Below are 54,833 nucleotides of genomic sequence, written 5' to 3'. Positions count from 1 at the left end.
GCAGGAGACGGCGGCCGGGCTGACGGCCGCGGACTTCGCCGGCCTGGTCCTGCCGGGCGGCGTGGCCAACCCGGACCAGTTGCGCACCGACGCCGACGCGGTGGCGTTCGTACGGGACTTCTTCACCCGCGGGCTGCCGGTCGCCGCGATCTGCCACGCACCGTGGACCCTGATCGAGGCCGACGTGCTGCGCGGCCGGACCCTGACGTCGTGGCCGAGCCTGGCCACGGACATCCGCAACGCGGGCGGCACCTGGGTCGACGCCCAGGTGAAGGTCTGCACGGCCGGGCCGAACGCGCTGGTCACCAGCCGCAAGCCGGACGATCTGAAGGCGTTCGACGAAGCACTGATCGAGCAGATGCGCGGCGACTGACGTCCGGCCGCGCCGAGCCGCCCACACGGGCCCGGTGCAGTGATCCGGGGGGAGCCCGGGCCCGCGGGCAGGTGCCGGCCCGGCGGGGTAGTGCCGGGCCGGGGCGTCGCCGGAATCCGTCGCGGCCGTCCCGGCCTCGATGACGGCTGAGACCCGGGGCCCGGAGGGCCGGCCCCCGACAACGGTCCGACGGTAGGCCGACCCCGGCTGCCGAAACGATCCGCTGAACGAGGCCGCTGTCCGGATAGCGCGGCCTGCCGGTGGGCCCGCCCCTCAGTCGCCCCGGCTGTCGCCGGCTTCACGCAGCGTCACCGACGGCACCCGGCCGTACTTGGTCCGGTACTGATCGGCGAACCGGCCCAGATGTCCGAAGCCCCAGCGGTGGGCGATGTCCGCGACGGTCGTCGTGTACGGGTCGGCCGCGGCGAGATCGGCGTGCGCCCGCTCCAGGCGGACGGCCCGCAGATACGCCATCGGCGGCAGGCCCACGTACCGGCCGAACGCCTCCTGGAGCCAGCGCACCCCGACCCGGGCCTCGGCCGCGAGTTCCGCGGTGGTGAAGGGGTGCTCGGGGCGGGCGCGCATGGCGTCGACGGCTCGCTTCACGGGAGCGGGCCGCAGCTCCCCGCCGGGTGGTCGAGCCGGTCGCGGTAGCGGTGCCCCGCCGCCAGGAGGAGGCCGTTGAGCACGGCGTCCCGCAGCGGCGCGGCGACCAGCGGGTGCCGGAGCAGCGGGGCGCCGTCGTGCAGGTCGTCCACCAGCGAGCCGACGAGCCGGGCCCACTCACGGCCGCGCCCGCGCGTGAGGTCGAGACCCGGGTCGAGGACGACGGGGGTGCGCGGGGCGATGCCCGTCAGCTCTTCGACGCGGCGCTCCAGGAACCCCTGGTCGATCTTCAGGGCGATGATCCGGCCGTCGCCCTCCCAGCGGTCGACGACGGTGGAGCCGACCGGCTGGAACAGGGCCGCGCTGCCGGGCGCGGTGATCTCCTCGGGCCGGGTCGCCTGGTGCCAGCGCAGGGCGTCCCCGAGCGGGATGTTCACGTGGTAGGCGCCCAACTCGCCGCAGCGCACCATGACATCGGCGCCGCACGTCAGATCACCGACGGTGATCCCGCCGATCTCCAGGACGTCGAAGCTCGCGCCGAACCGCTCCGGCCGCTCCAGGACGTCGAGGCGGTTGGTGTAGAAGGCGTCCTTGATCGCCTGCATGGCCTCGTCGACGTCACCCGTCCGTATGGACGTCCTCTCTCACCGCGGCTCCCCGTGCTGAGTCGGTACACGCCGACAGAGCAGCCTACGGGGAGACGTCGCGCACCGCGACGGGCCCAGGGCCGGTCCGGCGGATCGGGTCGCGGCTCGGGTGGCCCGTGTCAGGCCCTAACGGGCACGCTCCACCCGGCGTTCGTCCCAGACCGGCTCCGGCGTCTCGCGCAGGCGGCCGTCGGCGCCGAAGACCAGGTAGCGGTCGAAGGCGCGGGCGAACCAGCGGTCGTGGGTGACCGCGAGCACCGTGCCGTCGAAGGACTCCAGGCCCTCCTGGAGCGCTTCGGCCGACTCCAGGTCGAGGTTGTCCGTGGGCTCGTCCAGCAGCAGGGCGGTGGCGCCCTCGAGTTCGAGCAGGAGGATCTGGAAACGGGCCTGCTGGCCGCCCGAGAGGCGCTCGAACTTCTGCTCGGCCTGGGCCGTGAGTTCGTAGCGGCGCAGCAGCGACATCGCGGCTCCGCGGTCCTTGGCGTGGTCGCGCCAGAGGATGTCGAGGAGCTCGCGGCCCTGAAGCTCGGGGTGGGCATGGGTCTGGGCGAAGTGTCCGGCGACGACGCGGGCGCCGAGCTTCCACTCCCCCGTGTGCGCGACCGTGTCCTCGCCCGCGAGGAGCCGCAGGAAGTGCGACTTGCCCGAGCCGTTCGAGCCGAGGACCGCGACCCGCTCGCCGTAGAAGACCTCCAGGTCGAACGGCTGCATGAGGCCGGTCAGCTCGAGGCCCTTGCAGGTGACCGCGCGGATGCCGGTGCGGCCGCCCTTCAGGCGCATCGTGATGTCCTGCTCGCGCGGCGGCTCCGGCGGCGGGCCCGCCTCCTCGAACTTGCGCAGGCGGGTCTGCGCGGCCGCGTACCGGGACGCCATCTCGTGGCTGACCGAGGCGGCCTGGCGCAGGTTCACGACGAGCTTCTTGAGCTGGGCGTGCTTCTCGTCCCAGCGGCGGCGCAGCTCCTCGAAGCGGGCGAACCGCTCCCGCCGCGCCTCGTGGTAGGTGGCGAAGCCCGCGCCGTGCACCCACGCGTCGGCGCCGCCGGGCCCCGGCTCGACACTGACGATCTTCTCGGCGGAGCGGGCGAGCAGCTCGCGGTCGTGGGAGACGAAGAGGACCGTCTTGCGCGTCTCGCGCAGCTTCTCCTCCAGCCAGCGCTTGCCCGGCACGTCCAGATAGTTGTCGGGCTCGTCGAGGAGCAGGACCTCGTCGGTGCCGCGCAGCAGCGCTTCGAGGACGAGTCGCTTCTGCTCACCGCCGGACAGCGTGCGGACCTCGCGGAACTGCGCCTGGTCGTAGGGGACGCCGAGCGCGGCCATGGTGCACATGTCCCAGAGGGTCTCCGCCTCGTAGCCCTGCGCCTCGGCCCAGTCGGACAGCGCCTGCGCGTATGCCATCTGCGCGGCCTCGTCGTCGACCGTCATGATCGCGTGCTCGGCCTGGTCGACGGCCTTCGCGGCCTCCTGAATGCGCGGCGACGACACCGAGACCAGCAGGTCCCGTACGGTCGTCTCGTCGCGCACCGAACCGACGAACTGGGACATCACGCCCAGGCCGCCGCTGACCGTGACGGACCCGCCGTGCGGCTGGAGCTCGCCGGAGATCAGCTTGAGGAGGGTCGTCTTGCCCGCCCCGTTCGGTCCGACCAGGGCGACGATCGCGCCGTCACCGACGCGGAACGAGACATCACCGAGCAGCGCCCGCCCGTCCGGCAAGAAGTACTCGAGGTGTGCGGCTTCCAGATGTCCCATGATCCCGCATTGTGGACGCCCGTGCGGGTGACGGGCAAACGGATTGGCGACAGGGGCCGGGTGCGGCCGCGTTCACGGGGTACGGGTTCTTGCATGTGTGCCGACCTCGACCCCACCACGCCGCCGCTGGACGTGACTCCGCCGGAGCACTCCCTGCGCGCCCGCCTGGCAGCCCTGGACCTGCGCGTCTTCGAGATCGCCGCAGGTTCGAACTGGCCGGGCGCCGAACGCGTCCTGCCGAAACTGAGCCGCGCCGCCAACCACGGAGTGCTGTGGTTCGCGGTGGGCGGCGCGCTCGCCGCCTCCGGCTCCCCGAAGGCGCGCCGCGCCGCGGTGCGCGGCCTCGCCTCGCTCGCGCTCGCCTCGGCGACCATCAACACGCTCGGCAAACGGTCGGTGCGCCGCCGGCGGCCCGTCCTCGACCCGGTGCCGCTGGTGCGCCGGCTCAAGCGGCAGCCGTTCACGACGTCGTTCCCCTCGGGGCACTCGGCCTCGGCCGCCGCGTTCGCGACCGGCGTCGCCCTGGAGTCGCGGGGCCTGGGCGCGGCCGTGGCGCCGCTGGCGTTCTCGGTGGCCGCCTCCCGGGTCTACACCGGCGCCCACTTCCCCGGTGACGTGCTCGTGGGGGCCGCGCTCGGGGTGGGCGCGGCCTTCGCCGTACGCGGCCTGGTGCCGACGCGTGACCAGATGCCGTCACCGGGGCGTCCGCTGGTGGACGACGTCCCGGCGCTGCCGGGCGGCGAGGGTCTGGTGATGGTGGTGAACGCCAAGGCCGGGACGCCCGACAAGGTGCGGGCGCTGAAGGACGCGCTGCCCCACGCCGAGTTCGTGGACTTCACGGGCGGCGACCTCAAGGCCGAGCTGGAGAAGGTGGCGCCGCGCGCCCGCGCCCTCGGCATCTCCGGCGGCGACGGCTCGGTGAACACCGCGGCGCAGGTGGCGCTCGCCCACGACCTTCCGCTGGCGGTGCTGCCCGGCGGCACCCTCAACCACTTCGCGTACGACGCCGGGATCGAGGACGCGGGCGATCTGGTGCGGGCCCTGGAGGGCGGTGACGCGGTCGCCGTGGACGTGGGCCGCTTCACCTCGGACCGGACGTCCGGAATCTTCCTCAACACCTTCAGCCTGGGCGCGTACCCGGAGCTGGTGCACGAGCGCGAACGCTGGTCGTCGCGGATCGGCGGGCGCCTCGCGGACGTCGTCGCGGCGCTCCAGGTCCTGCGCCGCGAGCATCCGCTGGAGGTCGAACTGCACGGCAAGAAGAGGCCGTTGTGGCTGCTGTTCGCGGGGAACTGCACGTACCGGCGGATGGGTCTGACGGCCGGCCGGCGCGCGGACCTGGCCGACGGGCTGCTCGACGTGCGCACGGTCGACGGCGGCCGGCTGCCCGGGGTACGGCTGCTCGCGGCGGCGCTCTCGGGTCCACTGTCCCACTCCCCCTTCCACAACGCGACCCGGATGACGCGGCTGCGCGTGGACGGCGTCACGCCGGGCACGCCGCTCGCGTACGACGGTGAAGTCGGCGAGTGCGGTCCGGAGTTGACGGTCGACAAGCAGCACGAGGCACTGCGCGTGTACCGGCCGCTGAGCATACTGTGACGCCCCGTCAGAAGCGGCGCCGTACACCGCGCCACCGGCCGGCCATGTCCATATAGCAAGACGGGTATCTCACGATGCGAGTACGCGGCGTACGGTGATCGCATCACCCGGGGCACCGGCCCCGGGTGACCGTCACACCGTGAGGGGATCCCGTCATGCCGCAGGAGACCGCCGTGTACACCCACGGCCACCACGAGTCCGTGCTGCGTTCGCACACCTGGCGCACCGCCGCCAACTCGGCGGCCTACCTGCTCGGTTCACTGAAGCCGCACATGAAGATCCTGGACATCGGCTGCGGCCCCGGCACCATCACCGCCGACCTGGCCGCGCTGGTCCCCGACGGGCACGTCGTCGGCGCCGACCACGCCGCGGGCATCCTGGACCAGGCACGCGCCACGGCGGCCGAACGGGGCCTGACGAACGTGGAGTTCACGACGGCGGACGTGCACGCGCTGGACTGGCCGGACGACACGTTCTGCGTCGTCCACGCCCACCAGGTGCTCCAGCACGTCGGCGATCCGGTACTGGCGCTGCGCGAGATGCGCCGCGTGACGAAGCCGGGCGGGATCATCGCCGTACGGGACTCCGACTACGCGGCGATGACCTGGTACCCGCAGTCGCCCGGGATGACGCGGTGGCTGGACCTGTACCGGCGGGTGGCGCGGGCCAACGGTGGGGAACCGGACGCCGGACGCCGTCTCAAGTCGTGGGCGCTGGAGGCCGGTTTCGCGCCGCAGGACCTCACGGCCACCGCGGGGACGTGGTGCTACTCGACGCCGGACGAGATCGCCTGGTGGAGCGGTCTGTGGGCGGACCGCACGCTGGCCTCCGCGTACGCCGAGCGCGCGACGGAGGGCGGTCACGCCACCGTCGAACAGCTGACGGCGGTGTCCGACGCGTGGCGGGAGTGGGGCACGAAGGACGACGCGTGGTTCACCGTGCTGCACGGCGAGATCCTGGGCCGCAAGCGGGATCGCGCGTAAGTCCCCCGTCCCCGCGGGAGTTCAGCTCCTGGGCAGCAGCGGCCCCAGTGGCCCGAGGTCGATGTTCAGATCCTCGGGCCGCAGGTCGTAGCGGTCCCGTAGCTCGGCCATGCGGTCCTCCAGGAGCATCAGCGTGAGGCCGATCCGCTCCTCCTGGTCCTCGCTCAGATCCCCGGTGTCGAAGCGGCGCACCGCCTGCCGCTCCATGAGCTGGCGCAGGAGTTCCACCACGGTGAGCACGAGCTTCATCAGGTCGCGCTCGACGGTGTCGGGTTCGAGCTCGATACGCTGCTCGCGCTGTTGCTCACGGTGCTTCTGCGGACTGCTCGTCATGTCAACTCCGGCCACGGGGAAGGTACTTGTTCATTGACCGAGCTGATGAGGGCCTTGAGGTCGATGCGGACCAGGTCGACGTCGGCGATCCTCAGGGTGATGTCACCCGAGAGCACGACGCCGCCCGCGAGCAGCCGGTCGAGCAGGTCGACCAGGGCGATCTCGCGCCGTTCGATGACGGTCATTCCCGCTCGCCCCCCTCGTCGCCGACCGGGCCGCTGAACGAGTAGCCGGCCCAGGGGCCGGTGAGTTCGACGCGCAGGCCCGGCTCGCGGTCCTTGGTCGCGTCGACCCGCTCCACGAACTCCTCCGACGTGGCACGCTCCACCAGATAGGCGGCGTTGAGGACGTTGCGGCCGCTGGTACGGGACAGCTCCGGGTTCTGCGGTGGGTGGATGCGGCCGGCGGCGGCGTACCGCGCGAGGTCGTCGTGCAGTTCCTGCGCGAACCGTTCGGCGCGCTGCCAGGTGTCGTCGCGGGCCGTCCGCTCGGCCCTGAGGCGGCGCAGATAGTCGCGGCCCGAGGACGCGGCGGGCGTGGCCGGCGCGGTCTGGGCCTGCGCCGACGGCTCCTCCACGTACACCTTCACGCCCCATTCGACGCGCCCCTCGAGCCGGTCGAGGCCCGCACGGAAGCGGTCCTCCTCCTGTTCCAGCATGGTGCGGACGCCGCTGTCGTCACGGAAGACCGTGGCCAGGCGCAGCGGCAGCGGGCTGGTGACGGTGGTGAGGGCCGCGACCACGTTCTGGTGGGCGCGGGCCGTCTCCGTCAGCCAGTCGAGGTCCTCCATGTGGGCGCGGAGCGGGACCTCGGCGAAGTCCCGCTCCGGCACGCTGCCCACGATCGCGACGAGGCCGTGGTGCTCCAGCTGCGCGGGCGGCGCGCCCGCGACCCCGGTCAGTTCGGCCTGCAAGGGGGCGGCGAGCGGCCGGCACACGGCGTACACGTAGCGCAGGTCGTCCGTCGTCATGCGGTGTCCCTCTCCTCCCGGCCGATGCCGGACTTCTCCAGCTCGGCGAGGCGTTCCTTCAACTCGGCGTTCTCCCGCGCGAGTTCCTTGCGGCGCGCCCCCGACGACAGGGCCGGGTCGTCCTCCCACCAGTCGATGCCCATCTCCTTCGCCTTGTCGACGGACGCGACGATCAGGCGGAGTTTGATCGTGAGCAGTTCGATGTCGAGCAGGTTGATGCGGATGTCACCCGCGATGACGATGCCCTTGTCGAGGACGCGCTCGAGGATGTCGGCCAGATTGGCTCCGCCGCCCTCGCTGCGGTAGGTCTCGGGGAGTCGGCTCGCGGTGGTCATCCGCGGGCTCCCGCGCCGGCGCGGCGCCGCCGGGGCTCGGGCTCCGGCTCGTCCTCCGGCTCGGCGTCCTCGTAGGCCTCGTCGTACGGCTCCTCGTCGGCCTCGTCGCGCTCATCGAGGTTCTCGGGTTCGTCGCCCTCGTCGGCCTCGTCGTCGTACCGGCCGGGCTCCTCCGCGTCGGCGTCCTCGTGCTCGTCCCAGTCCTCTTCCTCGCCGCCTTCGTACGCGTCGTCCTGCGGCTTGTCCTGGGCCTCCTGCTCCTCCTGCTCCTCCTGTTCGCGGGCCTCGCGCTCCTGCTCCTCCTCTTCCACGGCGTCCTCGTGGCTGCGGACGACCTCGCCGTCCTGGATCTCGCCGCGCCAGCCGTCGCTCGCCTCGCCGCGCATCGTCACGAACCGCGCGAAGTGCTTGAGGTCGAGACGGGCCCGGCGGCCCTGGGCACGCCAGATGTTGCCGGTCTTCTCGAACAGGCCCTTCGGGTAGTACTCGATGAGCAGCAGCACGCGCGTCAGCCGGTCGCCCATCGGGTGGAAGGAGATGACACCCTTCGTCGTGCCCTTGGCGCCCTCGGACGTCCACTGGATCCGCTCGTCCGGCACCTGCTCGGTGGTGTGCGCCTTCCAACTCCGGGTGGACCAGAAGACCTTGAGCTGCCAGTCCGACGTGGTGTCGTCGGCGCGATTGGCGTTCTTGACGCCCTTCGCGAAGGTGCTGAACTCCTGGTACTGCGTCCACTGGTCGTACGCGGTCCGCAGATCGACACCGATGTCGATGAACTCCATGATGACGGTCGGCTTCTTGCCGGCGCCGCCCTTGCGCTTGCTCTTGCCGCCGCCGAGGCCCTTGAACGCCCCGACGACATTGTCCTTGAGCCGCCCCGCGCCCACCTCGACGGCGGTACGCAACGGGCCCTTGCCCTCGGCGAGTTTGCGGCCGCCGTCGAGGGCGAGCTTCGCGAAGCCGGGGCTGTTGCCCGCGGCGATGTCGTTCAGCTTGACCGTCGACTCGCCGAGCTTGCGGCCGGCGCCGACCAGGATCCGCTGTGCCTGCGCCGCCAGGTACTCCTGGAGTTCGGCCTTGAGATGGTCGGTGGCCTGGCTCTTCGCGAGGCCGGTGAGCGCGTTCTTCGGGCTGTCAGCCACGGCCACGGCCTCCCTTCGTGGTCGCGCGGGGCGCACTGCCCGCGGTCTTCTTGGCGGTACGGGCGGTCTTCTTCGCGGCGCCCCTGGACCCGCCGGTGCTCTGCTTCGCGGCGCTCTGCTTCCCGGAGGCCGCCGAGGTCTTCTTCGCGGCCGACGACGCGCGGGGCGCGCGCCGCTGCGGACGCTCGTCCTCGTCCTGCGCGTCCTCGTCATGCGCGTCCGCCTCGTGCGGGTCCGCGTCGCGGGCGCCCTGATCGGGGGCGTCCTCGTCGGGCTCATCGGCGTCGTGGGCGTCGCGGGCGTCGACCTCGTCGTCGTACGCCTCGTCCTCGTCGTCGTACGGCTCCTCCTCGGAGCGGCGGCTCCCGGGCACCACGGTGCCCGTCACCCGCTCGCCCGCGCCCCGCACGTCGTCCACGTCGGGCGCGACGCCCGATATCTGGTCGCGCACCCCCTGCGTACGGCTGTGCAGGCGACCCGCGAGGCCCTCGATCTGGCGCTCCACCAGGGCGCCCGACGCGGCCTTGCCGACGCCGCGCAGGTCCTCGCGGAGCTGGTCCCCGATCTCCTTGAACTGCGGGTTGTTCTCCAACTGCTGGCTCACCATGTCGGCGAGCGCGCGCGGGCTCAGCTTCATCCGCTTGCCCGCGACCATCGTGCCGACGGCGAACGCCAGCTTCATCTTCTTCGTACGCCCGAGGACGTAGCCGGCCCCTACCGCGAGGCCGAGCGCTACTCGGTTCACTTGCCCTCCAGCCGGTCGAGGAGCTGGTCCTCGATACGGTCAAATGTCTCCTGGTCGATCTCGCCGGCCATCAACTGCGCTTCCAGACGGGCGAGTTCGGCCCTGACTACCGCAGGGTCGTAGTACTGACGCTCGGCCTCGTTGAGCAACTGCTCCATCGCCCAGAAAGACCCGCGCACCGGCGCGAACGGCAGCAACAACACCTCTGTGATCAGACCCATCGGGTCACTGCTCCGCGCCCACGTCCGCGGGCTCCGAGGGGCCGGGCTCCACGAAGCTGTACGGCGGCAGCGGGCCGTTGACGGTGAGCTCGATGTGCGAATGGCTCCGGCGGACCTCCTCGATCGCGGCGAGGAAGCGCTCGGAGGTCTTCTGCTCGACGAGGAAGGAGAGGTTGGCCAGCCAGCCCGTGCTCTCCGGTCCGGTGGACACCGCCTCCGCCGCCGGTTCGAGCAGGTGCTGAAGTTCGACGGCGTCCTCGGCCTCGCGGGCCTGCACCGCCGAGACGACCACCTCGCCGAGGCGCAGCCGCTCCTCGTACGTGCCGCCGCCCACTTGCCTGTTGGCCTCGGCCAGGGTGCGGACCTCGGCGTTCTCGGCCATCACGCGATGCAGGACGGCTTCCTCGTCGTGCTGCGCCTTCACGTTGTACTCGACCTTGCCGTCGAGGGATGCGAGCCGCTCCAGATAGTGCTCCGCGCGCTCGGCGAGCACGTCCGCGACGGCCTTGTCGTCGGGGGCGAGGCTGCCGAACCGCATCGGCAGCACGGAGCCGCCGCCGCCCGCCTCGGCGAGGACGCTCTGGTGGGCGAGCAGATCGCGCCGCTTGGGGCGCAGGTCCTCGGGAGCCTCGCTCACGATCGCCGCGAGCGGGCCCTCCTTGACGATGCGCACCTCGCGCGCCGGGGCGCCGATGCCGCCCATGCCGGCGGGCAGCGACGGGTGTTCGGCGTTGGCGATGCCGTAGATGTAGGTGCTGGTCACTCCTGCTCCTCCTTACGGCGGCTCGGGGCACGGCGGGTGCGCTTGGGCTCGGGCTGGCCCTCGTCCCGCGCCTGGTTGAACGCTTCGGAGATGGTCTGCGCGGCCCCGGACAGGGCGCCCTTGGACTTGCCGCGCGCGCCCGACTCGGTGACCTCACCGACGAGGTCGGGCAGGCCGGGGCTGCGCTTCGCTCCCGCTTCCAGGTCGAGGCGGTTGCAGGCCTCGGCGAAGCGCAGGTAGGTGTCGACGCTGGCGATGACGACCCTGACGTCGATCTTCAGGATCTCGATGCCGACCAGCGAGACACGGACGAACGCGTCGATGACGAGTCCGCGGTCCAGAACGAGTTCGAGTACGTCGTACAGGCCGCTGGTGCCGCCACCGCCGCCTGACTGCTGTGCAGGGACAACGGTCATGGAGACCGGTCCTCCTTGTCTGTGTTGTGCGCGGGGTCTGTGTCGTGCGCGGGACAAGGGGCGAGGGCGGGCCCTCTAGTGGCCGCCGGAGCGCGACTCGGCACGCCCCCGCTCGTAGCGTCGGGTACGCCGGTAACCGGTGAGCACGCCGTGCGGGTCCAGGCTGACCTGGTAGCTCGCCAGCAGGCTCATCGTGTCGGGGACCCTGACCACTTCGAGGACCTCGATCTCCAACTCCCAGCCGTCCTCGGTCCGTTCGAAGGACGACACGGACTCCGCCGTCATACCTGTGAGCTCCGCCAATTGGGCGCGCGCCTCGCGCAGCACCTCCATGGGACCTGGCACGCCTCCCGCCTCGGTGGACTTGTTGTCCTCGTCGTGCGATGTGTCGCCGTGTGTCCTTTTCGTGTTCGTCATGTGCAGCCTCGTCCTCCGAGTCACCTCATGAGCCCTGACCAAACCTTCAACCGGCCTTCCGGGCCTGGAGTTTGCGACGGGCGGGAGCGAGTGCCCGCCCCTTCCCGAGCAGCCCGGCCCACGGCTCGGTGCGGGCCTGCTCGACGGCGTCCGTGACGCTCCAGCGTGCCGATGTCCTGTGCGGATGGTGCGTGTGCCGGTCATCGGGTCCGCGCCTCCGTCTCCGTGTACGGCGTGTACGGCTACCGGTGGTCAGGGGGTCACCGCGTGTTCGACCAGGAGCGAGACGCCCGCCACGATCGACGCCGCGTCGATGCCGGCCGCGCGGAGCTGCTCCTCCGGTGTCGCGGACCCGGGCATGGTGCGTACGGCGAGGCGGACGAGCCGCGGCCCCGGCTCCCCGTCGTCGAAGACCTCGGCCACCGCGTCGCCGATCCCGCCCTCGGGCCGGTGGTCCTCCACGGTGACCAGGCATCCGGTCGCCCGCGCGGCCTCGCGCAGCGTGCCGCGGTCGACCGGCTTGACCGAGTACAGGTCGATCACCCGTACCGGGATCCCGGCCGCGCCCAGTTCGTCCGCGGCGACCAGCGCCTCGTGGACGGTGGCGCCCGCGGCGACCAGCGTGAGCCGGTCCTCGCCGCTGGACCGCAGGACCTTGCTCCCGCCGACCGGGAACTCCTCGTGCGGCGGATAGATGACGGGGGACGTGCCGCGCGATGTCCGCAGGTACCGGATGCCGCTCAGCTCGGCCATGGAGCCGACGAGCCGGGCCGTCTGGTTCGCGTCGCACGGGTACAGGACGGTCGAGCCGTGCACCGCGCGGAACATCGCCAGGTCCTCCAGGCCCATCTGCGAGGGCCCGTCCTCGCCGATGGCGACGCCTGCGTGCGAGCCGACCAGGTTGATCCCCGCGCCGCTGATGGCGGCCATCCGTACGAAGTCGTGCGCGCGGGTCAGGAACGCCGCGAACGTGGACGCGTACGGGAGCCATCCGCGTACCGCCATCCCGACGCTCGCCGCGACCAGCTGCTGCTCGGCGATGTAGCACTCGAAGTACCGCTCGGGGTGTTCCTTGGCGAACAGCTCGGCGCGGGTGGAGTCGCCGACCTCGCCGTCGAGCGCGACGACGTCGCCGCGGGCGGTGCCGAGCGCGGTGAGGGCCTGGCCGAACGCGTCGCGGGTGGCGGCCTCGTCGCCGACCTCGTAGCGGGGCAGGTCGAGGTGGCCGCTGCGGACGGCGTGCAGGATGCGGGCGGCGGGCGGGGCCTGGACGTCCACGCGCGCGCCGCGGTCGCCGCCGAGCTCCTCGACGGCCTCCGCCGCCTCGGGCAGCGGTTTGCCGTGCAGGCCCTCGCGGTCCTCGACGGCGGCGACGCCCTTGCCCTTGAGGGTGCGGGCGAGGATCACGGTGGGCTGCCCCGAGGTGGAGCGGGCCTCGGCGTAGGCGCGGTCGACGGCGGCCACGTCGTGCCCGTCGGTCTCCACGGTGTGCCAGCCGAACGCCTGGAAGCGGCGCGCGTACGCGTCGAGGTCGTGGCCGTGCCGGGTCGGCCCGCGCTGCCCGAGCCGGTTGACGTCGACGATCACGGTGAGGTTGTCGAGGTGTTCGTGCCCGGCGTGCTCGGCGGCCTCCCACACGGAGCCCTCGGCGAGTTCGCTGTCGCCGCACAGGACGTAGACGCGGTAGCCGACGCGGTCGAGCCGCTTGCCCGCGAGGGCGATGCCGACGCCGACGGGCAGCCCCTGGCCGAGGGAGCCGGTGGCGGTCTCGACCCAGGGCAGACGCTGCGGTGTCGGGTGCCCTTCGAGGCGGCTGCCGAGCTTGCGGAACGTCAGCAGCTCGGTGTCGTCGAGCGCCCCGGCCGCCTTGTACGCGGCGTAGAGCAAGGGGGACGCGTGCCCCTTGGACAGGATGAAGCGGTCGTTCGCGGGATGGGCGGGGCGTTCGAAGTCGTAGCGGAAGTGGCGGGCGAGGAGGACGGCCATCAGATCGGCGGCGGACATCGACGAGGTGGGGTGTCCCGATCCGGCGGCGTCGGCCGCGCGCACCGCGTCGACCCTCAACTGCTGGGCGAGGTCGTGGAGTTCGGCATCGGTGTAGGTGGTCACGGGGTACCTCCATGGTGCTGGTCGGGGGCGCTGTCGGGCACCCGTGCGAGTTCGGGCGAGGCCGTGTCCAGGGGGACGGACCAGGAGCGGACGAGCCCCAACTGGACGGCCTGGCGCGGCAGTACGGCGTCCAGGAGCCAGTCGGCGGCGACCCGGATCCGGTTGCCCGGCATCGCGGCGAGGTGGTAGCCGCGGGTGACGGCGCCGGCGAGCGGCCCGGACAGGTGGATGCCGAGGGGGTTCGCCGCGGCCTGGGCGCCGCCGAGGTCGACGGTGAAGCCGAGGTCCCGGTGCCGGTAGCTGCGGCGTTCGCCGTAGCCGAGGGACGCGGCGACGTTCAGTCCGGCCACGCGCCCCTGCCGCCAGGCGTGCTGAGCGGTCATCGCCGTGTACCGGCCGGGCTTGTCCAGGTCGGGCACGGCGGCGGCGTCACCGCAGGCGAAGACCTCCGGATGGCTCGGCACGTTCAGGTACGGGTCGACGAGGAGCCGCCCGCGCTCCAGGGGCCGGCCGAGACCGGCGACGAGCGGGTCGGGCCGGACGCCGACGCACCACACGACGGTGCGGGTGTCGACGAACTCCCCGTCGTCGAGCAGGACGCCGTCATCGGTGGCCTCCTTCACGGAGGTGCCGGTGCGGACCTCCACGCCGCGTCCGCGCAGCACCTTGTCGGACGTGCGGGACAGCCGCTCGTCGAGTTCGGGCAGGACGCGGGGCGCGACGTCGAGCAGCATCCAGCGCGGCCTGATGCCGTCGCGCAGCGGCCGCTTCTTCACGAGCGCGTCGGTCAGCAGCTGTCCCTGCGCGGCGACCTCGGTGCCCGTGTACCCGGCGCCCACGACGACGAAGGTGCAGCGGGCGCGGCAGTCCTGCGGGGTCTCGGCCGCCGCGGCGAGTTCGATCTGCCGGGTCACGTGGTCGCGCAGGTACAGCGCCTCGGGCAGACCGCGGAAACCGTGCGCGTGCTCGGCGACGCCGGGCACCGGCAGGAGTTTGTTGACGCTGCCGACGGCGAGCACGAGCCGGTCGTACTCCAGGACGCCGCGCCCGCCCTCCGGACCGCGGTAGGAGACGGTACGGGCCTCCAGGTCGACGCCGTCGGCCTCGCCGAGCACGAGCCGGGCGTGCGGCAGTGTCCCGGACAGCGACACCGTGACCCGGCGCGGCTCCAGGGTGCCCGCGGCGACCTGGGGCAGCAGCGGCAGGTAGAGGAAGTAGTCGGTCGGGTTGAGCAGGGTGACGTCGGCGCTGCGCCGGGCCACCCGGGTCAGCATGCGGGCGGCCCGGTATCCGGCGAACCCCGCTCCGACGATCAGGACGCGCGATCGGGTTCGGCTCACGGTTCTCCTCCGGGGACACGGAACTCGGAACCCTCCGCGTCCCCGAGCGGGGCGCCACCAAACGTGAGGCGTCCGCGCCGCCGCGATGACATTCCGTGGAACCGCACCGGAGCTTCTGGTCATCGGGGGCGTTCGGGGTCGGGCAAGAGGTCGGTGGGCCAGGAGGTGGCGGCGCTGCCGCGGGCGCTGTCGTGGCGCACGCGTACATCGAGGGCGTCGCCCTCGACGCGATGCGTCCGGCGCCCGCGGGCGTCCCGGCCCGCTCAAGAACCCCGGGGCGCGATCAGGTGGCGATGTGGCGCATCTCTGGGGCGCTCGGCCACCACCGCCGCGTCTGCCCGCACACGGCATCGGTCCTCGCGGACGCGACGTCGACGGTCACCGGCGCACCGGACCCGGACGAGCCGGGCATCACGCGCGTACGGTGACGGGGGTGGCCCGCCGCGATCAGCGCGGCGCGCCGGTGGCGCCGGGCGGCGGGGTCGACGGCATCGGCGGGACCTCGGGCCCCTTCGGCTTCCCGGGCCGGGCCGCGGTGCGCAGCGCGTACGCGGCCACGCCGAGGACGGCCCCCATGACGAGGGCCGCGCCCCAGTCGGGCATGCCGAGGGCGAGCACCAGACCGAGGGCGAGGGCGACGGCCGCGCCCGCGTACAGCGCGGCGGCGCCGGCACCGGCGTACATCATCACGCGGCGTCGCTGGCCGGCCTCGGCCAGCTCGGCCCGCACCGCGTCACGGACGGCGTGCGAGACGCGACCGGACAACTCGTCGTTCATCGGATTCTCGACGCGCTGGTCGATGTGCTGGTCGATGCGTTCCATGCGCCCCGGGTACCCGTGGCTCCCGTACCGTAACGGCGGCTTCCGCGAAAGGATCACGGTGCCCGGCGGCGCCAACTAGGCTTCCCCGTATGGACATCCTGGGAACCACGCTGCGTATCTGCGTCGCGAACCTGGAGGCGCTGGAGTCGTCGGTCTCGTTCTACGAGAACCTGACGGGCAGCCGGGCGCAGCGCTTCGAGCGCGGCGGCGTCTCGGTCGCCGCGGTGGGCTGCTTCCTCCTGATGAGCGGCCCCGAGCGCGAGCTGGAGGTGCTGCGCAAGGTGTCGGCCACGATCGCGGTGCCCGACGTCGACGAGGCGAACGCGGTCCTGACGGCGTCCGGCGCCAAGGTCGTCGCGGGCCCGGTGCCCACCCCGGCGGGCCGCAACCTGATCGCCCTGCACCCCGACGGCTCGGTCTTCGAGTACGTGGACCGCCAGGTGACGGCGGAGGCGCCCTAGGGGACGCCCGATCGCACGCGGTTCCCCTGAAGCGGCGGGAGACCCAGGAGGTGCACGTATCCTCGCCCGGGGCACGAAGGGTGAAGGACGGTGCACGTGACGGGCAAGGCAGTGGAGCCGGGGCAGGGGCGTACGTCGCTCAGCGCGCAGGCGCGCGACGAGGTGCGCCGGCGCATCGTCGACCGCCGCTACCCGATGGGCGCACGGCTCGTGGAGCGCGAGGTCGCCGAGGAGCTGCGCATGTCCCGGGTGCCGGTGCGCGAGGCGCTGCGCGCGCTCGTCTCCGAAGGACTCCTCGAGCTGCTGCCGCACAGCGGTGTCCGCGTGCGACGCCTGGAACGGGCCGACGTGGCGCACCTGTACGAGGTGTGGGAGCCGCTGGCCGTGCAGGCGTCGCGGCTCGCGGCCCGCGCGGTCGCCACGGCAGCGCCCGACGCGCTGCCGGGCCTGGCCGCGCTGCGCGGCTTGCTCGACCGGGCCGAGCGGGCGGCCGCGGCGGACGAGGGGACGCGCGAGGTGGCGGCCCACACGGCGTTCCACGAGGAGATCGTGGCGCTCACCGGCAATCCGCTGCTGTCCCGCACGATGGAGCAGCTGAGCGGGCAGTTGCGGTTGCTGTTCGGGATGCGGGAGGAGCCCGCGCACATGCGGGCGCAGCACGCGGACATGTTCCGGCACATCGCGGCGGGCGACACGGAGGCGGCGGCGGCGAGCACGCTGCTGCACGTCAGGGACAGCCGTGCGGTGGCGCTGAAGTCGCTGTTCGGGGACACGGGCCTGGCGGACACCGGCATCGGCGACACCCGTACCGGAGACACGGGCCCCACCGACCCCGCTTTGTATACCTAGAGCGACCGGTCGCCCTCGCGGCACCTCCAGCACCTCCGACATTCCCGGCTAAAGCCGCACCCCAGAGCGTCCGACGCCGGGCGGCCTTGTCGTCACCCTCCCCTTGGTATACAAAAAGCGGGCCAGGCCACTCCTCCCCTCAAGGAGAACCGCATGACTCCCCCTCCCCTGTCCCGGCGCGGTGTCCTCGCGGGCGCCGCCTCGCTCGGCGCGGCGTTCACCCCGACGGCCGCGTCGGCGGCACAGCCGTCCACGCCCGGGAGCGGCCCCGCCCCGAAGAAGGCCGTGGTCTTCCGTGACGTACGCCCCTTCGGCGCCGAGGAGGCCGTCGACCTGACGGTCGTCGACGGACGGATCAGCGACGCGCCCGCCCCGCGCGGCGCGAAGGTGGTCGACGGCGGCGGACGGCTCGCGCTGCCCGCGCTCGTGGACGCGCACATCCACCCCGACAAGACGAGCTGGGGCGGTGACTGGGTCAGCCGCGAGCCGGCCTCCGGCATCGCCGAGTACTGCGCGCAGGACGTCGAGCTGTTCCGGTCGCAGAAGCGCCCGGTCGGCGAGCGGGCGTACGGCCTGATGGCGCACGCGGTGACGCGCGGCACGCGCGCGATGCGGGCGCACGCCGACGTGGCACCCGCGTACGGTCTGGCCGGGCTCGAAGGCGTGGCCGAGGCGCGCGAACGCCTCGCCGACGCGCTCGACGTGCAGATCGTCGGGTTCCCACAGCACGGCGTCATCCGTACGCCGGGGACGGCGAAGCTCCTGGAGGACGCGGCGCGCTCCGGACTCGTCGACATGATCGGCGGCATCGACCCGATCAGTTTCGACCACGCCCTGGACGAGCAGCTCGACCTGGTCTTCGGCCTGGCGGACCGCTACGGCGTCGGCGTCGACATCCACCTCCACGACCGCGACGAGAAGGGCACGACGGTGCTGCGCGGCATCATCGAGCGCACCCGCGCCCTGTCCCTGCGCGGCAAGGTGACGGTCAGTCATGTGTTCTGCCTGCCGTTCCTGTCGGACAGTGAACTCGACACGATGGCGGGCGACTTGGCGGACCTGGACATCGCCCTGACGACGGTCGCGCCGAACGAGTCGCTGGTCCTGCCGATCACGAAGCTGCACGAGCACGGGGTCCGTGTCGGCCTCGGCTCGGACGGCGTCCGCGACTCCTGGAGCCCGTTCGGCAACGCGGACATGCTGCACCGCGCGCACCTCCTCGGCTGGGTCACGGACGTCCGCCTCGACGACGAACTGACCGCCTGCTACACGGTCGGGGCCCATGGCGGCGCCGACGTGATGGGCCTGGACCGCGCCGGTTTCGAGCCGGGCGACCCCGCGGACTTCGTCCTGGTCCGCGGCGAGTGCGTACCGCAGGTCGTGGTCGACATGCCGCAGCGCGACATGGTCGTCCACGGGGGTCAAGTGGTCGCCCGCAACGGGGAGTTGGTGTAACACCGGCGGTCTCCCACCACCGGGTGGGGCCACGCCCCACCCGGCTGCCCACCGATGCCCGACCGACGTACAACCGCAGCCGGTTCGTGTTCCTCGCACCGCCCTCCGTGCGGCATTTCTCCTGCTATCTTCGGCAGCGACGGTGTCGGACACATCGGAGTGCGGGGAACAGCAAGGTCGGTCGACGCGCCGGGGGCGAGGCACGCCTCTCCACCGGATGTCGCTCCTCCGTCGGCAAGCCGTTTCACGTGGCACACCGGGCGTGAAAGGGATCTCTATGTCGCATCGGGACCTGTCTGCCGAACCCACGGGCCTCCCCGCCACGTACGAGGAGTTCGTGGGCGGCACCTTGGCCGAAAAGGTCGAGAACATCAGCGACTTCCGCTTCGTGACGGAGTATCAGAAGAGCGGACCGCTCAGCGCCGAGATGGCCGAAGCACTGGTGGCCGTGGGCTACCGCGTCCTCAACGACTTCCTCGAACTGAGGGGCATCCACTACCTCGACGTGCTCGAGGCCCGCACCCAGGTGGACGGCGACAACCCGAACTCGATCTCCCACGTGGAGTTCACCTTCGGGCACGACCTCCACCACTGCGCCTTCATCATCGGTACGGACCGTTTCGAGATCCACCGGCGGCCCTCGTCGTTCGCGGACTTCTACTCCTGGTACCTGCTCTTCATGGCGGAGGCGGAACGGATCGAGGCGACCTTCCGGCGGACCATGGAGAACGTGGCCAACCGGCCGCTGCGCCCGGCCCGCTCCCAGCACACCTTCGTCTTCTACTTCAGCGATTTCGTGCGCTACGACGGCGGCGGCGGCAAGCCGAAGATCCGTAACACGGAGGTGCTCAAGGAGATCGTTCCGAACATCCCCGACTCCAGCGGGCGGATGGCGTCGCCCACCGCCCTCGACCTCTACCGCCTCGACCTGACCATCTCCAAGAGGGAGAAGTTCAAGGACCCGTTGCGCGGTACGGAGAAGCCGCGCAACACATGGATCACCATCGAAGCACCGTTCAACGAGAACGGCCGCTTCATCGTCTTCACGGCCCAACTGCGCAACACGGCCGCCGAGAACCTCTCCGAGAGCACCATTCACGGCACCTTCGGATTCGACTCCGACTCCAGCAGCGACTACCGCATCGCCCTGGTGGACTTCCTTCGCGACGGCGTCCTCGACGGGTTCGTGAAGGAGATGTTCAGGACCTGCCGGTTCCGGACCCAACGCCAGATGTGATCGGCGCACTCGGCAGAACCCGTCAGAACGGAGTCGATCCCGGTGTCGGATCCCAGAGTTGTCCCCCTTCCGCTCGGCGCCAAATGGAGCGACCTGAGCACACCCCTGCACGAGCCCGAGAGCATCCGCATCAAGACCTACCTCCAGGGGATCGCCGATGACGATCTGATCACCCTCCAGTGGCCGAGCACCATCGTCGGCAGTTTCGACGAGGGCGAGGTCGTCGAGCGGATGGTCATCGTCAGCCAGGACGGCGGCCGCTGGCTGCGCCAGGCGGCCCACGGCATGCAACCCGAGGCCCTCCTCGACCATGTCGCGTCGATCTACCTGTGCGCCTCCCGCACCGTGCAGGGGATCGAACTGCGCTATGTCTTCGTCGACCTGGACGACAGCGGGCCCTTCCTGGTGTGCCGCCGCGACGACTTCAAGGCGGTGTACACCGCGCTCAACTCGCGCGGCAAGGACGTCGGCCGGGTGTGGAAGGGCGCCAGACTGCTCGACGCCGACCTGTGGCGGCAGGTCGACCCCGACTCCTACGTCTTCGCCGACGGCCTGATGGAGAAGGTGAAGGCGAACACGTCGGGCTTCCTCCAGGGCGAGACCGCGAACCTGCTCCTGGAGTGGGGAGTTCCGCCCAAGCGGGGCGTCCTGCTGCACGGATCGCCCGGCAACGGCAAGACCATCCTGAGCCGGCTCGCCGTACGGCACGCCGTCGAGACGGGGATCAACGCCGTGTTCCTCGACGTCGCCAACCTCTGGGACTGGACCGAGATCGGGGACCATCTGCGCATGGCGGCCTCCCGCTCGCCCGTCCTGATCGTCCTCGACGACCTCGACATCTACTGCGGGCTGCGGGCGACCGACAACCAGAACAGCCAGGAGATGCGCCAGCGTTTCCTCGCCGACCTGCTGGAGTTCCTCGACGGGATGGAACCCACCCAGGGGTACGTGCTCCTCGCCACCGCCAACCACATCGAGAACCTGGACTCGGCCCTGCTGCGCTCGGGCCGCCTCGGCGTCCACATCCCGGTGCACGGGCCCGACAAGACCCAGCGAGAGGAACTGCTGCGCCAGGCACTCGAGGGGCCCGGGGGCGTCAAGCCGCCGCGCCTCGCCAAGGGAGCCGCACTCCTGGAGGGCTGTTCCTACGCCGACATCGCCGAGTGCGCCAAGCGCTACAAGCAGGCGGTCGTCAACGTTCACCAGCGCATCACCAGCGACCAGCGGCTCTTCGACGAGACCGCCGAGGAGTTCGCGAAGTCGATGGCGGCGGACCGGGCCAAGCGGCTCCCGGCGCCGGACGCCGACGAGAAGCCGGACGAGGAGAAGGCATGAAACACGTCCCCGAGCCGGGCGACTCGATCACCATGGACAAGGGCGCCTGGGTCCTCGGCGAGCGCATCGGCAGCGGCGGCTTCGGCCTCGTGTTCCAGGCCCGCCGGGGCGACGGCGCGACCGGCGCCGTGAAGCTGATCGAGAAGGCGCCCGGCGCGGACCGCGAACTGCTGCTCGGCCGCACGCTGGCCGAATCGCCGCACGTCGTGCCGGTCCTCGACGCGGGCGAGACCGAGGACCACTGGGCTCTCGCCATGCCGCTCGCCGACACCTCGCTCGATGTGCGGCTGGCCCGGCAGGGCGGCGCCCCGCTCCCCCTGACGGACACCCTGGCGGTGCTGCGCGATATCGCCGCCGCGCTGGTCGCCCTCGACGGGCAGGTCGTCCACCGCGACCTCAAACCGGCGAACATCCTTCTCCTGAACGGCAGTTGGCGGCTCGCCGACTTCGGCATCTCGCGCTACGCCGAGGCGTCGACGGACCCCAACACCCGCAAGCACAGCCTCACCCCGCCGTACGCCGCGCCCGAACAGTGGCGCGGCGACCGGGCCACGGGGGCCACGGACGTCTACGCGGCCGGTGTCGTCGCCTACGAACTCCTCACCGGCAGCCGCCCGTTCAAGGGCCCGCAGAGCCACGACTACCGCCGCCAGCACCTGAGTGATCCCCTGCCACCGCTGCCGCGGGACGTGCCGGCGGAGCTGGCGGCCCTGGTGAAGGAGTCCCTGTTCAAACCGGCCGGGGCCCGCCCCACCGCCCGCGACCTGCGGGCGCGCCTCGACCGCTTCGACCGTGCGAGGTCGTCCAAAAGGCCTTGACCGGCTCCGGGTGTGGAACGACCGGGAGACGGACCGCGTCTTCCATGAACTCAGCCACGCGGCCGGCGCCGACATCGCCTCGGCCGACCGGGCAGAGCTGTTCCACGCCGCGGCGACGCTCCTCGAGTCGATCACCGAGCGGCTGCGCACGGAACTCACCGAGGCCGCCCGGCAGGCCCAGGAGCAGGCCGACTCCCCCTTGTTCTGGTCACTGCGCCTGCCGACCGCCGAACTCCGCATCGGTATCGCCGACCCCGTGGTCCCCGCACCCGGCATGCCCTTCGACGTGATCGCGGCGGCCGAGATCCGGCTGACCCCGCACGACCGGCGGGCGCCGGGGCGCGGTCACGCGCTGTGGTACTGCGACGCCGACGAACCGGGGACGTTCCGCTGGTACGAGACGGCCTTCGCGCCCTGCCATCCGGACCGCGTGCACCTCGAACATGTTCCGTGCGCGCTGTCCCCGGAGACGGCCGAGGCGCGGGACGCGTTGGCGCCGTCCGCGGCTCAGGAGGAGTTCGACGTCGTCTGGCCCGTCACGGAGTTGACCGACCTCACGCTCGACGAGTTCGTCGACCGGTGGGCCGGCTGGCTGGCCGCGGCGGCGGCCGGACAGCCGCTCGAACCGGAGCGCCGGTCCGACGCGGCGGGAACCTGGCGCCTGGGCTGAGCCATCGGCGCCGGCCGTCAGCCGGTCGCCGGCCTCGCCCGCATCCGGAAGTCGTAGCGCGCGGGCAGCTCCTCCCCCGGCGCCACCCGGTCCCACATCTCCCCGATCGCCTCCGCTCCCTCGCGCAGATCCGCCACCTCGAAGCCCTCGTCGAAAACGGCGCGTGCCGCCGTCAAGTCCCCTTCCGCGAGGAGGAGTTCGACCTCCAGGAAGCGGAAGCGGCCGCGCGCCCGGGTCGCCGGACGCAGCCGCTGCCAGACGGAACGCGCCGCCGCCGTCCGGCCGACGGCCAGCAGCGCCTCGATCGCCTCGCGGCCCAGCGCGGCGGTCGCGGCGAGCCAGACCTCGCCGTCGTCGCGGCGCTCCGCGCACAGGTCGTCGAAGGCCTCCGCGTACCGGTCAGCGGCCCGCTCACCGTGGCCGTCGGCGGTGTCCGCCACGGCGAGGCAGCGCAGGAACGGCCAGACGGACGGGGCCAGTTCGAGGCCGCGCTCCCAACTGCGCACGGCCTGAGCCCGGTCCCCCGCGTGCCACTGGGCGAGGCCCAGGTGGTATTCGGCCAGCGGCCGCGCGGGGGCCGTCTCCAGCATGTCGCGCCAGGGCGCCGAGACCAGCGAGGGTCCGGGCGGGCCGACCTTGCGGGGCTCGGGGAACACCCCGCTCTCCAGGAGGGCCCGCCAGGGCTCCTGGTCCGGCCCGATCGTCGTCTCCTCGAACGGCGTGCCCTCCACCTTCACCCCCGTCCGCAGCACTTCGAGCGCGCCCCAGCCGGATCCGACGGCGAGCCGCTCGCCGGGTTCCGCGTCGGCGTGCGGCCGCCACGCCGCGTAGGCGGCGTCGACGGCGGCCCGTGGCAGCGCCGCTTCGAGCCGCCGCTCCACCTCCGCGACGGCGCCGTCCCAGTCCCCCGCCGCGTGCACCGCGCCCGCGTCGGCGCCGAGCGGCCCGTACGCCTCCAGCCAGCTGAACTCGCGCGCCGACTCCAGGCGTACGTGTTCCAGCTGGGTGCGGGCGAGGCCCGCCTGGATCTCGGCGTAGCCGCCGGTGCCGGGCTCGGTGAGCCACTCCTGCCAGCACCGCCCGCCGGGGCCGGTGCCCCACACGAAGAGCTTGCGGCCGCGCAGCACGTCGGTCGATGTCTGTACGAGGCCCTGCCCGGCGTCGTCGAGCGCGGCGATCCAGCGGCGCCGGCCGTCCTCGACATCGTAGAAGTAGTCGGCGGCGTACTCGCTGTTCAGCGGGTAACTCCGGTCGGCTCCATCGGAGTCGGGCACCGGCTTGCGGCTCAGGCGGTGCTCGTACCCGAAGTGCCAGGCCGCGTCGGCGGGCGCGAGGACGCGGCGCTCCTCCGGAACGGCGATGTTGGACCACCAGTACACCGGCGCGGGCTTCTCGTGCGGATTGCGGACGCGGACGCCCACGTAGAGGAAGTCGGAGTCCTCGGGGAGCCACAGGTCGATCTGGAAGGGGAGGTCGCGCAGGCGCTCCCATTCCCACAGGCGCAGCATCTCGCCGCCGTCGGGCGCCGTGACGCGAGCCGCGTGCAGGGGTGCGCAGGACAGCGTGGAGTGTCCGGTGGCGCCGATGTTCCATTCGATGCCGCCGGAGAACCAGGCGCCGTTGAGCGCGAAGGCGGCGGGCTGGAACACCGGGTTGCGGTACAGGAGTTCGCGTCCGGTCGGCTTGTGGAACAGGGAGTGGACGCGGCCGCCGAGACCCGGCAGGACGGTCACCCGCAGCCGGTCGTTCTCCAGGACGATCGTGTCGAGGTCGACCGGCGCCCGGTCGCGTCCGTACCCGTCGAGGAGACGGGTGGGCAGCAGGCTGCGCAGCGGCCGGTAGCCGAGCTGGCGGGTCATGTCGAGCGGGAGTCCCGCCGTCGACCGGTCGTCGAGGGCGTGCACGTCGTCGAGCGGCCGCAGCGGCGGCAGTGGGTTGACGGGGCCGGGCAGGACGCCCGGCAGGGTCAGCACCTCGCGGCGGATGATGGTCACGTCTGCCTCCCGTCGCCCGGGGCGCGCCGCACCTGGCACCCCCGACGACCATCGAACATGGTCATCGGCGAGCTGACCAGGGGCTGCTCCGGTCAGGATTGCGCAAAGGCGGCCACGATGAGGTCGGTGAGCAGCGCACCCGCGGTGCCGTCGGGGTCCAGGTCCGGGTCGTAGATGGTGACGTTCATGCCGACGCAGCGCGGCGAGGCGAGCAACGGCCCGAGCAGCGCGAGGAGTTCGTCGGGCAGCAGGCCGCCCGGGTCGGGGGCGTCGACGGCCGGCATCACGCTCGGATCGAGGACGTCGGCGTCCAGGTGCACCCAGAAGCCGTCGAGCACCGGCACTTCGAGGCTCTGCACGAAGCCGGGTACGACGTCCGCGACGCCCCACTCGCGCAGTTCGCCGACGGTCACGTTCGGGATCTTGAGCGCGGCGAGTTCGGCCCGGTCGTCCTCGAAGGCGTCGCGGCCACCGAAGAGCCGTACGTCCTCGTCGCGCAGATAGGGCCGCAGTCCCTCGATGTCCGTGAGGTCGGCCTGGCCGCGGCCCGTGCCGAGCGCCAGTTCCTCGCCGCCGGCCGCGCCGACCCGGTCGGAGTTCCCCGGGTGCCGGAAGTCCGCGGAGGCGTCGACGGCGGCGAGCCCGTACCGGCCGACGCGGCGCAGCGCGAGGGCCGCGCCGAGCTGGATCGAGCAGTCGCCGCCGAGCACGAGCGGGAAGTCCCCCGCCCGGACATGCCGTTCGATCCGGTCGGCGAGCCGCACGGTGTACGTGGCGATGGCGGCGGCGTTGAAGACCCCGTCGCCCTCCTGCCAGTCGCCCCGGTCGTAGCGCGGCGGTACGACGACGCCGCCCTCGACGGCGCCGAGGCGGCGCACGATCCCGTGCTCGCGCAGGGCACCGGCCAGTTTGTAGACACCGGGGACGGTGCCGGGGGCGGGCGGGCGCAGGCCCAGGTTCGAGGGAGCGTCGATCGCCACGATATTCCGCATGCGCGCCATCCTCATCGACGTACCCTGGCGCTTTCAACAGGCCGTACGCATCCGCGTGCGCAGGAGGAGCGAGCACCACCATGGCCGAGAGCCACACCTACCGCGTCATCGTCCGCGGCACCTTCGACGACCTCACCGACGCGGCGCGGGAGCGGCTGCTCGCGGAGGTCGCCGAGCACGAGGGCATCGCGGGCATGCGGTTCGGCCCCGAGGGTTCCCTCGCGTACGACCGCACGCTCAAGCACTTCTCGATGCGGTACGTCGTCGATTCCGACCCGGCCGACGGCGACGAGATGGCGGGCGCGCTGGCCGAGGAGCGGGCCGAGGCGTATCTCCAGGAGCGCGGCTACCCGTACGGGGAGCTGCGCTCGACCGTGACGGACATGGACACCATGAAGATCAACCGGAAGCCGGGGCGGTCCGGGCGCTGACCATCTCGGCGGTGAGCGCCCAGCGCTCGTGGTCGCGCCAGGCCCCGTCGATGAAGAGGAAGTCCGGCGAGAACCCTTCGCGCCGGAATCCGGCGCGGCGGGCCAGCGCGATCGACGCGACGTTGCGCGGCTGGGCGTTGATCTCCAGGCGGTGCAGGCCGAGCGTGCCGAACGCGTACCCGGTCACCAGGCCGAGGCCCTCGGACATCAGGCCGCGCCCGGCCGCGTGGGCGAAGGCGCCGTAGCCGAGGGCGCCGCAGCGGAAGCCGCCGAGCACGACGTTGTTGATGTTGATGAACCCGGCGATCGGCCCGCTCTCCGGCCCGTCCCCCGCCCGCTCGCACACCAGGAACCCGTACTTCGTCGGATCCTCGATGAGCCGGCCCGCGTAGTCCGCGTAGGTGGCGGGGTCGGCGGGCGGGAAGAGCCAGGGCCGGTGCAGTCGCTCGCTCTCGCGGGCCCGTGCGGTGAACTCGTCCGCGTCGGTGAGCGCGTACGGCCGGATGGCCACCCGGTCGCCCGCGGCCAGGATCGCTGGATGATCACTCATCCGGTCAGCGTACGCAGCCGCTACCGGACGCCCGTCCGGGGGCACTTCTCGCCGTTCTTCACGACGCCGATGCGGACCGTGTCGTCGCCGATCCCCTGGCCGGCGGCCGGGCTCTGGGTGCAGACCTTCCAGCTCATCGGCCACAGGACGTGCCGGTGCCGGCCGCTGACGTCCTTCACCTCGACCCGGGTGCGGTAGTCGAGCGTGCTGAACACGTGCATCAGACCGCGGCCGCGGAAGTCCGGCATCGCCGGTCCGTCCGCGGCGGACGCGGCGCCCGCGACTCCCACCGATGCCGTCAGCGCCAGGACCGTCCCGGCCGTCAGCGTCGCCACTCGTCTCACTTGCGTCTCCTCGCCACGAAATAGCCCCCGCAGACGGCTCCGATGACCGCCGTGATCAGCAGCGCGCCGTAGAGCGGCATGGTGACCTCGGGGATCAGCAGGCGGATCTTCACCCGCTGGGTGTTCTCGAAGATGAAGATCACGGCGAGGACGGCCAGGACCAGGACCGCGATCCTGGCCGGCGTGAACGCGGCGGTGCCGCCGCTCTTCGAGGAGCTCGCGGTGTCCTTGGGGCTCATCGTGGACCCTTCCGTCGTTCCCCCGGAGGCCGTCGCCGCCTCCCCGCCCAGCATGTGCGGGAAAGCGCCGGGACCGCACCGGCCGAGGGCCCGTACGGGTGACGGCGGGCGGTGGCACCCGCATGCCCGGCGCGGGTGGCGGGTACGTGACCGGAGTGATTCGAAAGTTGCAGGCAGTCGCATTGGACTGCGCCGATCCGGAACAGCTCGCCACGTTCTACGCCGAACTGCTCGGCGGCCGGGTGGTCGCGGACCCCGGGGACACCGACTGGATCGAGGTCCACGGATTCGAGGGCACGCCGATCGCCTGCCAGCGGGTGACGGGCTACCGGCCGCCCGAGTGGCCGGGACAGGAGCGGCCGCAACAGCTCCACCTGGACTTCGACGTGGACGATCTCGACGGCGAGGAGAAGCGCGCCCTCGCCCTCGGCGCCACGGTCCTGGAGCGGACGGACCAGCTCCGCCCGGACGCCAACTGGCGGATCTACGCCGATCCGGCCGGTCATCCGTTCTGCCTGTGCGTGCACTGACCGGAGCACCGACGCGTGCTCAGGTGCGTGCGTGGGTCCGTGCGCGGGTGCGTGCGCCGATCGGGCCGGTCGGTCGAGCGGTTGCCTCGACCCTGACCGGTCCGATAAGAATCCCGCATGCTCAGAGGCGACAGGATCGGGCTGCGGGCCCGGCATGAGGACGACATCCCGGTGCTGCGGACCGAGCTCTACGACGACGTGGTCAACGGTTCGCGGGCCGAGGGCGGCCCCTGGCGCCCGATCACACCCGGCACGAGGGACCCGCGGCTCTTCGTGGACGACGCGAACGAGAGCAGCGTCCCGTTCTCCGTGGTGGAGCGGGAGGGCGGCACACTGCTCGGCACGGCGACGCTGTGGGGCATCGACCACCACAGCCGCTCCGCGCACATCGGCCTGGGACTGCTGCCGGCCGCGCGCGGCAAGGGTTACGGCACCGACGTCGTCGCGACGCTGTGCCACTACGGCTTCGTCGTACGCGGCCTGCACCGGCTGCAGATCGAGACGCTGGCGGACAACCACGGGATGCTGCGCGCGGCCGAGCGGTGCGGCTTCGTCCGCGAGGGCGTGCTGCGCTCCTCGGCCTGGGTGCTCGGCGAGTTCCTCGACGAGGTCCTGCTCGGTCTCCTCGCCCAGGACTGGAAGCCCGGCGTGAAGGGCTGACCCGGCCGACGCGCAGGCCGTCGGTCCAGGGCCGGGGGCTGACGCGCAGGCCGTCGGCCCAGGGCCGGGGGCTGACCCGGCCGACGCGCAGGTGGCCGTCAGTCGAGCGCGGGGGCGTCCAGGGTGAGCGTCCCGGCCTCCGCGTCCAGCCGACCCGCGACCCCGAGCGGCACCGTCAGCGCGCCGTCGCCGTGGCCGAACCCGAACTCCTCCACGACCGGCACCCCGAGCCCGCCGAGCCGCTCGACGAGCAGGTCCCGCACCGGTTCGCACTCCGCCCAGGAGCCGAGCAGGATGCCGGAGACGCCCGACAGCCAGCCCCCGCGCAGCAGTTGGGTCAGATACCGGTCGACGCGGTACGTCTCCTCGCCGACGTCCTCCAGGCAGAGCAGTCCGCCCCGCGCCGACGGACGGGCGGCCGACGTGCCGAGGTCCGCGGCGAGCAAGCAGAGGCAGCCGCCCAGGGTGACGCCCCGCGCGCTGCCGGGCACGAGCGCTGCGGCGCCTTCCAGGGCGGTGATCACCTGGACCGACTCGGGCTCGAACAGCGTGGCCCGCAAGTGGTCCTGCGCCCGCGCGTGCTTCAGGAAGTCCGCCGCCGCGACCATCGGACCGTGCAGGGTCGAGACGCCGAGCCGCACCGCGAACGCCTCGTGCAGCGCGGTGATGTCGCTGTACCCGACGAACGCCTTGGGCCCGGCGGCCCGCATCGCCTCCCAGTCGAGCAGGTCGACCATGCGCTGCACGCCGTAGCCGCCGCGGGCGCACAGCACGGCGTCCACGTCGGGGTCGCACCAGGCCCGCTGGAGATCCGCGGCACGGTCCGCGTCCGCGCCCGCGAGGTAGTCGAACTCCCCGTGCACGTCCAGGACATGGGGGGCGACGACGGGATCCAGGTCCCAGCCGCGCAGGATGTCCAGGCCCGCCTGGAGCCGGTCCTCGGGCACGGGCCCGCTGGGCGCGACGACGGCGACGCGGGCGCCGGGGGCGAGTCGGCGCCCACGGCGCAGTGCCTTCACTTGGACAGCTCCAGGGTGGGCAGACCGGCGACGTTGAGCCCGAAGACCTGGGCGTACAGGGAGAGTTCGGCCTCCAGGGCGCGGACCATGGTGTCCGCGCGGCGGAAGCCGTGCCCCTCGCCCTCGAAGGCGATGTACGCGTGCGGGACGCGCCGCCCCTCGCTCTCCACCCGCTCAAGGAACCGCTCGCACTGGGCGGGCGGGCAGATCACGTCGTCCAGCCCCTGAAGGATGAGGAAGGGGACGGTGAGCCGGTCGGCGTGCTCGACCGGCGAGCGCTCGGCGTACCGCGCGGGGACCTCGGCGAGGGACCCGACGAGGGACTCCAGGTACCGCGACTCGAAGTCGTGGGTCTCGCCCTCGGCCCAGCCGGTGAGGTCGAGGATGGGGTAGATGATCGTGCCGCACGCGTAGACGTCCGTGCTGGTCAGGGACGCGGCGCTGGTCCAGCCTCCGGCGCTGCCGCCGCGGATCGCGAGCCGCTCCCGGTCGGCGGTGCCCTCCTCGGCGAGCGCGAGGGCGACGGCCGCGCAGTCCTCGACGTCGACGACGCCCCACTGCTCGCGCAGCCGGTTGCGGTACTCCCGCCCGTAGCCGGTGGAGCCCCCGTAGTTGACCTCGGCGACGCCGATGCCGCGCGAGGTGAAGTAGGCGATCTCCAGGTCGAGCACGAGGGGGGCGTGCCCGGTGGGGCCGCCGTGCGCCCAGACGACGTACGGCGGGAGCGTGTCGTCGGGGGCGATGTGGGTGGGGCTGTGCGGCGGATAGATGTGGGCGTGGATGTCGCGCCCCTCGGGCCCCTCGAACGTGCGGATCTGCGGTTCGGGGTAGTAGGCCGGGTCGACGGGGTCGCTGTGCGCGGCGCCGATCACCCGGGTGCGGCCGGTGCAGGTGTCCAGCTCGACGACCTCGGGGGCGGTGCGCGGGCTCGCGGCGACGCCGACGACCCGGGTGCCGTGCACGGCGAGCGTCGAGGACCACTCGGTCCAGGGGCCCGCGGTGTCGACGACCTCACCGGTCTCCGGGTCGAGGATGCCGAGCGAGGTGGCGCCCGCGCCGTGCACGACGGCGACGAGACCGGCCTCCAGGGGCTTGAACCAGCTCAGGCCGATCTTCCACAGCGGCCCGCCGAACTCCTCCTCGCGCGGGCACAGCGGCCTGGCGGCCGCGCCGGGGGCCGCGGCGCCGTCGAGCCGGTACAGGTTCCACCAGCCGCTCGCGTCACCGGAGTACAGGAGTGCGCCGTCGGGGGCCCACTCGACCTGGCAGATCGACTCCTCGGGGCCGCCCGCGACGCTCCGGGCGGGCCCGAACGTGCCGTCCTCCCGCACGTCGGCGAGCAGCAGCTCCGTACCGTCCCACGGCATGCGCGGGTGGTCCCAGACGATCCACGCCGCCTGCCGCCCGTCGGGCGAGAGCCGGGCGCCGGTGACGAACCGGTGGGCTGCCGGGTCGGTGAGTTCGCGCACGGCGGCGCGCTCCTCGGCGGCCGAGCCGTCCAGCGGGACGGCCGCGGCGACCCGGCGTACGTCGCTCGGTCCGTCGCCGGTGAACTCCTCCAGGACGCACCAGACCTCGCCCCGGTCGAGGTGGAGCTGCGGATCGGCCCAGCGCAGACCGCCGCCGACCGAGGAGAGCGGGGTCAGCGGCCGCGGCTCGGCACCCGGGGTCTCGGGCTCGTACGCGTACAGGCGCTGGTCGGCGAAGTTCACGAAGACCAGCAGCGGGCCCTCGGCGCGCTCGGCGCCCGCCCACGGCCGGCCGCCGTACTCGATGACGCGGCTGCGCACGTTCCATGGCGCGGGCAGCACCGACTGCTCGGTGCCGTCCGGCCTGCGGCGCACCAGGGCGCGGCGGCCCGCCTCGGTGGGCCGCGGTTCGGTCCACCAGGCCTCGTCGCCGACGAACCCGACGAACTCGGGCTGTCCGTCGTGCGCGGCGGCCAGCGCCGCGTCGATCGGCGACGGCCAGGCGCCATGGCCCTCCGTGCGCACCATGTCGTCCCCGCCCCCATTTGTCCTGAGGCCCCCATGTTCTTCGCGTCCGCCATGTTTTCCTAGCCCGCCGCCCTGTACTCGCCGTGTGTGTGCCGTGTGATTGCCGCGTGTCTATGCCGTGCGCAGGAAGCGGTCGAGGACGCGGACCCCGAAGTGCAGCGCCTCCACCGGGACCCGCTCGTCGACGCCGTGGAAGAGCGCCTGGTAGTCGAAGCCCTCGGGGAGCTTGAGCGGGGCGAAGCCGTAGCCCGTGATGCCCAGGCGCGAGAACTGCTTGGCGTCCGTGCCGCCCGACATGCAGTACGGGACCACGTGCCCCTCGGGGGCGAACTCCTCGACGGCCGCCCGCATGTTCCGGAACGTGGGCGAGTCGACCGGCGCCTGGAGCGCGACCTCGCGGTGCTGGAACTCCCACTCGACGTCGGGCCCGGTGAGCCGGTCGAGGGTGGTCCTGAACTCGTCCTCGGCGCCGGGCAGATAACGCCCGTCGACGTGCGCGACGGCCTCCCCCGGGATCACGTTGATCTTGTATCCGGCGGACAGCATCGTCGGGTTGGAGCTGTTGCGCACGGTCGGCTCGACCAGGGCGGCGGCCGGGCCGAGGGCGGCGAGCAGCGCGTCGACGTCGAAGCCGGGCGCGCTCACGTCGGTGTCGATGCCGTACAGCGCGGCCAGTTCGGTGAGCGCGGCGCGCACGGTCGGGGTGAGCCGGACCGGCCACTCGTGCTCGCCGATGCGGGCGACGGCTGCGGCGAGGCGCGAGACCGCGTTGGCCTTGTTGACCTTGGAGCCGTGGCCCGCCTTGCCGCGCGCGGTGAGCTTGAGCCAGCCGGTGCCGCGCTCCCCCGCCGCGATCGGGTAGATCTGCTTGCCGCTGCCGTCGTGGAAGGTGAAGGCGCCGGACTCGCTGATGCCCTCGGTGCAGCCCTCGAAGAGGTCGGCGTGCCGGTCGGCGAGGAACCCGGAGCCGTCCTCCGCGCTCGCCTCCTCGTCGGCGGTGAAGGCGATGACGATGTCGCGGCGCGGCCGGAACCCGACGCGGGCCCACTGCCGGACGGTCGCGAGGATCATCGCGTCCATGTTCTTCATGTCGACGGCGCCGCGGCCCCACACGACGCCGTCGCTGACCTCGCCGGAGAACGGGTGGACGCTCCAGTCGGCGGCCTCGGCGGGCACCACGTCCAGGTGGCCGTGGACCAGGAGGGCGTCGGCGCTCGGGTCGGTGCCCTCGATGCGCGCCACCACGTTGCCGCGGCCCGCGGTGCGCTCCAGGATCGTCGGCTCCAGGCCCGCCTCGGCGAGCTTGGCGGCCGCGTACTCGGCGGCGGGTCGCTCCTGGCAGTCACCGCCGCCACGGTTCGTGGTGTCGATGCGGATCAGCTCGGAGGTGAAGGTGACGACCTCGTCCAGCGCCTGCTGGTCGACGGTCGGTGCTTCGAGAACTCGCTCAGCCATACTGTTCCTCCACCGCGGCCGAGGCGATCGTGGTGACCGCCTTGAAGGTGCGGATGCCCTCGTACATGGTTGCGTTCGTGTAGGAGATCCTGCGCTCGCCGACGCGCTCCACGCCCGGCACGACGGTCGCCGCCATGGCGAGGTGTTCGGCGTCGAACTCCACCTCCACGGTGAAGGGACCGCCGCGGACCGGCTCGTGGCGCACCGCGAGCGACGTGGCGTCCTTGGCGGCGGCCCGGATGTCGGCGGCCGTGCGCGCGGGGGTGCGGCACACCGCCGCGTAGCGGGAGACGTGGTCCTTGACGGCGACCTTGCGGGCCTGTGGCGCGTACCCGAGGGCGTCGTCGCAGGCGTGGTCGTCACCGGTGACGAGGACGACGGGGACGCCGTACTCCGCCACCACATGGGCGTTGAGCAGTCCTTCGCTCGCCCGCACATCGTTGATCCACACGCCCGTGATCTGGTTCGCCAGGTAGGTGTGCGCGAGCACACCCTCCATGCCGGCGCCCGCGTGGTAGCCGATGAAGGCGATGCCGTCGACGTCGCCGTGCTGGACGCCCTCCACCATGGACAGCGACTTGTGGCGTCCTGTGAGCATCTCGACGCGGTCGTCGAGCTGTTCGAGCAGGAGGTTGCGCATCGTCCAGTGCGCTTCGTTGATGAGCACCTCGTCGGCACCGCCGTCGAAGAAGCCGCGTGCCGCCGCGTTCACGTCCGAGGTGAACAGGGCGCGGCAGCGCTCCCACTGCGGGGTGCCGGGCAGGACGTCCGCGGGCCAGGTGACTCCCGTGGCGCCTTCCATGTCGGCGCTGATCAGGATCTTCATGGGCAGCACCGTACGCGGAATCGGTCACACCCCACCAGGCCTGTGGATAACTCTCAGGGGTCTAGACCAATGTCGCACCCGTGCGGCGCAGTTCCCTCTGGTCAGCGGCTTGCGGCGACCTCCGGGGCGAGCATCCGCACCAGCGCGTCGACGAGGCCGCCACGCCGGCAGGCACCGTCGTGGCCGCCCTTGAACACGTCCATGCCCACCCGGTGCCCGGCCCGGAGCCGCTGCCGCTACCGCCCCACCACGAGCCATTTCGACGGCAGCTCGATACGGGTGCCGTCGGCGGCGTACTCGGTCGTGGTCAGCGGCAGCTCACCGGCCGCGAGCACCGTGAGGCCGGCCGCTTCCACGCCGTCGAGCACGGCGATGTCGGAGACCTCACCCGGGGCGATGCCATGGGCGAAGACGGGAGCCAGCTTGGGCGGCGGCCCCGCCGGATGGGACGCCAGCGCGCGCAGGACGGGGCGGGCCCGCTCCGACAGTTCGACGAAGAAGCCGCGTCCCCGTTCACCGACGAGCGTGGCGACCGCGTCGATCAACGGCTGCCGGTCGGCGGACTCGCTCTGGTGCAGCACACCGCGTACGTACACGTTCGCGTCCCCCAACTCGGCGTGCAGGGCGGCGATCTGGTCCGCGTCCGTGGCGTCGAGCAGGCGGTAGTCGGCCCCCTTGGCTGGGTCGGCGTGCACGGCCCGGTCGACGGCGGCGCTCGACAGGTCGACGCCGACGACCTTGCGGTAGCGGTCGGCGAGGAATCGGGTCTGGGTGCCGTTGCCGCAGCCGAGGTCGACGACGGGGAGGTCCGAGGCCACCAAGTGCGGCTCGTACAGGGCGAGATGGAGTCCCACGGTGAGGACGGGCTCCGCGTCCCAGAAGACGCTCCCGGGCTCCTGCGGGGCGTCCTCCCAGAAGCTCTCCCACGCGTCCTTGTAGCGCTCGGTCACGCTCATGGGCCCTCCCCGGGGCTCGGCGACGGATCGACGACCGGCAGGTCCGGAAGGTCGGGTCCGGAGGGTCGGATCCGTAAGGTCAGCTCGGTCTATCGCGCCGGAGTGCGCCCCCACAAGCGGCCGTCACGTACCTTCACGACTCATTCGAGAGGGGGGCGCGCCCGGAGCGGTACGGGGAAAGATCACCGACGGCGGCGGGGAGCCGTCAGTTCGAACCACACCGTCTTGCCCGTCGCGGTGCGGCTCGTGCCCCACTCGCGCGCCAGATGCGTCACGACGCGCAGACCGCGCCCGAACTCGTCGCCGGGGCCCGCGCTGAGCAGTGTCGGCAGGGTGTGCTGGGTGTCCTCGACCTCGCACAGCAGCGAGCCCGAACGCACCAGGCGCAGCTGCACCCGCTCACCCCTGGCGTGCCGTACGGCGTTCGTGACGAGTTCGCTGACCATCAGCTCGGCCGCGTACTCCAGGTTCAACAGGCCCCATTCCGCGAGCTGTTCGCGTACGAGGGCACGCGCGCGGCCCACCTCCGCCGGTTCGGCGGCGAGGTCCCAATGGGCGACGTCCCGGGTCTCGATGCCGGTCATGCGGACCATGAGCAGCGCCACGTCGTCCTTGCGGCCGCCGCGCGTGCCGAGGGCGCGGATGATCGTGTCGCAGGCGTCATCCATGGACGCGGCGGGGTGGGCGGCGGACTCGCAGAGCGTGGCGAGGCCCACCCCGATGTCCTGGCCGCGCACCTCGACCAGGCCGTCGGTGCACATGACCAGGCGGTCGCCGGGCGCGACCGGTACCCGTACGGACTCGAAGGGCACGCCTCCTACGCCGATAGGCGCGCCGGTGGGCAGGTCGAGGAGGTCGCTGCGGCCGTCGGCGGCGCGCACGATGACGGGCGGTATGTGCCCGGCGTTGGCGAGGTGCAGCTCTCCGGCGATGGGGTCGTAGACGGCGTACAGGCAGGTGGCGAGGTAGTGCTCGCCGAGCCGCTGCGCCAAGTCGTCGAGATTGCGCAGGAGTTGGGCGGGCGGCAGATCGAGGGCGGCCATGGTCTGAACAGCGGTCCTCAACTGGCCCATCATCGCGGCAGAGTTGAGACCATGGCCCATGACGTCACCGACGACGAGCGCGGTCCGCGCGCCCGGTAATTTGATGGAGTCGAACCAGTCGCCACCCACCCGGCCCAGCAGCGCGCCCGGCAGATAGCGGGTGGCGATGTCGCAGCCCGGCATGTGCGGTTCGATGTGCGGCAGCATGCTGTCCTGGAGCGTCTCGGCGACGGACTCCTGGTACGTGTACATCCGGGCGTTGTCGAGCACGAGGCCCGCGCGCGCGGCGAGTTCGGCGCCGGTGACGCGGTCCATGTCGTTGAAGACCGGCCGCTCCTGGTGGCGCAGCAGGATCATGAACCCGAGGACGACGTTCCGCGCCTTCAGCGGGACCACGAGCATCGAACGACGGGTGATGAGCGGCCGGATGTCGCGCTTCTCGAACTGCGACGCGATCGCGTTGCCCATCTCCTCGGAGATGTACGGGACCAGGACCGGTTCCCCGCTCGTCATGCACTGGAAGAACGGCGTGTGCACGGGGAACGGCATGGACTCGCCGACCGGCACGACGTCGTCCCAGCGGCCCGGCTCGTCCGTGTGCTCCAGGGCGACGCGGTGCCACATGGTCGTCGCGTCGGGCGGCCCCTCGGGGAACCCCTCACCGGCGACGACCTGCTCGCGCAGATACGTGCCGGCCACGTCCGTGAAGCGCGGCACGACGGCGCGGCTCACCTCGACGATGGTGCGGGACAGGTCGAGCGACGAACCGATGCGCCCGCTCACCTCGTTGAGGAACTCGAGCCGCTCGCGCACCGCCGCGTACTCGATGTCCTCGGCGTCGTCGAGGGGGGCGCGCGGCGACGGCACGCCGGACGCGGCGGCCCGCGCCGCCTCCGCGCGCCGCGCCTTGCGCTCGGTGCGCCGGGAGACTCCCCAGTCCGCGGTGACGGGGACCCGGTCGTGCTGGCTGAACTCCAGTACGGGATAGCCGAGTTCGAGGACCTGGGAGACGATCCTGGCGCTCTCGCCGACGCTCATGCTGGGCAGGATGGCGGGCAGCCCCCGGGCCAGTTCGTCGGCGCCGGGGAAGTCGGTGTGCAGGGCGAACCCGGGGGCTATGCGCTCGCCCTCCGGCTCCTCCTCGCTCAGCCGCCGCGCGTCGGCGGCGAGCACGAGCAGCCGCTCGGGTCCCGGCCCCACCAGCGGGTACGCCCACCACAGGACGTCGATCCGGTCCCGCGCGCCGACGCTGGAGTCGAGCCGGGCGCGGCCGGCCGCCGGGTAGGAGGTCCGCCCGTCGAGGGAGTCCTCGAGGTCGTGTCCGATGCCCTCGTAGGGGCCGTACTCCGGCAGTGCGCCGGTGACGGGCAGCAGATCGGTGGCGGGGCGGCCCACCGCTTCCTCCCGGGACGGCCCGAACAGACGGCGTGCGCCGGTGGACCAGTGCGAGACGTGGCCCGCCTGGTCCACGACGACCACGGCCAGCGGAACGCGGCCCTGCGGGGCTTGACCGGTGCCGTGCATCGCCGCGTTCCTTCCCTCCGGCACGCCGGGGGTGCGCGCCGCCTCCATCCACGGTACGGCTCCGCCGGTCAACGGGTGGGGTGGAAACGGGAATTGAAGGGGCGGGGCGGTGCGGCGCGATCGCGGGCGCGGGTCCGGTGGGGGCTGGGCGCGCGGTTCCCCGCCCCCTGGAAGGCACGCGGCCTCACCGGACCCGCGGCCGATGGCTAGTCCTCGTGCCCGAGTTGCAAATCCCGCTCCGTGCGCCCGCCCCCGGCCACCTGAAGAACCGTGGCCACCGGCGGGTATCCCGCAGCGATCACCGTGTACTCGCCCGATGACAGGTCGATGAAGCGGAACGTGCCGTCGGGGCCCGTCGTCAGCGTGTCGACGACGTTCCCCGCCGCGTCGAGCAGCGTCACCCGGGCGTCCTCCACCGGGCGCCCGCCGGTCGCCCGGACGGTGCCCCGCAGCACCGCCCCGCCCGCGAGTTCGACGTCCTGGCGGGTCTCGCGGGAGGCCATCACGGTGACCGGGAGCGCGGCCGGGCGGAACGCGGGGGCGCTCGCGGCGAGGGTGTACTCGCCGGCGACCAGCTCGGTGATGACGTACCCGCCCTCGCGCCCGCTGCGGGTGGTGGCGACGACCTCGCCGTGCACGTTCGTCAGGGTGACCGTCGCGTCCCGTACGGGAGTTCCGTCGGCGGTGACGACGGAACCGGCGAGGCGGCCCGCGCCGCCGAGCACGACGTCGAGCTCGACGGGGCGCTCCCCGACGGTGACGGTCACGGCCTGCGGCTGGTGTCCGCCGGCCGCCGCGATCAGGACGTAGGAACCGGCGCCGGGCGTCGACAGGGCGTACCGGCCGTCCTCCCCGCTGGCGCCGCGCCCGATCTGGGTGCCGCCGACGTCGATGAGGGTGAGGGCCGCGCGCGGCACGGCGGTGCCGTCGGAGTGCTGGACGGTGCCGCAGACCGGGACTCCGGCGGCGTACGAGGTGCGCTCCTGCGGCGGGATGACGGGGTGCTCGGACGACTGGGGGGCGGCTGCGCTGGACAACAGGGGTGTCTCCTTGAGGAAGAAGGCGAGGAGCAGGCCAAGGACGAGGACCGGCACCAAGTAGAGGAAGATCCGGGGCATCGCGTCGGCGTACGCCTCGATGTAGGGGGCGCGCAGCGCCTCGGGCATCGCGTGCACGAGCTGCGGGGTGATCGACTCGGCGTCCGGCAGGTCGCCGCCGGCGGGCAGCCGGTCGGCGAGCGAGTCGGCGAGGCGGTCGGCGAAGAGCGTGCCGAAGATCGCGGCGCCGACGCTGCCGCCGATCTGCCGGAAGTAGTTGTTGGCGCTGGTGGCGGTGCCGAGGTCGGACGGGCTGACCGCGTTCTGCACGGCGAGCACCAGCACCGGCATGATCAGGCCGATGCCCGCGCCCAGCACGGCCATGTAGACGCTGTACTCGAGGCGCGGCGTGTCGACCTCAAGGCGCGACAGGAGGTACATGCCGATCGTGGAGAGGGCGCCGCCGAGGATCGGGTAGAGCTTGTAGCGGCCGGTGTGGCTGATGAGCTGGCCGGAGATGACGGAGGCGCCGACGACGCCGCCCATCATGGGAAGCATCAGCAGTCCGGACTCGGTGGCGGTGGCGCCGTCGACCATCTGGAGGAAGGTGGGCAGGTAGCTGGCGGCGCCGAAGAGCGCGACGCCGACCACCATGCCCACGATGCCGCTGAGGTTGAAGACGGAGTCGCGGAACAGCCGCAGCGGGATGAGGGGTTCGGCCGCGTACTTCTCGGCGACGAGGAACAGCCCGGCCGCCACGACGGCTCCGGCGGCGAGGCCGATGATGACCCGGTCGCCCCACGCGTACTCCGTGCCGCCCCAACTGGTCAGCAGGACCAGGCACGTGGACGCGGTGGCGAGCAACAGGGCGCCCAGGACGTCGAGTCGGGGCTTCTTCGTGGGCTTGGGGAGCTTGAGGACGACGGCCGTGACGGCGAGGGTGACCAGGCCGAAGGGCACGTTGAAGTAGAAGCACCAGCGCCAGGAGAGGTGGTCGGTGAAGTAGCCGCCGAGCAGCGGTCCGGCCACCGAGGCGAGGCCGAACGCGGCGCCGATCAGGCCCATGTAGCGGCCGCGTTCGCGGGGCGGCACGATGTCGCCGATGATCGCCTGTACGCCGATCATGAGGCCGCCCGCGCCGACGCCCTGGACGGCGCGGAACGCGATGAGCTGGTCCATGCTCTGCGCCCGGCCCGCGAGTGCGGAGCCGATGATGAACACGACGATGGCGAACTGGAAGACGCCCTTGCGGCCGAAGAGGTCGCCGAGCTTTCCGTAGATCGGCAGGCCGATGGTGGAGGTCAGCAGGTAGGCGGTGATCGCCCAGGACATCTTGTCGAGGCCGTGCAGTTCACCGACGATCCTGGGGAGCGCGGTGGCGACGATCATCTGCTCCAGCGCGGCGAGCAGCAGCGCGAGCATCAGCCCGATGAAGACCATCCTGACCCGGCTCGGGGAGAGTCCGTGGTCGGGCGACCGCACGGACTCTCGGGCCGATCGAGGATCGGCGGCCGGCTGCGGGGCCGGTGGGGCCACCGGTTCCCCGACCGTCTCCGTCTCGGTCACCAGCGTCGTCGTGCCCACGTGCCGCTCCCCTCGTCGCCCTTGCGCCGCCCATTTCTCGCATTACGGGATAACGGGGGGCAAGCGCGACGAGACGCATGTCGGCGGAGCTCTGTCGACGTATGCGCCGGTCGGAGCCCTACGGCGTACAACCGGCGCGAAACGAAAACCACTCGAAACGGTGAGCACTACATCGGCTTCACCGGGGGGCGCGAGGGCGCGCGGACGGCTTCCCGCGCCTGCCCGCGCCCCTGTCGCTCGGTCCTACTTCTCGACCTCGGTGGCGAGCTTGGCGAGGACGGCGTCGTAGATGCGGCCGAGGCCCTTGGGGGCGAACGTCTTCTCGAAGAAGCCGCCGATGCCGCCCGCGCCGTTCCACACGGTGGTCACCGTGACCCGGGACCGGCCCTCGCCGGCCGGGGTGACGCGCCACGTCGTCACCATCGACGAGTTGCGGTCCTTCTCGACGAGTTCGCCGTCGGTCGGCTCGCTCACGTCGAGCAGGCAGTCGCGGACGCGCTTGCTGGTGGCCTGGAGCTTCCAGTGCACGACGGTGCCCTCGCCGTCGCCGCCCTCGCGCACCTCGTACTCGCTGAAGTGCTCGGACAGCAGCTTCGCGCGCGTCCCGCTGTAGTCGGCGAGGGCGTCGAACACGTCGTCCGGCTTGGCGGCGACGACCCGCTCCGTGGTGGCCTCGACCTGCGCCATGGCTCTTCCTCCAGCACTTGGTTCTTCAGGGGCTCCGGCAAGCCAACCACCCGGCGCACCGGCCACCAAATCCGGGGCCCTGAAGGGTTCGGAAACAGGTTCGCACGATCAAGGGAACATGTGTTCTATTCTGGGACGCGGGGGCAGAACCAACCGAGGAGGCGTCATGCGCTGGGAGAACCTCACGGACGGACCGGCCGAACACGGCCGGGCGCCCGACGCCGCGCTGTTCGGCGCGGACGCCGTGGTCAGCAGGACCATCGACACCCCGGAGTTCCGCGGGGTGACCTTTCACGAGATCCGGGCGCGCTCGATCGTGAACCGGGTGCCCGGCGCGTCCCGCATGCCGTTCGAATGGACCGTCAACCCGTACCGCGGCTGCACGCACGCCTGCGTCTACTGCTTCGCCCGCAACACCCACAGCTACCTCGACCTGGACAGCGGACTCGACTTCGACAGCCAGATCGTGGTGAAGGTGAACGCGCCGCAACTGCTGCGCCACCACCTCGGCTCACGCCGCTGGCTCGGCGAGCACATCGCGATGGGCACGAACGTCGACTGCTACCAACGGGCCGAAGGGCGCTACCGGTTGATGCCCGGCATCATCGAGGCGCTGCGCGACTACGCGAATCCCTTCAGCATCCTGACGAAGGGCACGCTGATCCTGCGCGACCTCCCGCTGCTGCGACAGGCGGCCGAGGTGACGGACGTCGGGGTCTGCGTCTCGGTCGGTTTCGTGGACCAGGAGCTGTGGCGCACCGTCGAGCCGGGCACGCCCGCGCCCGAGCGCAGGCTCGACGCGGTGCGCGCGCTCACCGACGCGGGGATCGGCTGCGGGGTGCTGATGGCGCCGGTGATCCCCTTCCTCGGCGACCGGCCCGAGCAGCTGCGGGCGACGGTGCGGGCCGTCGCGCGGGCCGGGGCGACGTCCGTGACGCCGCTCGTGCTGCATCTGCGGCCGGGGGCGCGCGAGTGGTTCATGGCATGGCTGGCGCGGCACCACCCCTACCTCGTACGGCGTTACGAGCGGCTGTACGCGGACGGCGCGTACGCCCCGAAGTGGTATCAGCGGCGGGTGACGCGGCAGGTGCACGAGCTGGCGGAGGAGTTCGGGATCGGCCCGTCGCGGGCGGCCTCGCCCCGGCGCGTACGGGACCCGGAGCCACTGGTGCCCACCCAGGCCGGACCCACGCAGCTGACCCTGTTGTGAGAGCGGCGCGGGCGACGGGGAAGGTGCCGCGCGGCGGTGTGGGCGACACTGGGCCCGTGAACCGGCCCGCCCGCACCCCTGTCCTGCTGCGCCCCATGACCCTCGACGACTGCGCCGCGGTGGCCGAGGTCCGCGTACGGGGCTGGCGGTTCGCGTACGCGGGGCTGATGCCGCGGGCGTACCTGGACGCGATGAGCGCGGACCGGGACGCCGAGCGGCGGCGGGAGCTGTTCGGGCGCTCCGAGGAGTACGTCGCCGAGCGCGCCGGCCGCGTGATCGGCTGGGGCTGCCACGGGCCGTGCCGGGACACCGATGTACCGCCCGGCGAGGGCGAGTTGTACGCGCTGTACGTCGATCCGGCCCAGCTGTCGACCGGAGTCGGGCGGGCGCTCCTGGAGACGTGCCTCGCCGGCTCCCTCGCGGCCGGGCGGCCCGTGATGCGGCTGTGGGTCGTGGAGGGGAACGCGCGGGCGCGGCGGTTCTACGAGCGGGCCGGTTTCGTGGCGGACGGGGCCCGCGAGCCGTACGAGGTGGGCGGCGCGAGCGTGCCGGAGCTGCGGTACCGGCGGGGCCCGGCCGCCACCTGACTCACTCCCCGGCAGCCGTGCCAGGGCCGCTGCCGCCGCCATCGCCAGTCTCGGGTGGGTCGCCGCCTCCGTGAGGACCTCGCGGGCGCGGGGGTCCGCCAGGCTGCCGAGGCCCTCGACGCAGGCCAGGGCCACCGTGCGGTACGGGTCGTGCGGGGTCAGGCGGCGGCGGAGCGTGGCGATCAGGGCCGGGGCCGATTCGGGGGCCCTGAGCTGAGTGAGCAGGCGGATGGGGTGCAGGGCGTAGGCGACCCGCAGTTCGTTCGTGGCCAGGGCCGCCGCCGCGCGGCCCGTGCGCGGGTCGCGCAGGGCGAGCAGCGCCTGCGCGGCGGCGGCGCACCGCTCGGCGTCGCGGTGGTTGAGGAGCAGGACGAGGGACTCGAAGGCGCGGCGATCACCGGCCAGGCCGAGCCGGTACGCGGCCAACTCCCGGGACCACAAGGGCTGTTCCGGCGCCGTGAGCACCGCGGCCAGCTCGTCGTGGTCGGCCGTGGCGGCCAGTTGCTCGAAGGCGGGCGTGCCGCCGGATTCCTTCCGGATGCGCTCTGTCACCGCTCGCGACTCTTCGTCCATGAGACCGAGGGTAGACGCGCCGGGCCTGCGGCGACGTAGATCACAGCGACTGGCCAACACCGAGGACTGGTGCGCTCGTTACTCGTCGGTTAAGCTCAGGTGAGCGGGGCATACTTCCCGCAGCACCACTCGTGCGGCCTGGTGACGCAGCCGCCGCGAGTGCCAGTCGGTTCAGGCACCACCAGCACGACCCAGTACGGCATGGCCCCGGGACAGGGCCGCCGCTTCCCGTGTGCGCCGCGCGCCACGTTCAACTCCCGCACGACGCCCGGCATGTGGCGTCTTCGGGTGTGACCCCTCAGTCGTCACCCTCACTCCTGGAGTTCCCGGATGGACGCTCCCCTGTCCCGCATCTCTACGGTCGCCGTCGTCGGCCTCGGCACCATGGGCACCGGCATCGCCGAGGTCCTCGCACGCGCCGGCCGCGAGGTCATCGGCATCGACATCAGCGAGGCCGCCACCGCGCAGGCCGCCGCCTCCCTGGAGGCCTCGACGGCGCGTGCGGTACGCCGCGAGCACCTCACCGAGCAGGAGCGTGCGGACCTGCTCGCCCGGTTCCGTACGTTCACGGACCTCCAGGCCGCCGCCGACGCCGACCTGGTGATCGAGGTCGCCCCGGAGTCGTACGAGATCAAGCAGCAGATCTTCCGCGCCCTGGACGCGGTCGTGCGGCCCGAGACGATCCTCGCGACCGGGACGAACGCGCTGTCCGTGACCCGGCTCGCCGCCGACTCCGCGCGGCCCGAGCGCGTCATCGGGCTGCACTTCTTCAACCCGGCCCCCGCGATGAAGCTCGTCGAGGTGGTCTCCAGCGTGCTGACCGCCCCGACCGCGGTCGCCGCCGTCACCGACCTCGCCGTGGAGCTCGGCAAGGAGCCCGTCGCCGTCGGCGACCGGCCCGGTTTCGTCGCCGACGGACTGCTCTTCGGCTACCTCAACCAGGCCGCCGCGATGTACGAGGCCAAGTACGCGTCCCGCGAGGACATCGACGCCGCGATGAAGCTGGGCTGCGGACTGCCGATGGGCCCGCTCGCGCTGCTCGACCTGATCGGTGTCGACACCGCGCGGACCGTCCTCGACGCCATGTACGCCGAGTCCCGCGACCGGCTGCACGCCCCCGCGCCGATCCTCAAGCAGCTCAGCGAGGCGGGCCTGACGGGACGCAAGGCGGGCCGCGGCTTCTACTCGTACGAGGAGCCGGGCAGTTCGGTGGTCGTGCGGGACGCCCTGACGCCGCTGAGCGACGCCGTGGCCGCCCCGGGGCGCACGATCCGCTCCGTCGGTGTCGCGGGCTCGGGAACGATGGCCTCCGGCATCGCCGAGGTGTTCGCGAAGGCCGGGTACGACATCGTGCTCGCCGCCCGCAGCGAGGAGAAGGCGGACGCGGCGAAGGCCCGTATCGGCAAGTCTCTTCAGCGCTCTGTCGACAAGGGCCGGATGACGGCCGAGGCCGCGGCGCAGACGCTCGCGCGGATCGCGCCGGCCGGTTCCTACGAGGCCTTCGCGGACGTCGACCTCGCCCTGGAGGCCGTCGCCGAGGACCTGGAGATCAAGCGGCAGCTGTTCGGCACGTTCGACAAGGTCTGCAAGCCGGGCGCGATCCTCGCCACGACGACCTCGTCGCTGCCGGTCGTCGCCTGCGCCCGCGCCACCTCGCGCCCGCAGGACGTCATCGGGATGCACTTCTTCAACCCGGCACCGGCGATGAAGCTGGTGGAGGTCGTGCGGACCGTCCTCACCTCCGACGACGTGCACTCCACCGTCAAGGACCTGACCCTCAAGATCCGCAAGCACCCCGTGGACTGCGGCGACCGGGCCGGGTTCATCGTGAACGCGTTGCTGTTCCCGTACCTGAACAACGCGATCAAGATGGTGCAGGAGCACTACGCCACCCTCGACGACATCGACGCCGCGATGAAGCTCGGCGGCGGCTACCCGATGGGACCCTTCGAACTCCTCGACGTGGTGGGCCTCGACGTCTCCCTGGCCATCGAGAAGGTCCTGCACCGCGAGTTCCGCGACCCGGGTCTCGCGCCCGCGCCGCTGCTCGAACACCTGGTGGCCGCGGGCTGCCTCGGCCGCAAGACGGGCCGTGGCTTCCGCGAATATGCACGGCGCTGAGCCGGGAGCGGGGGCGGGTCCCGACCTCGGGTCGGACTGGGGCGGGCTGCTCGGGGAGCCGGGCGGCCCGCTTACCGGGGAGCGACTTGGAACGTACATGCAGTACGTTCGGGGCATGACGCCCGCTCATAAGGCCGCCGACCCGTCCTCCCGTACCCCGGCTCAGCCCGACGCTCCGGAGAGCGCCGCGGGCACCCGAGCCGCCGCCCAGCGGCTCAAGATGCGCCGCGAGCTCGCGGCCGCGGCGATGGAGCTCTTCGCCACGAAGGGGTACGAGGCGACGACGGTCGACGAGATCGCCGCGGCCGCCGGCGTCGCCCGCCGCACCTTCTTCCGTCACTTCCGCTCCAAGGAAGAGGCGATCTTCCCGGACCACGACGACACCCTGGTCCGCGCGGAGGCGGTGCTGAACGCGGCGCCTCCCCTGGAGCACCCGCTGGACACGGTGTGCCGCGGCATCAAGGAAGTCATGAAGATGTACGCCGCCTCGCCCGCGGTGTCCGTAGAGCGCTACCGGCTGACCCGCGAGGTGCCCACGCTGCGTGAGCGCGAGATCGCCTCGGTGGCCCGCTACGAGCGTCTGTTCACCCGCTATCTGCTGGGCCACTTCGACGAGCAGGCCCACCACGACGGCAACGACGACCCGCTGCTCGCCGAGGTCGCCGCGTCGGCCGTCGTGACCGCCCACAACCACGTGCTGCGCCGCTGGCTGCGGGCCGGCGGCCAGGGCGACGTGGAGAACCAGCTCGACCACGCCTTCGCGATCGTCCGCCGCACGTTCGGCACCGGCATCGGCGCGGGGCGCACCCCGGCCTCCCCGCCGCCGGCCCAGGTGTCGCACACCGGCGAGGTTCTGGTGGCGGTGGCGCGCACGGACGCCCCGCTGCCCGAGGTGATGCGCACGATCGAGGAAGCGCTCAGGAACCGGTAGAGCCGGTCGGCCCCGCGCCGAAGCCGTTCGGTGCGCCGCCGGTGCGCGGGCTCACCCGGTGCGCGCCCGCCGGCCGTCCGCCTCCCTCACCGCACCTGTACGAACCTTTTCGCCATCTCCCCCCTGCTGGAACCCCGTGGCTCGCTGACGGCTTGTGCCCCACCGATAGAGGCCGCATCAGGCGGCTTCCATCTCCGCGCTCCTGGGGGACCGGATGCCCGGCGCGTACGACGTGGATCCGCTGCCCGCCGGCCACGCGCGACTGCGCCGCCGACTGGCCGGCGACCGGCTGCTGTTGACGACGGATCCGGCCGCCCTGCGCGCGGCCGAGACCGTCGTCATCTGCGGGCCGACACCGGTCGACGACCATCTCGTACCGGACCTGCGGGCGCTGGAGCGGGCGCCTGCGCCACCGCCGTCGAGCAGGCCGTGCCGGAGCAGGCCATCATCCTGACGTCGCCGCACGTACGCGCCGGGCCTGTGGTTCAAGGGCAGCCGGGCGGCCGGCTCCCCCGTGAAGATCAGCGTGCACCTGCGTGACAGCGCCGGGACCCGGTCGTACGGGACGAGTACCGGCGTACGCCCCGTCGCCGTCGACCTGGCAGCAGGCGGCGCGCACGACCCCGGCCGTTCCGTCGGGCTGCTCGGCGATCAGCTTGGGCCTCTCGCTCCCGGCGGTCGGCAACGCGACCGTGGATGGCTTGTCCCTCGTCCCGAACCGACGCGGCGGGACCGGCCCTCTGACGTGGCACGCAGTGCCACGTCAGAGGGCTCTCGCGCATCCCGGGCCACCAGCCCACCCCTGGTGTGATCGATCATCGATCCCTTCCTGCCCGCACAACCCGCCCCTGACCATGGATGATCGATCATCGCTCAGTTGTGTCGTAAAGATTTCACCTGAGCGAAACTCGTGGCACGCAGTGCCTTGTGCGTTGTCACGGCGTGCCATACGTTGAAGGAGTCCGGGCGGCCGGCGTGCAGAGAACTTCCGTACGCCGGCTGTCCCCACAGGCCACGACCGACCGTGACCCGTGCGCCCGGACGCCTGCGTCACAGGCAACCTTCCGCGCCACACCCAGCGCTGCCACAGCACCACCCCCGCCGAACCGACGGCACACCCTCAAACCCAGCAGCCACACCCGACTCAGCGATCCCCTCAGTCGCTCACCGCCGGAGGCACCACCGTGAAGGACATCCTGGACGCGATTCAGTCGCAGACCGCCACGTCTGCCGACTTCGCCGCCCTGCCGCTCCCCGACTCGTACCGCGCGATCACCGTGCACAAGGACGAGGCGGAGATGTTCGCCGGGCTCGAGTCCCGCGAGAAGGACCCGCGCAAGTCGATCCACCTGGACGACGTGCCGGTGCCCGAGCTCGGCCCGGGCGAGGCACTGGTGGCCGTGATGGCCTCCTCGGTCAACTACAACTCGGTGTGGACCTCGATCTTCGAGCCGGTGTCCACCTTCAACTTCCTGGAGCGCTACGGGCGCCTGTCCGAGCTCTCCAAGCGCCACGACCTGCCGTACCACATCATCGGCTCCGACCTCGCGGGCGTCGTGCTGCGCACCGGACCGGGCGTGAACTCCTGGAACCCCGGTGACGAGGTCGTCGCGCACTGCCTGAGCGTCGAGCTGGAGTCGAGCGACGGCCACAACGACACGATGCTCGACCCCGAGCAGCGCATCTGGGGCTTCGAGACGAACTTCGGCGGGCTCGCCGAGATCGCGCTCGTCAAGTCCAACCAGCTGATGCCCAAGCCGGACCACCTGAGCTGGGAAGAGGCCGCCGCGCCCGGTCTGGTGAACTCCACCGCGTACCGGCAGCTCGTCTCCCGCAACGGCGCCGGCATGAAGCAGGGCGACAACGTCCTCATCTGGGGCGCGAGCGGTGGACTCGGCTCCTACGCCACGCAGTTCGCGCTCGCCGGCGGCGCCAACCCGATCTGTGTCGTCTCCAGCGAGCAGAAGGCGGACATCTGCCGGTCGATGGGCGCCGAGGCGATCATCGACCGCAACGCCGAGGGCTACAAGTTCTGGAAGGACGAGCACACCCAGGACCCGAAGGAGTGGAAGCGCTTCGGCAAGCGCATCCGCGAGTTCACCGGCGGCGAGGACATCGACATCGTCTTCGAGCACCCCGGCCGCGAGACCTTCGGCGCCAGCGTGTACGTCACGCGCAAGGGCGGCACCATCACCACCTGCGCCTCGACCTCGGGCTACATGCACGAGTACGACAACCGCTACCTGTGGATGTCCCTGAAGCGGATCATCGGCTCGCACTTCGCCAACTACCGCGAGGCGTGGGAGGCGAACCGTCTGATCGCCAAGGGCAAGATCCACCCGACGCTCTCGAAGACGTACTCCCTCGAAGACACCGGACAGGCCGCCTACGACGTGCACCGCAACCTCCACCAGGGCAAGGTCGGCGTCCTCGCGCTGGCCCCCGAGGAGGGCCTGGGCGTGCGCGACCACGAGAAGCGCGCCCAGCACATCGACGCCATCAACCGCTTCCGCAACGTCTGAACTCCCGGGGGAGCAACGTCTGATGACTGAGCGTCAGAAGGACCGGCCGTGGCTGATGCGCACGTACGCCGGGCACTCCACGGCAGAGGCGTCCAACGAGTTGTACCGGCGCAACCTGGCCAAGGGCCAGACGGGTCTGTCGGTCGCCTTCGACCTGCCGACCCAGACGGGCTACGACCCGGACCACATCCTCGCCCGGGGCGAGGTGGGCCGCGTCGGCGTCCCGGTCAGTCACCTCGGTGACATGCGCCGGCTGTTCCAGGACATCCCCCTGGAGCAGATGAACACCTCGATGACCATCAACGCCACCGCCATGTGGCTTCTGGCGCTCTACCAGGTCGTCGCGGAGGAGCAGGGCGCGGACATCACCCAGCTCCAGGGCACCACCCAGAACGACATCGTCAAGGAGTACTTGTCCCGGGGCACCCATGTGTTCCCGCCGGGGCCCTCGCTCCGCCTGACGACCGACATGATCGCGTACACGGTGGCGAACATGCCGAAGTGGAACCCGATCAACATCTGTAGCTACCACCTCCAGGAGGCGGGGGCCACACCGGTCCAGGAGATCGCGTACGCGATGTCCACCGCCATCGCCGTTCTCGATGCCGTACGCGACTCAGGGCAGGTCCCCGCCGAGAAGTTCGGGGACGTCGTGGCCCGCATCTCCTTCTTCGTGAACGCGGGTGTCCGCTTCATCGAGGAGATGTGCAAGATGCGGGCGTTCGGGCGGATCTGGGACCAGATCACGCGCGAGCGGTACGGCATCGAGAACGCGAAACAGCGCCGCTTCCGGTACGGGGTCCAGGTCAACTCGCTGGGCCTGACCGAGGCGCAGCCGGAGAACAACGTCCAGCGGATCGTGCTGGAGATGCTGGCCGTGACGCTGTCCAAGGACGCGCGCGCCCGCGCCGTCCAACTCCCCGCCTGGAACGAGGCGTTGGGGCTGCCCCGCCCCTGGGACCAGCAGTGGTCGCTCCGTATCCAGCAGGTCCTCGCCCACGAGAGCGACCTGCTGGAGTACGAGGACATCTTCGCGGGCTCGCACGTCATCGAGAAGAAGGTCGACGCGCTGGTCGCCGAGTCGCTCGCCGAGATCGACCGGATCCAGGAGATGGGCGGCGCGATGGCCGCCGTCGAGTCCGGCTACCTCAAGTCGCAGCTCGTCTCCTCGCACGCCGAGCGCCGCGCTCGGATCGAGGGCGGCGAGGAGAAGATCGTGGGTGTGAACATCTACGAGTCGACCGAGCCGAACCCGCTCACCGCCGACCTGGACGCCGCGATCATGACGGTCGACCACCAGGTCGAGGCGCGGGTCGTGCGGGCCATCGGCGACTGGCGCACCACGCGTCAGGAGTCGAGCGACCGGCAGGGCATGGGCGACCCGTTCCACTACCCGACCACTGGGCAGGCCCTCGACCGCCTCAAGGAGGCCGCGGCGGGCACGGAGAACCTCATGGAGGCCACGCTGGAGTGCGCCCGCGCCGGGGTCACGACCGGCGAGTGGTCGCAGGCCCTGCGCGAGGTGTTCGGCGAGTTCCGCGCCCCCACCGGGGTCTCGTCGGCGCCGGTCGCGGTGACCGCCGAGGAGGGCACGCCACTCGCCGTCGTCCGCGAGAAGGTCCGGCGCACCGGCGACGAACTGGGCGGCAAGCTCCGCCTGTTGGTCGGCAAGCCGGGCCTGGACGGCCACTCGAACGGCGCCGAGCAGATCGCCGTACGCGCCCGTGACGCCGGGTTCGAGGTGGTCTACCAGGGCATCCGGCTCACCCCGGAACAGATCGTGTCCGCCGCGCTCGCCGAGGACGTGCACTGCGTCGGCCTGTCGATCCTGTCCGGGTCGCACGCCGAGCTGGTGCCCGACGTCCTGACCCGGCTGCGCGAGGCGGGCGCCCCCGACATCCCCGTGATCGTCGGAGGCATCATCCCGAACGCAGACGCCGAGGAACTGAAGCGGGCGGGTGTCGCCGCCGTCTTCACCCCCAAGGACTTCGGCATCACGGAGATCATCGGCCGTATCGTCGACGAGATCCGGAAAGCGAACAACCTCGACCCGTTGGAGGTCCCCGCATGACCAGCGTCAACCGTCTCCGTCCGCGCCGCTCCTGTCTCGCGGTGCCGGGGTCCAACCCCCGCTTCCTGGAGAAGGCCCAGGGCCTCCCCGCCGACCAGGTCTTCCTCGACCTGGAGGACGCCTGCGCGCCGCTCGCCAAGCCCGAGGCCCGGCACACCATCGTCAAGTTCCTCAACGAGGGCGACTGGACGGGCAAGACGCGCGTCGTGCGGGTCAACGACTGGACCACCGAGTGGACCTACCGCGACGTCGTGACCGTCGTCGAGGGCGCCGGCCAGAACCTCGACTGCATCATGCTCCCCAAGGTCCAGACGGCCGACCAGGTCGTCGCCCTGGACCTGCTGCTCACGCAGATCGAGAAGACGATGGGCTTCGAGGTCGGCAAGATCGGCATCGAGGCGCAGATCGAGAACGCGCGCGGCCTCAACAACGTCAACGCGATCGCGGAGGCCTCCCCGCGCACCGAGACGATCATCTTCGGCCCGGCCGACTTCATGGCCTCCATCAACATGAAGTCCCTGGTCGTCGGCGAGCAGCCGCCCGGCTACGGCGCCGACGCCTACCACTACATCCTGATGAAGATCCTGATGGCGGCCCGCGCCAACGACCTCCAGGCGATCGACGGCCCCTACCTCCAGATCCGCAACGTCGACGGCTACCGCGAGGTCGCCCAGCGCGCCGCGGCCCTCGGCTTCGACGGCAAGTGGGTGCTGCACCCCGGCCAGGTCGAGGCGTCGAACGAGATCTTCTCGCCCTCGCAGGAGGACTTCGACCACGCCGAGCTGATCCTGGACGCGTACGACTACTACACGTCCGAGGCGGGCGGGAAGAAGGGCTCGGCGATGCTCGGCGACGAGATGATCGACGAGGCCTCCCGCAAGATGGCCCTGGTCATCTCCGGCAAGGGCCGCGCCGCCGGCATGCAGCGCACCAGCACGTTCGAGGCCCCGGAGGCGTAAGACCATGCAATTCGGCCGCACCTACGAAGAGTTCACCGTCGGGGACGTCTACAAGCACTGGCCCGGGAAGACGGTCACCGAGTACGACGACCACCTCTTCTGTCTCCTCACGATGAACCACCACCCCCTCCACATGGACACCAACTATGCGGAGAAGACGACGGACTTCGGCAAGAACGTCGTCGTCGGCAACTACATCTACTCCCTGCTGCTCGGCATGTCCGTGCCGGACGTCTCGGGCAAGGCGATCGCCAACCTGGAGATCGAGTCGCTGCGCCACGTCGCGCCGACGTTCCACGGCGACACCCTCTACGGCGAGACCACGGTCCTCGACAAGACCCCGTCGAAGTCCAAGAGCGACCGGGGCATCGTGTACGTCGAGACCAAGGGCTACAAGCAGGACGGCACGCTCGTCTGCGTCTTCCGCCGCAAGGTGATGGTGCCCACCGAGACCTACATCAAGGAGCGCGGCGGCGAGCAGCCCGGCCGCCCCGAACTCACGCAGCAGGAGAAGTAGCCATGGCGCGACTCGCCCAGACGGCCGGTCTCACGGACGTCCAGCAGGAAATCCTGTCCACCGTCCGGGACTTCGTCGACAAGGAGATCATCCCGGTCGCGACGGAGCTCGAACACCGTGACGAGTACCCGCAAGAGATCGTCGACGGGCTCAAGGAGTTGGGCCTGTTCGGGCTGATGATCCCCGAGGAGTACGGGGGGCTCGGCGAGTCGCTGCTCACGTACGCGCTGTGCGTCGAGGAGATCGCGCGCGGCTGGATGTCGGTCTCCGGCATCATCAACACCCACTTCATCGTGGCGTACATGCTCAAGCAGCACGGGACGCAGGAGCAGCGGGAGTACTTCCTGCCGCGGATGGCGCTCGGCGAGGTGCGCGGCGCGTTCTCGATGTCCGAGCCGGCGCTCGGCTCGGATGTGTCGGCGATCACGTCGAAGGCGGTCAAGGACGGCGACGAGTACGTCCTCAACGGCCAGAAGATGTGGCTGACGAACGGCGGTACGTCAACGCTTGTGGCGGTTCTCACGCGAAGTGACGAAGGCCACCCCGAGGGCACGGCCCCGCACAAGTCGATGACGACGTTCCTCGTGGAGAAGGAGCCGGGATTCGGCGAGGTGCGTCCGGGCCTCACCATCCCCGGGAAGATCGACAAGATGGGTTACAAGGGGGTCGACACCACCGAACTCATCATGGACGGACTACGCATTCCGGCCAATCGTGTACTCGGTGGCGAGACCGGCCGAGGGTTTTACCAAATGATGGACGGCGTCGAAGTGGGCCGGGTGAATGTCGCGGCGCGTGGTTGCGGTGTCGCTCAGCGTGCGTTCGAGCTGGGAGTCGCTTACGCACAGCAACGGCACACGTTCGGAAAGCCGATCGCTCAGCACCAGGCGATTCAGTTCAAGTTGGCCGAGATGGCTACCAAGGTCGAGGCCGCCCATGCGATGATGGTCAATGCAGCACGCAAAAAGGACTCCGGGGAACGAAACGACCTCGAAGCAGGGATGGCCAAGTACCTGGCCTCCGAATACTGCAAAGAAGTCGTGGAGGACGCGTTCCGTATTCATGGCGGATACGGCTTCTCCAAGGAGTACGAGATCGAGCGCCTGTACCGCGAGGCACCGATGCTGCTGATCGGTGAAGGTACCGCCGAAATCCAGAAAATGATCATTGGTCGTCGACTGCTCGAGGAGTATCGATTCCAGGGCTGAGCCTGGGTGAGATGTCCTGTTTCGGGGTGTTTTCTTCGCGAAGAAGATCACACCCCGTCAACACTCTTCAGCCGTCGACTCGGCTTCCTGGCTTGCCCAGTTGTGGCTCGCAACCGATAGCATCCCGGAAAAGCCGCCGTCCCCCCGTATACAGCGCGGCCTCATCCGCTACGAAGGTCATCCATGCCCCACAGCCAAACCTCTGCACCACGCGACGGCTTCCTCGGTGGTCGCCTTGCGCGCGGAGCATCGCCGTGGCTTCTCCCGACCGTCGCCACGGCTGCCCTCAGCCTCGCGCGCTCGCGCCGTTCGAAGAAGGCAGCAGCACTCGCCGTCCCGACCACCGCTCTGGCGGCCGGCATGCTGTGGTTCTTCCGCGACCCCGAGCGCGAGATCTCGTCCGGCCGGGTCATCTCCCCGGCCGACGGTGTGGTGCAGAGCATCATGCCGTGGAAGGACGGGCGCACCCGCGTCGCGATCTTCATGAGCCCGCTGAACGTCCACGTCAACCGCGCTCCCCTCGCGGGCACCGTGACGTCCGTTGAACACATCCCGGGCGGCTTCGTCCCGGCGTTCAACAAGGAGAGCGAGAACAACGAGCGCGTGGTGTGGCACTTCGACACCGAGCTCGGCGACATCGAGATGATCCAGATCGCCGGTGCCGTCGCCCGCCGCATCGTGCCGTACATCCCGCAGGGCACGAAGGTGGAGCAGGGCGAGCGCATCGGTCTGATCCGGTTCGGCTCGCGTGTCGACATCTATCTCCCCGAGGGCGTCGAGGTCGACGTCGAGGTGGGGCAGAAGACGGTGGCTGGGGTGACTCGCATTGACCGTGACTGATCCCGAGGCCCAGGCGGGCTGGGTGCCCGGACCCGACGACACGGCGGACGACGCGGAGGAGATGCCGCTCTCACTGCGCCTGTCGATAGCGGACACCCTCACGCTCGGCAACGCGACGTGCGGCTTCATGGCCGTCTACTTCACGACGACCGGCATCCTCATCCCGCACATCCAGGGCAGCCAGGACTCCGGCATGGCACGGCACAGCGCCGCGACCGCCGTGATCCTGATGCTGGCCGCCGCGATCTTCGACCTGTTCGACGGTCTGGTGGCCCGCAAGCTCCGCTCGTCGCCGATGGGCGCCGAGCTGGACAACCTGTCCGACCTCATCAGCTTCGGCCTCGCGCCCGCGTACTTCGTGCTCGTCTACGGCATGGTCGCCGACGACGCGCACCAGAGAGTCGCGGCGGTGGGTGCCATCGTGGTGCTGCTGGCGGTGGTGCTGAGGCTTGCGCGGTTCTCGTGCGTGACGGTGAAGGACGGCACCTTCCAGGGCATGCCGTCGCCGTTCGGCGCGCTGACCGTCGTCTCGATCGTGCTCCTGGAGCTGCCCTTCGTGGCGACGCTCCTGGCGATCCTCGGTACCGCGTGGCTGATGGTGAGCCGCGTCGAGTACCCCAAGCCGCGGGGCCGCCTCGCGGTCGCGATGCTGTCGTGGATCGTCCTGAGCATGGGTCTGCTGGCCGCGTGGGCGTTCGACGCTCCCGGTGGTCAGCTGCTGCTCGCGACGGGCTGTGCGCTCCAGCTGGTGCTCGGAGCGGTCATCCCGCTGTTCGCGACGGCTCGCCGCGTGAACAACTTCCGGGACAACCGGCGCGAGGCGCGTACGGCGCAGCTGCCGTAACCCCCGCGGAACGCGAAAGCGGTGGTCCCGAGCCGATCGGCTCGGGACCACCGCTTTTTCCGTACTCGGGTCAGCTCGCCGACTCGGTGTAGGCCTTCGCCTCCGCCGCCTCGCTCGGGTCACGGACGACCTTCGTGCCGCCGACCGCGGACTTGTCGGGCTGGAGGATGACCGACTGGTGCGAGGA

At 71.6% G+C, this 54,833-nt stretch carries 56 protein-coding genes and 1 pseudogene (2 of these 57 cut by a window edge); 26 read left to right on the top strand and 31 right to left on the bottom strand.

The features are described from left to right. Positions 1 to 373, top strand: partial view of a type 1 glutamine amidotransferase domain-containing protein gene (locus tag V2W30_RS32705; protein ID WP_338702141.1) — the 3' portion only. It extends 164 nt beyond the left edge of the window; the window shows 373 of its 537 coding nt (coding positions 165-537); the start codon falls outside the window, past its left edge; it ends in the stop codon at positions 371 to 373. A gap of 273 nt (positions 374 to 646) precedes the next feature. Here V2W30_RS32705 and V2W30_RS32700 read toward each other — a convergent pair whose 3' ends face one another. From V2W30_RS32700 to V2W30_RS32690, 3 genes are all read right to left on the bottom strand, one after another. After that, positions 647 to 979: a helix-turn-helix transcriptional regulator gene (locus V2W30_RS32700; protein WP_338702140.1), complete on the bottom strand. Its 333-nt coding sequence runs from the start codon at positions 977 to 979 to the stop codon at positions 647 to 649. Next, complete coding sequence (locus V2W30_RS32695) at positions 976 to 1,584, bottom strand: hypothetical protein (protein ID WP_338702139.1); 609 nt, start codon at positions 1,582 to 1,584, stop codon at positions 976 to 978. The genes V2W30_RS32700 and V2W30_RS32695 overlap by 4 nt, the downstream gene beginning before the upstream one ends. Before the next feature lie 168 nt (positions 1,585 to 1,752). After that, a complete protein-coding gene (locus V2W30_RS32690; RefSeq protein WP_338702137.1) occupies positions 1,753 to 3,375 on the bottom strand; it encodes an ABC-F family ATP-binding cassette domain-containing protein in 1,623 nt (540 codons plus the stop codon). Positions 3,376 to 3,468: 93 nt separating this feature from the next. On the opposite strand from V2W30_RS32690, the gene V2W30_RS32685 reads away from it, so the two are divergent. Together V2W30_RS32685 and V2W30_RS32680 are read left to right on the top strand one after the other, a co-directional pair. Continuing rightward, the gene (locus V2W30_RS32685; RefSeq protein ID WP_338702135.1) at positions 3,469 to 4,974 is read left to right on the top strand and encodes a bifunctional phosphatase PAP2/diacylglycerol kinase family protein; all 1,506 of its coding nucleotides are present in this window, start codon (positions 3,469 to 3,471) and stop codon (positions 4,972 to 4,974) included. Between the two features lie 155 nt (positions 4,975 to 5,129). Further along, complete coding sequence (locus V2W30_RS32680) at positions 5,130 to 5,957, top strand: class I SAM-dependent methyltransferase (protein ID WP_338702134.1); 828 nt, start codon at positions 5,130 to 5,132, stop codon at positions 5,955 to 5,957. A 21-nt stretch (positions 5,958 to 5,978) separates the two neighbouring features. On the opposite strand, the gene V2W30_RS32675 is transcribed toward V2W30_RS32680, so the two are convergent. The 12 genes from V2W30_RS32675 to V2W30_RS32620 all read right to left on the bottom strand — a co-directional run bounded on the left by V2W30_RS32675 (position 5,979) and on the right by V2W30_RS32620 (position 14,748). Continuing rightward, a complete protein-coding gene (locus V2W30_RS32675; protein ID WP_338702133.1) occupies positions 5,979 to 6,290 on the bottom strand; it encodes a gas vesicle protein K in 312 nt (103 codons plus the stop codon). Next, positions 6,287 to 6,475, bottom strand: coding sequence for a gas vesicle protein (locus V2W30_RS32670; protein ID WP_338702131.1), 189 nt, complete (start codon positions 6,473 to 6,475; stop codon positions 6,287 to 6,289). Before V2W30_RS32670 ends, V2W30_RS32675 begins: the two co-directional genes overlap by 4 nt. Continuing rightward, entirely contained in the window at positions 6,472 to 7,260 is a 789-nt protein-coding gene (locus tag V2W30_RS32665; RefSeq protein ID WP_338702129.1) for a GvpL/GvpF family gas vesicle protein, read from the bottom strand. The genes V2W30_RS32670 and V2W30_RS32665 overlap by 4 nt, the downstream gene beginning before the upstream one ends. Beyond that, positions 7,257 to 7,595: a gas vesicle protein gene (locus V2W30_RS32660; protein WP_338702128.1), complete on the bottom strand. Its 339-nt coding sequence runs from the start codon at positions 7,593 to 7,595 to the stop codon at positions 7,257 to 7,259. The genes V2W30_RS32665 and V2W30_RS32660 overlap by 4 nt, the downstream gene beginning before the upstream one ends. Next, positions 7,592 to 8,743 carry an SRPBCC family protein gene (locus tag V2W30_RS32655; RefSeq protein ID WP_338702127.1) on the bottom strand — a complete coding sequence of 384 codons (1,152 nt, stop codon included), beginning with the start codon at positions 8,741 to 8,743 and terminating at the stop codon, positions 7,592 to 7,594. The genes V2W30_RS32660 and V2W30_RS32655 overlap by 4 nt, the downstream gene beginning before the upstream one ends. Further along, entirely contained in the window at positions 8,730 to 9,482 is a 753-nt protein-coding gene (locus V2W30_RS32650; protein ID WP_338702126.1) for a DNA primase, read from the bottom strand. Before V2W30_RS32650 ends, V2W30_RS32655 begins: the two co-directional genes overlap by 14 nt. Then, the gene (locus tag V2W30_RS32645; RefSeq protein WP_338702125.1) at positions 9,479 to 9,703 is read right to left on the bottom strand and encodes a gas vesicle protein GvpG; all 225 of its coding nucleotides are present in this window, start codon (positions 9,701 to 9,703) and stop codon (positions 9,479 to 9,481) included. Before V2W30_RS32645 ends, V2W30_RS32650 begins: the two co-directional genes overlap by 4 nt. Positions 9,704 to 9,707: 4 nt before the next feature. Beyond that, positions 9,708 to 10,466: a GvpL/GvpF family gas vesicle protein gene (locus V2W30_RS32640; RefSeq protein ID WP_338702124.1), complete on the bottom strand. Its 759-nt coding sequence runs from the start codon at positions 10,464 to 10,466 to the stop codon at positions 9,708 to 9,710. Next, positions 10,463 to 10,882, bottom strand: coding sequence for a gas vesicle structural protein GvpA (locus tag V2W30_RS32635; protein WP_338702122.1), 420 nt, complete (start codon positions 10,880 to 10,882; stop codon positions 10,463 to 10,465). The genes V2W30_RS32640 and V2W30_RS32635 overlap by 4 nt, the downstream gene beginning before the upstream one ends. Positions 10,883 to 10,957: 75 nt before the next feature. Then, positions 10,958 to 11,299, bottom strand: coding sequence for a gas vesicle protein (locus tag V2W30_RS32630; RefSeq protein ID WP_338702120.1), 342 nt, complete (start codon positions 11,297 to 11,299; stop codon positions 10,958 to 10,960). A gap of 252 nt (positions 11,300 to 11,551) precedes the next feature. Then, positions 11,552 to 13,408: a transketolase gene (locus tag V2W30_RS32625; protein WP_338702118.1), complete on the bottom strand. Its 1,857-nt coding sequence runs from the start codon at positions 13,406 to 13,408 to the stop codon at positions 11,552 to 11,554. Beyond that, on the bottom strand, positions 13,405 to 14,748 hold the full coding sequence (locus V2W30_RS32620; protein WP_338702116.1) for an NAD(P)/FAD-dependent oxidoreductase: 1,344 nt from the start codon (positions 14,746 to 14,748) through the stop codon (positions 13,405 to 13,407). Before V2W30_RS32620 ends, V2W30_RS32625 begins: the two co-directional genes overlap by 4 nt. A 191-nt stretch (positions 14,749 to 14,939) precedes the next feature. Between V2W30_RS32620 and V2W30_RS32615 the strand changes: the two genes are divergently transcribed. Next, on the top strand, positions 14,940 to 15,176 hold the full coding sequence (locus tag V2W30_RS32615; protein WP_338702115.1) for a hypothetical protein: 237 nt from the start codon (positions 14,940 to 14,942) through the stop codon (positions 15,174 to 15,176). A 19-nt stretch (positions 15,177 to 15,195) separates the two neighbouring features. Here the strand turns inward: V2W30_RS32615 and V2W30_RS32610 are convergent, their stop codons facing one another. Continuing rightward, positions 15,196 to 15,570 carry a phage holin family protein gene (locus V2W30_RS32610; protein WP_338702114.1) on the bottom strand — a complete coding sequence of 125 codons (375 nt, stop codon included), beginning with the start codon at positions 15,568 to 15,570 and terminating at the stop codon, positions 15,196 to 15,198. 89 nt (positions 15,571 to 15,659) lie between these two features. On the opposite strand from V2W30_RS32610, the gene V2W30_RS32605 reads away from it, so the two are divergent. The 7 genes from V2W30_RS32605 to V2W30_RS32575 all read left to right on the top strand — a co-directional run bounded on the left by V2W30_RS32605 (position 15,660) and on the right by V2W30_RS32575 (position 22,395). Then, positions 15,660 to 16,031 (top strand): VOC family protein, encoded by a 372-nt coding sequence (locus tag V2W30_RS32605; RefSeq protein ID WP_338702113.1) that lies wholly within the window; start codon positions 15,660 to 15,662, stop codon positions 16,029 to 16,031. Between the two features lie 96 nt (positions 16,032 to 16,127). Continuing rightward, on the top strand, positions 16,128 to 16,880 hold the full coding sequence (locus V2W30_RS32600) for a GntR family transcriptional regulator (RefSeq protein WP_338702112.1): 753 nt from the start codon (positions 16,128 to 16,130) through the stop codon (positions 16,878 to 16,880). A gap of 153 nt (positions 16,881 to 17,033) precedes the next feature. Next, positions 17,034 to 18,335: an amidohydrolase family protein gene (locus tag V2W30_RS32595; protein ID WP_338702111.1), complete on the top strand. Its 1,302-nt coding sequence runs from the start codon at positions 17,034 to 17,036 to the stop codon at positions 18,333 to 18,335. Between the two features lie 277 nt (positions 18,336 to 18,612). Next, positions 18,613 to 19,572, top strand: a complete 960-nt coding sequence (locus V2W30_RS32590) for a hypothetical protein (protein ID WP_338702110.1) — start codon at positions 18,613 to 18,615, stop codon at positions 19,570 to 19,572. A 42-nt stretch (positions 19,573 to 19,614) separates the two neighbouring features. Further along, a complete protein-coding gene (locus tag V2W30_RS32585; protein WP_338702108.1) occupies positions 19,615 to 20,907 on the top strand; it encodes an ATP-binding protein in 1,293 nt (430 codons plus the stop codon). Continuing rightward, positions 20,904 to 21,725 carry a serine/threonine-protein kinase gene (locus tag V2W30_RS32580; protein WP_338702107.1) on the top strand — a complete coding sequence of 274 codons (822 nt, stop codon included), beginning with the start codon at positions 20,904 to 20,906 and terminating at the stop codon, positions 21,723 to 21,725. Before V2W30_RS32585 ends, V2W30_RS32580 begins: the two co-directional genes overlap by 4 nt. 10 nt (positions 21,726 to 21,735) lie before the next feature. Beyond that, the gene (locus tag V2W30_RS32575) at positions 21,736 to 22,395 is read left to right on the top strand and encodes a hypothetical protein (protein WP_338702106.1); all 660 of its coding nucleotides are present in this window, start codon (positions 21,736 to 21,738) and stop codon (positions 22,393 to 22,395) included. A 17-nt stretch (positions 22,396 to 22,412) separates the two neighbouring features. Here the strand turns inward: V2W30_RS32575 and V2W30_RS32570 are convergent, their stop codons facing one another. Together V2W30_RS32570 and V2W30_RS32565 are read right to left on the bottom strand one after the other, a co-directional pair. After that, positions 22,413 to 24,389, bottom strand: a complete 1,977-nt coding sequence (locus V2W30_RS32570) for a DUF5107 domain-containing protein (protein WP_338702104.1) — start codon at positions 24,387 to 24,389, stop codon at positions 22,413 to 22,415. A gap of 92 nt (positions 24,390 to 24,481) precedes the next feature. Next, positions 24,482 to 25,381 (bottom strand): arginase family protein, encoded by a 900-nt coding sequence (locus V2W30_RS32565; protein ID WP_338702103.1) that lies wholly within the window; start codon positions 25,379 to 25,381, stop codon positions 24,482 to 24,484. Between the two features lie 80 nt (positions 25,382 to 25,461). Here V2W30_RS32565 and V2W30_RS32560 point away from each other — a divergent pair, with 80 nt between their 5' ends. Beyond that, positions 25,462 to 25,812 (top strand): DUF6204 family protein, encoded by a 351-nt coding sequence (locus V2W30_RS32560; RefSeq protein WP_338702101.1) that lies wholly within the window; start codon positions 25,462 to 25,464, stop codon positions 25,810 to 25,812. Here the strand turns inward: V2W30_RS32560 and V2W30_RS32555 are convergent. The 3 genes from V2W30_RS32555 to V2W30_RS32545 are packed head-to-tail and all read right to left on the bottom strand — an operon-like array spanning position 25,781 to position 26,945. After that, positions 25,781 to 26,362, bottom strand: a complete 582-nt coding sequence (locus V2W30_RS32555) for a GNAT family protein (RefSeq protein ID WP_338702100.1) — start codon at positions 26,360 to 26,362, stop codon at positions 25,781 to 25,783. The genes V2W30_RS32560 and V2W30_RS32555 overlap by 32 nt on opposite strands. 20 nt (positions 26,363 to 26,382) lie before the next feature. Beyond that, positions 26,383 to 26,706, bottom strand: coding sequence for a hypothetical protein (locus V2W30_RS32550; RefSeq protein WP_338702099.1), 324 nt, complete (start codon positions 26,704 to 26,706; stop codon positions 26,383 to 26,385). Then, the gene (locus V2W30_RS32545) at positions 26,703 to 26,945 is read right to left on the bottom strand and encodes a LapA family protein (protein ID WP_338702098.1); all 243 of its coding nucleotides are present in this window, start codon (positions 26,943 to 26,945) and stop codon (positions 26,703 to 26,705) included. The genes V2W30_RS32550 and V2W30_RS32545 overlap by 4 nt, the downstream gene beginning before the upstream one ends. A 155-nt stretch (positions 26,946 to 27,100) precedes the next feature. On the opposite strand from V2W30_RS32545, the gene V2W30_RS32540 reads away from it, so the two are divergent. Together V2W30_RS32540 and V2W30_RS32535 are read left to right on the top strand one after the other, a co-directional pair. Beyond that, complete coding sequence (locus V2W30_RS32540; protein ID WP_338703847.1) at positions 27,101 to 27,475, top strand: VOC family protein; 375 nt, start codon at positions 27,101 to 27,103, stop codon at positions 27,473 to 27,475. Between the two features lie 117 nt (positions 27,476 to 27,592). Beyond that, positions 27,593 to 28,135, top strand: a complete 543-nt coding sequence (locus tag V2W30_RS32535) for a GNAT family protein (protein WP_338702097.1) — start codon at positions 27,593 to 27,595, stop codon at positions 28,133 to 28,135. A 98-nt stretch (positions 28,136 to 28,233) separates the two neighbouring features. Here V2W30_RS32535 and V2W30_RS32530 read toward each other — a convergent pair whose 3' ends face one another. From V2W30_RS32530 to V2W30_RS32495, 8 genes are all read right to left on the bottom strand, one after another. Continuing rightward, on the bottom strand, positions 28,234 to 29,154 hold the full coding sequence (locus V2W30_RS32530; RefSeq protein WP_338702096.1) for an LD-carboxypeptidase: 921 nt from the start codon (positions 29,152 to 29,154) through the stop codon (positions 28,234 to 28,236). Continuing rightward, the gene (locus V2W30_RS32525; protein WP_338702095.1) at positions 29,151 to 31,151 is read right to left on the bottom strand and encodes a prolyl oligopeptidase family serine peptidase; all 2,001 of its coding nucleotides are present in this window, start codon (positions 31,149 to 31,151) and stop codon (positions 29,151 to 29,153) included. Before V2W30_RS32525 ends, V2W30_RS32530 begins: the two co-directional genes overlap by 4 nt. Positions 31,152 to 31,262: 111 nt before the next feature. Then, a complete protein-coding gene (locus V2W30_RS32520) occupies positions 31,263 to 32,606 on the bottom strand; it encodes a M20/M25/M40 family metallo-hydrolase (protein ID WP_338702094.1) in 1,344 nt (447 codons plus the stop codon). Beyond that, positions 32,599 to 33,432, bottom strand: a complete 834-nt coding sequence (locus V2W30_RS32515) for a M55 family metallopeptidase (protein WP_338702093.1) — start codon at positions 33,430 to 33,432, stop codon at positions 32,599 to 32,601. The genes V2W30_RS32520 and V2W30_RS32515 overlap by 8 nt, the downstream gene beginning before the upstream one ends. A gap of 236 nt (positions 33,433 to 33,668) precedes the next feature. Beyond that, complete coding sequence (locus V2W30_RS32510; RefSeq protein ID WP_338702092.1) at positions 33,669 to 34,388, bottom strand: methyltransferase domain-containing protein; 720 nt, start codon at positions 34,386 to 34,388, stop codon at positions 33,669 to 33,671. 182 nt (positions 34,389 to 34,570) lie between these two features. Continuing rightward, positions 34,571 to 36,955 (bottom strand): ATP-binding SpoIIE family protein phosphatase, encoded by a 2,385-nt coding sequence (locus V2W30_RS32505; RefSeq protein WP_338702090.1) that lies wholly within the window; start codon positions 36,953 to 36,955, stop codon positions 34,571 to 34,573. Positions 36,956 to 37,161: 206 nt separating this feature from the next. Continuing rightward, a complete protein-coding gene (locus V2W30_RS32500; protein WP_338702088.1) occupies positions 37,162 to 39,576 on the bottom strand; it encodes an MFS transporter in 2,415 nt (804 codons plus the stop codon). Positions 39,577 to 39,819: 243 nt separating this feature from the next. Beyond that, positions 39,820 to 40,263, bottom strand: a complete 444-nt coding sequence (locus V2W30_RS32495; RefSeq protein WP_338702086.1) for an SRPBCC family protein — start codon at positions 40,261 to 40,263, stop codon at positions 39,820 to 39,822. Positions 40,264 to 40,429: 166 nt separating this feature from the next. Between V2W30_RS32495 and V2W30_RS32490 the strand changes: the two genes are divergently transcribed. Next, on the top strand, positions 40,430 to 41,473 hold the full coding sequence (locus V2W30_RS32490) for an Rv2578c family radical SAM protein (RefSeq protein WP_338702085.1): 1,044 nt from the start codon (positions 40,430 to 40,432) through the stop codon (positions 41,471 to 41,473). Between the two features lie 95 nt (positions 41,474 to 41,568). Beyond that, the gene (locus tag V2W30_RS32485; protein WP_425244714.1) at positions 41,569 to 42,060 is read left to right on the top strand and encodes an N-acetyltransferase family protein; all 492 of its coding nucleotides are present in this window, start codon (positions 41,569 to 41,571) and stop codon (positions 42,058 to 42,060) included. Between the two features lie 9 nt (positions 42,061 to 42,069). On the opposite strand, the pseudogene V2W30_RS32480 reads toward V2W30_RS32485, so the two are convergent. Then, positions 42,070 to 42,633: pseudogene (locus V2W30_RS32480) on the bottom strand (HEAT repeat domain-containing protein); the annotation flags it as partial. A gap of 330 nt (positions 42,634 to 42,963) precedes the next feature. Here V2W30_RS32480 and V2W30_RS32475 point away from each other — a divergent pair. From V2W30_RS32475 to pssA, 10 genes are all read left to right on the top strand, one after another. Next, complete coding sequence (locus tag V2W30_RS32475; protein ID WP_338702081.1) at positions 42,964 to 44,754, top strand: 3-hydroxyacyl-CoA dehydrogenase family protein; 1,791 nt, start codon at positions 42,964 to 42,966, stop codon at positions 44,752 to 44,754. A 115-nt stretch (positions 44,755 to 44,869) separates the two neighbouring features. Beyond that, a complete protein-coding gene (locus V2W30_RS32470) occupies positions 44,870 to 45,685 on the top strand; it encodes a TetR family transcriptional regulator (protein ID WP_338702079.1) in 816 nt (271 codons plus the stop codon). 214 nt (positions 45,686 to 45,899) lie between these two features. Beyond that, entirely contained in the window at positions 45,900 to 46,139 is a 240-nt protein-coding gene (locus V2W30_RS32465; protein ID WP_338702077.1) for a hypothetical protein, read from the top strand. A 730-nt stretch (positions 46,140 to 46,869) separates the two neighbouring features. Further along, positions 46,870 to 48,207, top strand: coding sequence for a crotonyl-CoA carboxylase/reductase (ccrA, locus tag V2W30_RS32460; protein WP_338702075.1), 1,338 nt, complete (start codon positions 46,870 to 46,872; stop codon positions 48,205 to 48,207). Between the two features lie 22 nt (positions 48,208 to 48,229). Next, the gene (locus V2W30_RS32455) at positions 48,230 to 50,278 is read left to right on the top strand and encodes a protein meaA (RefSeq protein ID WP_338702073.1); all 2,049 of its coding nucleotides are present in this window, start codon (positions 48,230 to 48,232) and stop codon (positions 50,276 to 50,278) included. Further along, complete coding sequence (locus V2W30_RS32450; protein ID WP_338702071.1) at positions 50,275 to 51,237, top strand: CoA ester lyase; 963 nt, start codon at positions 50,275 to 50,277, stop codon at positions 51,235 to 51,237. Before V2W30_RS32455 ends, V2W30_RS32450 begins: the two co-directional genes overlap by 4 nt. 4 nt (positions 51,238 to 51,241) lie before the next feature. After that, positions 51,242 to 51,754, top strand: a complete 513-nt coding sequence (locus tag V2W30_RS32445) for a MaoC family dehydratase (protein WP_338702069.1) — start codon at positions 51,242 to 51,244, stop codon at positions 51,752 to 51,754. Positions 51,755 to 51,756: 2 nt separating this feature from the next. Beyond that, positions 51,757 to 52,962, top strand: coding sequence for an acyl-CoA dehydrogenase family protein (locus tag V2W30_RS32440; protein WP_338702067.1), 1,206 nt, complete (start codon positions 51,757 to 51,759; stop codon positions 52,960 to 52,962). Positions 52,963 to 53,145: 183 nt separating this feature from the next. Then, positions 53,146 to 53,802, top strand: coding sequence for a phosphatidylserine decarboxylase (locus V2W30_RS32435; RefSeq protein ID WP_338702065.1), 657 nt, complete (start codon positions 53,146 to 53,148; stop codon positions 53,800 to 53,802). Positions 53,803 to 53,863: 61 nt separating this feature from the next. Further along, a complete protein-coding gene (gene pssA, locus V2W30_RS32430) occupies positions 53,864 to 54,646 on the top strand; it encodes a CDP-diacylglycerol--serine O-phosphatidyltransferase (RefSeq protein WP_425244713.1) in 783 nt (260 codons plus the stop codon). Between the two features lie 70 nt (positions 54,647 to 54,716). On the opposite strand, the gene V2W30_RS32425 is transcribed toward pssA, so the two are convergent. Beyond that, positions 54,717 to 54,833 carry the 3' portion of an ABC transporter substrate-binding protein gene (locus V2W30_RS32425; RefSeq protein WP_338702062.1) on the bottom strand. Its footprint extends 1,164 nt past the window's final position, so only the last 117 of its 1,281 coding nucleotides appear in the window; its start codon lies off the right edge, out of view; it ends in the stop codon at positions 54,717 to 54,719.

The sequence above is a fragment of the Streptomyces sp. Q6 genome, from assembly GCF_036967205.1.
GTDB lineage: Bacteria > Actinomycetota > Actinomycetes > Streptomycetales > Streptomycetaceae > Streptomyces > Streptomyces citrinus.
This window is presented reverse-complemented; position numbering and strand designations above follow the sequence as displayed.

Bases quoted from the DNA above. Each gene is read 5' to 3' on its own strand.
- V2W30_RS32475 (WP_338702081.1), top strand. From the start codon at position 42,964: ATGGACGCTCCCCTGTCCCGCATCTCTACGGTCGCCGTCGTCGGCCTC.
- V2W30_RS32590 (WP_338702110.1), top strand. From the start codon at position 18,613: ATGTCGCATCGGGACCTGTCTGCCGAACCCACGGGCCTCCCCGCCACG.
- V2W30_RS32520 (WP_338702094.1), bottom strand. From the start codon at position 32,606: ATGGCTGAGCGAGTTCTCGAAGCACCGACCGTCGACCAGCAGGCGCTG.
- V2W30_RS32675 (WP_338702133.1), bottom strand. From the start codon at position 6,290: ATGACGAGCAGTCCGCAGAAGCACCGTGAGCAACAGCGCGAGCAGCGT.
- V2W30_RS32610 (WP_338702114.1), bottom strand. From the start codon at position 15,570: ATGGAACGCATCGACCAGCACATCGACCAGCGCGTCGAGAATCCGATG.
- V2W30_RS32630 (WP_338702120.1), bottom strand. From the start codon at position 11,299: ATGACGAACACGAAAAGGACACACGGCGACACATCGCACGACGAGGAC.
- V2W30_RS32440 (WP_338702067.1), top strand. From the start codon at position 51,757: ATGGCGCGACTCGCCCAGACGGCCGGTCTCACGGACGTCCAGCAGGAA.
- V2W30_RS32660 (WP_338702128.1), bottom strand. From the start codon at position 7,595: ATGACCACCGCGAGCCGACTCCCCGAGACCTACCGCAGCGAGGGCGGC.
- V2W30_RS32485 (WP_425244714.1), top strand. From the start codon at position 41,569: ATGACCCTCGACGACTGCGCCGCGGTGGCCGAGGTCCGCGTACGGGGC.
- V2W30_RS32470 (WP_338702079.1), top strand. From the start codon at position 44,870: ATGACGCCCGCTCATAAGGCCGCCGACCCGTCCTCCCGTACCCCGGCT.
- V2W30_RS32435 (WP_338702065.1), top strand. From the start codon at position 53,146: ATGCCCCACAGCCAAACCTCTGCACCACGCGACGGCTTCCTCGGTGGT.
- V2W30_RS32595 (WP_338702111.1), top strand. From the start codon at position 17,034: ATGACTCCCCCTCCCCTGTCCCGGCGCGGTGTCCTCGCGGGCGCCGCC.
- V2W30_RS32690 (WP_338702137.1), bottom strand. From the start codon at position 3,375: ATGGGACATCTGGAAGCCGCACACCTCGAGTACTTCTTGCCGGACGGG.
- V2W30_RS32505 (WP_338702090.1), bottom strand. From the start codon at position 36,955: ATGCACGGCACCGGTCAAGCCCCGCAGGGCCGCGTTCCGCTGGCCGTG.
- V2W30_RS32565 (WP_338702103.1), bottom strand. From the start codon at position 25,381: ATGCGGAATATCGTGGCGATCGACGCTCCCTCGAACCTGGGCCTGCGC.
- V2W30_RS32490 (WP_338702085.1), top strand. From the start codon at position 40,430: ATGCGCTGGGAGAACCTCACGGACGGACCGGCCGAACACGGCCGGGCG.
- V2W30_RS32535 (WP_338702097.1), top strand. From the start codon at position 27,593: ATGCTCAGAGGCGACAGGATCGGGCTGCGGGCCCGGCATGAGGACGAC.
- V2W30_RS32510 (WP_338702092.1), bottom strand. From the start codon at position 34,388: ATGAGCGTGACCGAGCGCTACAAGGACGCGTGGGAGAGCTTCTGGGAG.
- V2W30_RS32525 (WP_338702095.1), bottom strand. From the start codon at position 31,151: ATGGTGCGCACGGAGGGCCATGGCGCCTGGCCGTCGCCGATCGACGCG.
- V2W30_RS32465 (WP_338702077.1), top strand. From the start codon at position 45,900: ATGCCCGGCGCGTACGACGTGGATCCGCTGCCCGCCGGCCACGCGCGA.
- pssA (WP_425244713.1), top strand. From the start codon at position 53,864: ATGCCGCTCTCACTGCGCCTGTCGATAGCGGACACCCTCACGCTCGGC.
- V2W30_RS32635 (WP_338702122.1), bottom strand. From the start codon at position 10,882: ATGACCGTTGTCCCTGCACAGCAGTCAGGCGGCGGTGGCGGCACCAGC.
- V2W30_RS32670 (WP_338702131.1), bottom strand. From the start codon at position 6,475: ATGACCGTCATCGAACGGCGCGAGATCGCCCTGGTCGACCTGCTCGAC.
- V2W30_RS32545 (WP_338702098.1), bottom strand. From the start codon at position 26,945: ATGAGCCCCAAGGACACCGCGAGCTCCTCGAAGAGCGGCGGCACCGCC.
- V2W30_RS32645 (WP_338702125.1), bottom strand. From the start codon at position 9,703: ATGGGTCTGATCACAGAGGTGTTGTTGCTGCCGTTCGCGCCGGTGCGC.
- V2W30_RS32450 (WP_338702071.1), top strand. From the start codon at position 50,275: ATGACCAGCGTCAACCGTCTCCGTCCGCGCCGCTCCTGTCTCGCGGTG.
- V2W30_RS32695 (WP_338702139.1), bottom strand. From the start codon at position 1,584: ATGCAGGCGATCAAGGACGCCTTCTACACCAACCGCCTCGACGTCCTG.
- V2W30_RS32555 (WP_338702100.1), bottom strand. From the start codon at position 26,362: ATGAGTGATCATCCAGCGATCCTGGCCGCGGGCGACCGGGTGGCCATC.
- V2W30_RS32680 (WP_338702134.1), top strand. From the start codon at position 5,130: ATGCCGCAGGAGACCGCCGTGTACACCCACGGCCACCACGAGTCCGTG.
- V2W30_RS32685 (WP_338702135.1), top strand. From the start codon at position 3,469: ATGTGTGCCGACCTCGACCCCACCACGCCGCCGCTGGACGTGACTCCG.
- V2W30_RS32445 (WP_338702069.1), top strand. From the start codon at position 51,242: ATGCAATTCGGCCGCACCTACGAAGAGTTCACCGTCGGGGACGTCTAC.
- V2W30_RS32665 (WP_338702129.1), bottom strand. From the start codon at position 7,260: ATGACGACGGACGACCTGCGCTACGTGTACGCCGTGTGCCGGCCGCTC.
- V2W30_RS32515 (WP_338702093.1), bottom strand. From the start codon at position 33,432: ATGAAGATCCTGATCAGCGCCGACATGGAAGGCGCCACGGGAGTCACC.
- V2W30_RS32455 (WP_338702073.1), top strand. From the start codon at position 48,230: ATGACTGAGCGTCAGAAGGACCGGCCGTGGCTGATGCGCACGTACGCC.
- V2W30_RS32560 (WP_338702101.1), top strand. From the start codon at position 25,462: ATGGCCGAGAGCCACACCTACCGCGTCATCGTCCGCGGCACCTTCGAC.
- V2W30_RS32580 (WP_338702107.1), top strand. From the start codon at position 20,904: ATGAAACACGTCCCCGAGCCGGGCGACTCGATCACCATGGACAAGGGC.
- V2W30_RS32605 (WP_338702113.1), top strand. From the start codon at position 15,660: ATGGACATCCTGGGAACCACGCTGCGTATCTGCGTCGCGAACCTGGAG.
- V2W30_RS32495 (WP_338702086.1), bottom strand. From the start codon at position 40,263: ATGGCGCAGGTCGAGGCCACCACGGAGCGGGTCGTCGCCGCCAAGCCG.